This is a genomic window from Promicromonospora alba (assembly GCF_042654905.1).
Lineage (GTDB): Bacteria > Actinomycetota > Actinomycetes > Actinomycetales > Cellulomonadaceae > Promicromonospora > Promicromonospora alba.
Window position 1 is genome coordinate 664,516 of record NZ_JBHSFI010000004.1, and the last position, 57,671, is coordinate 722,186.

General features: G+C 71.9%; 45 protein-coding genes (2 of these 45 only partly in view). 17 read left to right on the forward strand and 28 right to left on the reverse strand.

Translation table 11 applies throughout. The features are described 5' to 3' along the window. Together ACFO6V_RS13955 and ACFO6V_RS13960 are read left to right on the forward strand one after the other, a co-directional pair. On the forward strand, positions 1-1,285 hold the 3' portion of the coding sequence (locus tag ACFO6V_RS13955) for a substrate-binding domain-containing protein (RefSeq protein WP_377136316.1). 1,004 nt of this gene lie to the left of the window's left edge; 1,285 of the gene's 2,289 nt are visible here — the last part of the coding sequence; the start codon falls outside the window, past its left edge; its stop codon occupies positions 1,283-1,285. A 158-nt stretch (positions 1,286-1,443) separates the two neighbouring features. Next, the gene (locus ACFO6V_RS13960; RefSeq protein ID WP_377136317.1) at positions 1,444-2,865 is read left to right on the forward strand and encodes a ricin-type beta-trefoil lectin domain protein; all 1,422 of its coding nucleotides are present in this window, start codon (positions 1,444-1,446) and stop codon (positions 2,863-2,865) included. An 84-nt stretch (positions 2,866-2,949) separates the two neighbouring features. Here ACFO6V_RS13960 and purD read toward each other — a convergent pair whose 3' ends face one another. From purD to ACFO6V_RS13975, 3 genes are all read right to left on the reverse strand, one after another. Continuing rightward, complete coding sequence (purD, locus tag ACFO6V_RS13965; protein ID WP_377136318.1) at positions 2,950-4,236, reverse strand: phosphoribosylamine--glycine ligase; 1,287 nt, start codon at positions 4,234-4,236, stop codon at positions 2,950-2,952. 34 nt (positions 4,237-4,270) lie between these two features. After that, positions 4,271-5,563 carry an adenylosuccinate synthase gene (locus tag ACFO6V_RS13970; RefSeq protein ID WP_377136319.1) on the reverse strand — a complete coding sequence of 431 codons (1,293 nt, stop codon included), beginning with the start codon at positions 5,561-5,563 and terminating at the stop codon, positions 4,271-4,273. A gap of 75 nt (positions 5,564-5,638) precedes the next feature. Then, a complete protein-coding gene (locus ACFO6V_RS13975; RefSeq protein ID WP_377136320.1) occupies positions 5,639-6,082 on the reverse strand; it encodes a DUF3151 domain-containing protein in 444 nt (147 codons plus the stop codon). A 131-nt stretch (positions 6,083-6,213) separates the two neighbouring features. Between ACFO6V_RS13975 and ACFO6V_RS13980 the strand changes: the two genes are divergently transcribed. Further along, positions 6,214-6,618, forward strand: a complete 405-nt coding sequence (locus tag ACFO6V_RS13980; RefSeq protein ID WP_357503776.1) for an STAS domain-containing protein — start codon at positions 6,214-6,216, stop codon at positions 6,616-6,618. Between the two features lie 120 nt (positions 6,619-6,738). Here the strand turns inward: ACFO6V_RS13980 and ACFO6V_RS13985 are convergent, their stop codons facing one another. After that, complete coding sequence (locus tag ACFO6V_RS13985; RefSeq protein ID WP_377136321.1) at positions 6,739-9,093, reverse strand: SpoIIE family protein phosphatase; 2,355 nt, start codon at positions 9,091-9,093, stop codon at positions 6,739-6,741. 258 nt (positions 9,094-9,351) lie between these two features. Here ACFO6V_RS13985 and ACFO6V_RS13990 point away from each other — a divergent pair, with 258 nt between their 5' ends. Further along, entirely contained in the window at positions 9,352-9,834 is a 483-nt protein-coding gene (locus tag ACFO6V_RS13990; RefSeq protein ID WP_377136322.1) for an STAS domain-containing protein, read from the forward strand. A gap of 112 nt (positions 9,835-9,946) precedes the next feature. Here the strand turns inward: ACFO6V_RS13990 and fbaA are convergent, their stop codons facing one another. From fbaA to pyrE, 6 genes are all read right to left on the reverse strand, one after another. Next, positions 9,947-10,966, reverse strand: a complete 1,020-nt coding sequence (fbaA, locus tag ACFO6V_RS13995; protein WP_377136323.1) for a class II fructose-bisphosphate aldolase — start codon at positions 10,964-10,966, stop codon at positions 9,947-9,949. 188 nt (positions 10,967-11,154) lie between these two features. Continuing rightward, positions 11,155-12,390, reverse strand: a complete 1,236-nt coding sequence (locus ACFO6V_RS14000) for an MFS transporter (protein ID WP_377136324.1) — start codon at positions 12,388-12,390, stop codon at positions 11,155-11,157. A 101-nt stretch (positions 12,391-12,491) separates the two neighbouring features. Further along, positions 12,492-13,130, reverse strand: a complete 639-nt coding sequence (locus ACFO6V_RS14005) for a TrmH family RNA methyltransferase (RefSeq protein ID WP_377136325.1) — start codon at positions 13,128-13,130, stop codon at positions 12,492-12,494. Continuing rightward, positions 13,130-13,906, reverse strand: coding sequence for an HAD-IIA family hydrolase (locus ACFO6V_RS14010; RefSeq protein ID WP_357503765.1), 777 nt, complete (start codon positions 13,904-13,906; stop codon positions 13,130-13,132). Before ACFO6V_RS14010 ends, ACFO6V_RS14005 begins: the two co-directional genes overlap by 1 nt. A gap of 80 nt (positions 13,907-13,986) precedes the next feature. Further along, the gene (locus ACFO6V_RS14015) at positions 13,987-14,715 is read right to left on the reverse strand and encodes a type III secretion system chaperone family protein (protein WP_377136326.1); all 729 of its coding nucleotides are present in this window, start codon (positions 14,713-14,715) and stop codon (positions 13,987-13,989) included. An 81-nt stretch (positions 14,716-14,796) separates the two neighbouring features. Continuing rightward, positions 14,797-15,372 carry an orotate phosphoribosyltransferase gene (gene pyrE, locus ACFO6V_RS14020; protein ID WP_377136327.1) on the reverse strand — a complete coding sequence of 192 codons (576 nt, stop codon included), beginning with the start codon at positions 15,370-15,372 and terminating at the stop codon, positions 14,797-14,799. Between the two features lie 65 nt (positions 15,373-15,437). On the opposite strand from pyrE, the gene ACFO6V_RS14025 reads away from it, so the two are divergent. Next, positions 15,438-16,520, forward strand: coding sequence for a magnesium and cobalt transport protein CorA (locus tag ACFO6V_RS14025; protein WP_377136328.1), 1,083 nt, complete (start codon positions 15,438-15,440; stop codon positions 16,518-16,520). A 55-nt stretch (positions 16,521-16,575) separates the two neighbouring features. On the opposite strand, the gene ACFO6V_RS14030 is transcribed toward ACFO6V_RS14025, so the two are convergent. Genes ACFO6V_RS14030 through ACFO6V_RS14045 form a run of 4 tightly spaced genes read right to left on the reverse strand, consistent with a single transcriptional unit; the run spans position 16,576 to position 20,463 of the window. Beyond that, positions 16,576-17,352, reverse strand: a complete 777-nt coding sequence (locus tag ACFO6V_RS14030; protein ID WP_377136329.1) for an SDR family NAD(P)-dependent oxidoreductase — start codon at positions 17,350-17,352, stop codon at positions 16,576-16,578. A gap of 9 nt (positions 17,353-17,361) precedes the next feature. Beyond that, on the reverse strand, positions 17,362-18,864 hold the full coding sequence (locus ACFO6V_RS14035; protein ID WP_377136330.1) for a tripartite tricarboxylate transporter permease: 1,503 nt from the start codon (positions 18,862-18,864) through the stop codon (positions 17,362-17,364). Next, positions 18,857-19,462, reverse strand: coding sequence for a tripartite tricarboxylate transporter TctB family protein (locus tag ACFO6V_RS14040; protein ID WP_377136331.1), 606 nt, complete (start codon positions 19,460-19,462; stop codon positions 18,857-18,859). The genes ACFO6V_RS14035 and ACFO6V_RS14040 overlap by 8 nt, the downstream gene beginning before the upstream one ends. Continuing rightward, a complete protein-coding gene (locus tag ACFO6V_RS14045; protein WP_377136332.1) occupies positions 19,459-20,463 on the reverse strand; it encodes a Bug family tripartite tricarboxylate transporter substrate binding protein in 1,005 nt (334 codons plus the stop codon). Before ACFO6V_RS14045 ends, ACFO6V_RS14040 begins: the two co-directional genes overlap by 4 nt. 208 nt (positions 20,464-20,671) lie before the next feature. On the opposite strand from ACFO6V_RS14045, the gene ACFO6V_RS14050 reads away from it, so the two are divergent. Together ACFO6V_RS14050 and ACFO6V_RS14055 are read left to right on the forward strand one after the other, a co-directional pair. After that, entirely contained in the window at positions 20,672-22,006 is a 1,335-nt protein-coding gene (locus ACFO6V_RS14050) for a sensor histidine kinase (RefSeq protein ID WP_377136333.1), read from the forward strand. Then, the gene (locus ACFO6V_RS14055) at positions 22,003-22,692 is read left to right on the forward strand and encodes a response regulator (RefSeq protein ID WP_377136334.1); all 690 of its coding nucleotides are present in this window, start codon (positions 22,003-22,005) and stop codon (positions 22,690-22,692) included. Before ACFO6V_RS14050 ends, ACFO6V_RS14055 begins: the two co-directional genes overlap by 4 nt. Positions 22,693-22,705: 13 nt before the next feature. Here ACFO6V_RS14055 and ACFO6V_RS14060 read toward each other — a convergent pair whose 3' ends face one another. The 8 genes from ACFO6V_RS14060 to ACFO6V_RS14095 form a co-directional block, all read right to left on the reverse strand. Further along, positions 22,706-23,137 carry a rhodanese-like domain-containing protein gene (locus ACFO6V_RS14060; RefSeq protein WP_377136335.1) on the reverse strand — a complete coding sequence of 144 codons (432 nt, stop codon included), beginning with the start codon at positions 23,135-23,137 and terminating at the stop codon, positions 22,706-22,708. 186 nt (positions 23,138-23,323) lie between these two features. Next, positions 23,324-24,328 (reverse strand): isopenicillin N synthase family dioxygenase, encoded by a 1,005-nt coding sequence (locus ACFO6V_RS14065; RefSeq protein ID WP_377136336.1) that lies wholly within the window; start codon positions 24,326-24,328, stop codon positions 23,324-23,326. Between the two features lie 287 nt (positions 24,329-24,615). Continuing rightward, positions 24,616-25,293: an alpha/beta fold hydrolase gene (locus tag ACFO6V_RS14070; protein ID WP_377136337.1), complete on the reverse strand. Its 678-nt coding sequence runs from the start codon at positions 25,291-25,293 to the stop codon at positions 24,616-24,618. An 84-nt stretch (positions 25,294-25,377) separates the two neighbouring features. Continuing rightward, a complete protein-coding gene (locus ACFO6V_RS14075) occupies positions 25,378-28,797 on the reverse strand; it encodes a S8 family serine peptidase (RefSeq protein WP_377136338.1) in 3,420 nt (1,139 codons plus the stop codon). A gap of 188 nt (positions 28,798-28,985) precedes the next feature. Further along, positions 28,986-32,417 (reverse strand): S8 family serine peptidase, encoded by a 3,432-nt coding sequence (locus tag ACFO6V_RS14080; RefSeq protein WP_377136339.1) that lies wholly within the window; start codon positions 32,415-32,417, stop codon positions 28,986-28,988. 171 nt (positions 32,418-32,588) lie between these two features. Further along, positions 32,589-35,237 carry a dipeptide ABC transporter ATP-binding protein gene (locus tag ACFO6V_RS14085; protein ID WP_377136340.1) on the reverse strand — a complete coding sequence of 883 codons (2,649 nt, stop codon included), beginning with the start codon at positions 35,235-35,237 and terminating at the stop codon, positions 32,589-32,591. Further along, positions 35,234-36,181, reverse strand: a complete 948-nt coding sequence (locus tag ACFO6V_RS14090; RefSeq protein ID WP_377136342.1) for an ABC transporter permease — start codon at positions 36,179-36,181, stop codon at positions 35,234-35,236. Before ACFO6V_RS14090 ends, ACFO6V_RS14085 begins: the two co-directional genes overlap by 4 nt. A 26-nt stretch (positions 36,182-36,207) precedes the next feature. Then, complete coding sequence (locus tag ACFO6V_RS14095; RefSeq protein ID WP_377136344.1) at positions 36,208-37,725, reverse strand: ABC transporter substrate-binding protein; 1,518 nt, start codon at positions 37,723-37,725, stop codon at positions 36,208-36,210. A 36-nt stretch (positions 37,726-37,761) separates the two neighbouring features. Here ACFO6V_RS14095 and ACFO6V_RS14100 point away from each other — a divergent pair, with 36 nt between their 5' ends. Together ACFO6V_RS14100 and ACFO6V_RS14105 are read left to right on the forward strand one after the other, a co-directional pair. After that, positions 37,762-38,586: an exodeoxyribonuclease III gene (locus tag ACFO6V_RS14100; RefSeq protein ID WP_377136346.1), complete on the forward strand. Its 825-nt coding sequence runs from the start codon at positions 37,762-37,764 to the stop codon at positions 38,584-38,586. A gap of 145 nt (positions 38,587-38,731) precedes the next feature. After that, the gene (locus ACFO6V_RS14105) at positions 38,732-40,858 is read left to right on the forward strand and encodes a septum formation family protein (RefSeq protein ID WP_377136348.1); all 2,127 of its coding nucleotides are present in this window, start codon (positions 38,732-38,734) and stop codon (positions 40,856-40,858) included. Here ACFO6V_RS14105 and ACFO6V_RS14110 read toward each other — a convergent pair. Together ACFO6V_RS14110 and clpB are read right to left on the reverse strand one after the other, a co-directional pair. Beyond that, positions 40,836-41,690, reverse strand: coding sequence for an ArsR/SmtB family transcription factor (locus tag ACFO6V_RS14110; protein WP_377136350.1), 855 nt, complete (start codon positions 41,688-41,690; stop codon positions 40,836-40,838). The genes ACFO6V_RS14105 and ACFO6V_RS14110 overlap by 23 nt on opposite strands. 565 nt (positions 41,691-42,255) lie before the next feature. After that, positions 42,256-44,883 (reverse strand): ATP-dependent chaperone ClpB, encoded by a 2,628-nt coding sequence (gene clpB, locus ACFO6V_RS14115; RefSeq protein ID WP_377136352.1) that lies wholly within the window; start codon positions 44,881-44,883, stop codon positions 42,256-42,258. Positions 44,884-45,000: 117 nt separating this feature from the next. On the opposite strand from clpB, the gene cpt reads away from it, so the two are divergent. Next, entirely contained in the window at positions 45,001-45,558 is a 558-nt protein-coding gene (gene cpt, locus ACFO6V_RS14120) for a chloramphenicol phosphotransferase CPT (RefSeq protein ID WP_377136354.1), read from the forward strand. Beyond that, positions 45,542-46,342, forward strand: a complete 801-nt coding sequence (locus tag ACFO6V_RS14125) for a sulfite exporter TauE/SafE family protein (protein WP_377136356.1) — start codon at positions 45,542-45,544, stop codon at positions 46,340-46,342. The genes cpt and ACFO6V_RS14125 overlap by 17 nt, the downstream gene beginning before the upstream one ends. A gap of 33 nt (positions 46,343-46,375) precedes the next feature. On the opposite strand, the gene ACFO6V_RS14130 is transcribed toward ACFO6V_RS14125, so the two are convergent. From ACFO6V_RS14130 to ACFO6V_RS14140, 3 genes are read right to left on the reverse strand one after another with little or no spacing between them, the layout of a single operon-like run. After that, on the reverse strand, positions 46,376-47,854 hold the full coding sequence (locus ACFO6V_RS14130) for a carboxyl transferase domain-containing protein (RefSeq protein WP_377136358.1): 1,479 nt from the start codon (positions 47,852-47,854) through the stop codon (positions 46,376-46,378). Further along, positions 47,851-49,068 (reverse strand): CaiB/BaiF CoA transferase family protein, encoded by a 1,218-nt coding sequence (locus ACFO6V_RS14135; RefSeq protein WP_377136360.1) that lies wholly within the window; start codon positions 49,066-49,068, stop codon positions 47,851-47,853. The genes ACFO6V_RS14130 and ACFO6V_RS14135 overlap by 4 nt, the downstream gene beginning before the upstream one ends. Before the next feature lie 5 nt (positions 49,069-49,073). Continuing rightward, complete coding sequence (locus ACFO6V_RS14140; protein WP_377136362.1) at positions 49,074-50,396, reverse strand: SLC13 family permease; 1,323 nt, start codon at positions 50,394-50,396, stop codon at positions 49,074-49,076. 103 nt (positions 50,397-50,499) lie between these two features. On the opposite strand from ACFO6V_RS14140, the gene ACFO6V_RS14145 reads away from it, so the two are divergent. From ACFO6V_RS14145 to ACFO6V_RS14170, 6 genes are all read left to right on the forward strand, one after another. Continuing rightward, the gene (locus tag ACFO6V_RS14145) at positions 50,500-51,234 is read left to right on the forward strand and encodes a FadR/GntR family transcriptional regulator (protein ID WP_377136615.1); all 735 of its coding nucleotides are present in this window, start codon (positions 50,500-50,502) and stop codon (positions 51,232-51,234) included. After that, positions 51,231-51,992, forward strand: a complete 762-nt coding sequence (locus tag ACFO6V_RS14150) for a sulfite exporter TauE/SafE family protein (RefSeq protein ID WP_377136364.1) — start codon at positions 51,231-51,233, stop codon at positions 51,990-51,992. Before ACFO6V_RS14145 ends, ACFO6V_RS14150 begins: the two co-directional genes overlap by 4 nt. A gap of 129 nt (positions 51,993-52,121) precedes the next feature. Next, positions 52,122-52,739 carry a winged helix-turn-helix domain-containing protein gene (locus ACFO6V_RS14155; RefSeq protein WP_377136366.1) on the forward strand — a complete coding sequence of 206 codons (618 nt, stop codon included), beginning with the start codon at positions 52,122-52,124 and terminating at the stop codon, positions 52,737-52,739. After that, positions 52,736-54,049, forward strand: a complete 1,314-nt coding sequence (locus tag ACFO6V_RS14160; protein WP_377136368.1) for an MFS transporter — start codon at positions 52,736-52,738, stop codon at positions 54,047-54,049. The genes ACFO6V_RS14155 and ACFO6V_RS14160 overlap by 4 nt, the downstream gene beginning before the upstream one ends. A 91-nt stretch (positions 54,050-54,140) precedes the next feature. Then, positions 54,141-55,103, forward strand: a complete 963-nt coding sequence (locus ACFO6V_RS14165; protein ID WP_377136370.1) for an alpha/beta hydrolase — start codon at positions 54,141-54,143, stop codon at positions 55,101-55,103. 52 nt (positions 55,104-55,155) lie between these two features. Further along, positions 55,156-55,749, forward strand: a complete 594-nt coding sequence (locus ACFO6V_RS14170; RefSeq protein WP_377136372.1) for a GNAT family N-acetyltransferase — start codon at positions 55,156-55,158, stop codon at positions 55,747-55,749. A gap of 38 nt (positions 55,750-55,787) precedes the next feature. Here the strand turns inward: ACFO6V_RS14170 and ACFO6V_RS14175 are convergent, their stop codons facing one another. After that, a protein-coding gene (locus ACFO6V_RS14175; RefSeq protein ID WP_377136374.1) for an SCO7613 C-terminal domain-containing membrane protein crosses the window boundary here: on the reverse strand, positions 55,788-57,671 show its final stretch. 3,891 nt of this gene lie beyond the right edge of the window; the window shows 1,884 of its 5,775 coding nt (coding positions 3,892-5,775); its start codon lies off the right edge, out of view; its stop codon occupies positions 55,788-55,790.

Here is a 57,671-nt window from a genome sequence, read left to right on the forward strand (position 1 = left end):
CGGCGTGCAGCGCGTGTTCCGGAGCGCGGCAGCCCTGGGCCAGCCGCCCACGCAGGCCACGCTCACCAGCCTCGCCGAGAGCACACGCGCGCTACGGCCCCACCCCGAGGCGATCGAGCAGCTGATCCCCGCACTGCGGTCGGTCGAGGAGGAGTTCCGCGAGCAGGTCAGACGGGGCGAGGTGCCGGCAGCCCCCGGCGAGCGGCCGAGCGCCGTCGGCGGGAGCGGCGACCCCACGCCGAAGGCACCCCGCGCGCCCAGCCGCGCCGCCCGTGCCCGCGCGGTCACCCAGACCGCCACGGACGTGCTCGTCGCCTTCAGCGCCGGATGCACGCAGACCCTGCTGGCCCGGTCCGGCCGGCTCGAACGCACGATCACCGAGCAGTACGAGCTCGACCTCGACCTGCTGCACGCCGACGGCCGGGCAATCCGAGCCCTCACCTGGCTCCCCCGCGGGCACCCTGGCCCTGCCACGCTCGCCCTGTGGACCAGCTCCGAGGGCGCGCCCGCACCCGGCGCGTCTCCAGCGTCGGGCCCCGTGAACGGGGCGCGCACGCTCGAGATAGTCGGCACCACCGCGGCCTCCCGCAAGGCGACCGCCCTGGTGGGCACCCACGTGCCGGTGAGCAAGTTCCCACCCCCCGCACTGGCCGGCGAGGGCGTGGTGTTCGTCGTGCCCGTGACCTTCGACCAGAGCGACTGGGGAATGCTCGCGATCGGCGGCGGCGTGGACATCCATGCCACCAGCTCCCGCGACAAGTACGACCACTGGGCGGCGATGGTCGCCGTCGCACTCGACCGGGAGGACCGCCTCACCTCGCTGCAGCGGCAGCAGGCGGCGCTCGCGGAGGCCGCGTACCGGGAACGGGCGCTGGTGCTCGACCTGCGCACCGAGGTCGAGCGCAACGCGCTGGTCCAGGACGTGGCGCTGGAGGGCACCTGGGACTGGGACATCGCCACCGGCGAGGTCTTCTACTCCCGTACCTGGCGTGCCCTGGTCGGCCTGCCCGACGACGCCAGGTGCACGGGTATCGAGGAGTGGACCGGACGGGTGCACCCCCAGGACATGCGGACCGTCCAGACCGCGATCGCCCGGCAGCTCGCGGGCGCAGCCGAGCCGCTCGACCTGGAGCACCGGCTGCTCGCCGCCGACGGCCGCGAGATGTGGGTGCGCTGCCGCGCCACCACCGTCACCGACGACGCGGGCATCCGCGCGCGGATGATCGGCGTCCTGATGGACGTCACGGGCATGCCCGTGCGGGAACGCCGGGGGGTGACGAGCTAGGGCCACTGACCTGCGGAGCGGCCACGCAAGGGGCGCGGGACCTTGCGCAACTGCGGACCGACGTGCGATGTTTGCGCCAACATAGGCCTCGGACCGGCGCAGCCGCCTCGGGGCCGCGGACGGCGGTGCAGCGAAGCGCCCCCAGATCGGAGTCCCCCATGACACGTGCAGTCCGGACCGGCGCCCTTGCGGTCGCCGGCCTCCTCATAGCGGGGGTGGCGGTGGTTCCCAGTGCCGCTGTCGCCGCCCCCTCGGTCGGACCGTCCGGCACCAGCGAGTTCCGCGGGGTCAACTGGGCGGACCCCCGCGACAACTACGCGGACGACGAGGTCGTGCCCTCCGGTCTGAGCACGGAGGACGACTACGCCACGACGTACGCGAAAGCGACCGACATCCTCCTCGAGTTCCGGCACGAGACGCGCGCCAACACGGTGCGGCTGCCGATCAACCCGTCGAGCGTCGGCACCGAGTGGTGGGACTCGTACCAGGGCGCCATCGACTCCGCCACGGACCACGGGTTCAAGGTCATCCTCAGCTACTGGGAGGCGGACAGCGCCAAGGACGGCCTGGCCGACGACCCCGCCGCCTTCGACGCGATGTGGGACACGGTCGTCGCGGAGTACGAGCGCAACCCGAAGGTGTACTTCGAGCCCATGAACGAGCCGTTCGGCTACACCCTCGACGCGTGGGTGGAGCTGACCTCCGGGTGGCTGGACGACCACGACGACGTGCCCCGCCGTCGCGTCATCATCTCGGGGACCGGCTACAACGACGACGTCACCGGTGTCGGCGCGGCCAGGGAGCTGAAGGGGACGCTGCTCTCGCTGCACTTCTACGGGTTCTGGGCCGACCACACGACCGAGGACGAGTGGAAGGCGAACCTGCTCCCGCGCCTCGGCGAGTACGGGTGGCGCACGGTCGTCAGCGAGGCCGGCTCACCGATGACGACAGGCCTCAACTACGGCAACCACGAGGGCGACGTCTACACCTCGTACCTCGGCGCGCTGACCGAGGTCGCACGGGACCAGGGCATCGGGATCGTCTACTGGCCCGGCCTCCGGACGGGCGACGCCTACACGCTGACGGAGGTCGTCGGCGACGGCGACCTCGAGGTCACCAACGCCTCCGGGCTGGCCCAGATCCAGTGGGGCTGGCGACTGCTCAAGAAGGAGGCCGTGAACGACCTGCCGCCCGCACCGCCGGGTGAGCCGCTCGTCAGCGTCCAGCACGACGTGTGCGTCGACGTGCCGGGCTTCTCGACGACGGCGGGCACGCAGCTCGGCCTGTGGCACTGCAACGGGGGCGGCAACCAGTCGTTCGACTGGAACGCGGACCGGCAGCTCACGGTCTACGGCGACATGTGCGTCGCGCCGAGCGGTGCACTCGCCGCCGGCGGCAAGCTCGCCATCGCCGACTGCACGGGCACGCCCGAGCAGCAGTGGGAGCTGGGCGCCGACGCGACGATCAGCAGCGTCGTCGACCCGACCCTGTGCTTCGCCACCCCGGCGGACTCCTGGGATCTCGCGCTCGCGACCTGTGACGCCACGGCCACCACCCAGCAGTGGAGCCGCACGGCGTAGCGGAGCCTGACGCGGGCGGCCGCACCGGACCTCCGGTGTGGCCGTCCGCCCGGTCCCGCGGCCCTGCGACGGCCCGCGGCCCTGCTACGGAACCGTGACCTCGCCGCGTTCCGCCTTCAGCGCGATGTCGGTGCGGTGGTGCGAGCCCTTGAGGTCGATCTTCGCGACACCCTCGTAGGCCCGGCGCCGGGCGTCGGCCAGGTCGGTACCCAGGGCAACGACGGACAGCACGCGGCCGCCGGCGCTGACCAGCTCGCCGGTCTCGGAGAGGCCGGTACCCGCGTGCAGCACGTGCACGCCGGGGAGCGCCTCGGCATCCTCGATACCCGTGACCGGGTCGCCCGACCGGGCGCGCTCGGGATAGCCCTCGGACGCGACGACGACCGTCACCGAGGCCTCCCGGCGCCAGCGGAGGGGCTCCAGCTCGGCGAGCCTGCCGAGGGCCGCCGCCAGCATGACCTCCGAGAGCGGCGTCAGGAGCCGGGCCAGCACGGACTGGGTCTCCGGGTCGCCGAAGCGCGCGTTGAACTCGACGACGCGCGTGCCCCGGCTGGTGAGCGCGAGCCCGACGTACAGGACGCCGGAGAACGGCGTGCCGCGCCGTGCCATCTCGTCGACGGTCGGCTGGGCGACGCGCGCCATCACCTCGTCCACGAGGCCCTGCGGCGCCCAGTCCAGCGGGCTGTAGGCCCCCATGCCGCCGGTGTTGAGACCTTCGTCCTCGTTCCCGACGCGCTTGAAGTCCTGCGCGGGGACCAGGGGGACCACCTTCGCGCCGTCGGAGATGCAGAACAGGGAGACCTCGGGTCCGTCGAGGTACTCCTCGACCACCACCGTGCCCCCGCCCGCGAGGCACGCCTCGCCGTGGGCCAGCGCGGCAGCGCGGTCGTCGGTGACCACTACACCCTTGCCCGCCGCCAGACCGTCGTCCTTGACCACGTGCGGGGCGCCGAACGCGTCCAGCGCGGCGGCGAGCTCCGTGACGTCGGTGCACACGTGCGCCATGGCGGTCGGCACACCCGCGGCGGCCATGACCTCCTTGGCGAACGACTTGGAGCCCTCGAGCCGGGCGGCCTCGCCGGACGGCCCGAACACCGGGATGCCGGCCGCCCGGACGGAGTCCGCGACACCCGCGACCAGCGGCGCCTCGGGGCCGACGACGACCAGCTCCGCGCCCACCTGCTCGGCGAGCGCTGCCACGGCCGTCCCGTCCAGCGGGTCGACCTTGTGCAGCGTGGCCAGCCCGGCGATACCCGGGTTGCCGGGCGCCGCGTGCAGCTCGTGGGCGGCGGACCCGGACGCGGTCTCCCGGTGCAGGGAGTGGATGATGGCGTGCTCGCGGGCGCCGGTCCCGATGACGAGGATCTTCACTGTGGCGGAGGGCTCTCTTGGTGGGGTTACGGACTCAGCGGCTGTGGATGAGGTCGTGGACGGGGATGATCTCGTCGCGCTTGGGGCCGACGCCGATCGCGGAGATCCGGGTGCCCGACATCTCCTCGAGCGCCTTCACGTAGGCCTGGGCGTTCGGCGGCAGGTCCTCGAAGGCGCGGGCCTTGGAGATGTCCTCCCACCAGCCGTCGAGCTCCTCGTAGATCGGCTTCGCGTGGTGGAACGCCGTCTGGTCGGTGGGCATCTCGTCGTGGCGGACGCCGTCGACGTCGTAGGCCACGCAGACCGGGACCTTCTCGAAGCCCGTCAGGATGTCGAGCTTGGTGAGCACCATGTCGGTGAGACCGTTGACGCGCGTCGCGTACCGGGCGATGACCGAGTCGTACCAGCCGCAGCGCCGCGCCCGGCCGGTGGTCACGCCGTACTCGCCGCCCTGCTTGAGGAGGTACTCGCCGTTCGCGTCGAACAGCTCCGTCGGGAACGGGCCCTCGCCCACGCGCGTCGTGTAGGCCTTGATGACGCCGATCACCGAGTCGATCCGCGTGGGCCCGACGCCGGATCCGGTCACCGCGCCGCCCGCCGTCGCGCTGGACGACGTGACGAACGGGTAGGTGCCGTGGTCGATGTCGAGCATGGTCGCCTGGCCGGCCTCGAACAGGACGGTCTTGCCCGCCTGGATGGCCTTGTCCAGCTCGACCGCGGTGTCCGTGACCATGGGCCGCAGGCGCTCGGCGTACTGGAGCAGCTCGTCGAGCGTCTCGTCCACGGTGATGGCGCGCCGGTTGTAGATCTTCACGAGCAGGTGGTTCTTCTGGTCGAGCGAGCCCTCGATCTTGGCGCGCAGGATCTTCTCGTCGAACAGGTCCCACATGCGGATGCCGACGCGGTTGATCTTGTCGGCGTACGCCGGACCGATCCCCCGGCCGGTGGTGCCGATGCGGCGCTTGCCGAGGAACCGCTCGGTCACCTTGTCGATGGTGCGGTGGTACGGGGCGATGATGTGCGCGCTGCCCGACACGAGCAGCCTGGACACGTCCACGCCGCGCGCGATCAGCGCGTCGAGCTCCTGGAACAGGACCTCGATGTCGACCACCACGCCGTTGGCGATGACCGGCACGACACCCGGCGACAGGATCCCGGACGGCAGGAGGTGCAGCGCATACTTCTCGTCGTCGATGACGACCGTGTGCCCTGCGTTGTTCCCACCGTTGAACTTGACCACGTAATCGACGCGGGAGCCCAGGAGGTCCGTCGCCTTTCCCTTGCCCTCATCGCCCCACTGGGCCCCGACGAGCACGACGCCTGGCATGGATCTCCACCTTCTCGGATTGCTTGGGTCGCCCGCGTCGTGCGCCACGACGGCGCCCGCGGGCCGCGCCCGAGTCTACTTCGTGGTGGACGCGAGGGCGCGTACCTCGTCCACAGACGTGCCGGAGTCGACCAGGAACTTCGCGCAGCGCTCCGCCTCGTCCTCCTCGCCGATGAGGTGGGCCGCCTCGGAGAGCGCGAGAAGCGCACGGAGAAAGCCCTGGTTCGGCACGTGGCTCGCCGGGATCGGGCCCTGCCCGCGCCAGCCGGCCCGACGCAGCACGTCGAGGCCGCGGTGGTAGCCCGTCCGGGCGTACGCGTAGGCCTCGACGTTGCCGGAGGCGCTGCCCGTCGCGATCGCACCCTCCGCCAGTACCGCCCAGACAAGGGACGACGCCGGAGCCTCCGCTGCCACGTCGACAGGGTCGTCGCCGCTGGTCAGGCGCTCACGGGCGGCCGGGAAGTCGTCGGGAAGCAGGGTGGGGGCCGGGCCCTGCAGGAGGTTGTCGTGGGTGCTCATGCTCAGATCCTCACATCTCCTGGCCACCGATGGACAAACCAGGCCGCACCGGATTGCCCTCCGCGGCGGCCAAGACGGTGAATTTTGCCTTTCATCCGGTGCGATCGGGCAACAGTCGTTACGCTCGACACATGATCGAGATCGCGACGTCTCCCACGACGACGACGCTCGTGATCGCCGGCGACCTCGACCTCGCCGAACGAGACCAGTTCCCGGAGATCGCAGCGCGCGTCGTCGGCCTGCGCCGACAGCTGCTCGTGATCGACATGTGCCGCGTCACGTTCATGGACTCGACAGGTGCCGCGTTCCTCATCTCGCTGGCCGACGCCGGCCGCAAGCGGGGCGGCGCGACAGTGATCCGCGGGGCCGACGAGCGCGACCTGTTCGTGCTCGAGGTGTGCGGGGCGATGGAGCTCTTCCGGATCGACGACGAGCACTCGTGCGAGCCCTCGGCTCCCGACTCGGGGTTTGCGGTGATGACATCGCGGGACGACGACGGCTCCCCGTTGTCCCACCGCGACGTCTCGACTGCATAAAACGTTATCCACCTCACCCCACGGTGATCTGTCGAAGTAGAGCGCCTGTCCGAGAATGCGGGGCCTACTCCCGCGTTCTCGGACAGGCGCTCTACTTCGACAGATCACCGGTGGGGTCAGTTATTTGGGCGGGGTGGGCTGGCGGCGGAGCTTCGCCCAGACCAGCTTGCCGCTGCCCGATGGGCGCCAGCCCCACTCGGCGAGGCGGTCCACTATCTGCATGCCAAAGCCGCCCAGGCGGTTCGGGTGCCCGTCGGTCGCCACGGGCGGGGCCGGGTTGTTGTCCTCGACCTCGATCCGCAGGCCGTCGCCCGTGTCGTACAGACGCAGCGCGATGTGCCCCCAGCCGTGCAGCACGCCGTTCGCCACCAGCTCCGACACGACGAGCTCGGCCTGCGCCGACTCCTCGATGCCCCACGCCTGGCAGGTGCGCAGCACCGCGTGCCGGGCCCGGCCGATCGACGACGGCTCGCTCGGCAGCATCCAGCGCCGCCACCGCGGTGACAGGGCCGTCTCGCCGGCGTCGCCGGTCGGGTCGGGGATCCGCACCACGACGATCGCGACGTCGTCCTCCGGCGCGTCGGCCAGGCGGGAGAGCAGCTCCTCGCCCACGCCCGCGGCGTCGCGCGCCGTGATGGCCGACGCCGTCTCCAACAGCGCCTCGAGGCCCAGCCGCAGGGACCGGTCGCGCCGCTCGATGAGGCCGTCCGTGTAGAACAGCAGCGTGTCGCCGGGCTGGAGGCGCGCCTCGCCGGTGGTCCGCTCGCGCGACCCGAAGCCGACGAGCGCGCCGCCGCCCTCGTCCAGCTTGATCACCTGCCCGGCACGCAGCAGGAGGGGCGGCAGGTGGCCCGCACGCGAGTAGCCGATGGTCCAGACGTCCGGCTCGTCCTCGCGCTTCAGAGAGGCGTACACCATGCTTGCCGAGCGCGGTATGCCCATGCCCGCCACCAGCTGGTCGACCCGTTCGAGCACGCGGCTCGGCGTCGACAGCTCGAACGCGTACGAGCGCACCACGGAACGCAGCTGGCCCATGGTCGCGGCCGCCTCGACGTCGTGCCCCACGACGTCGCCGATCACCAGGCCCACGAGCTCCGGCGAGATCTGCAGCACGTCGTACCAGTCGCCGCCCACCTGCGCGTGCTCCGCGTTGGGGGCGTAGTAGGTCCACACGTCGAGCCCGGCGACGTCCGCCTGCTCGGGGAGCATCGCGCGCTGCAGGGTCTCGGCGAGGCGGTGCTCGCGCGCGTACATGCGGGCGTTGTCGATGGCGCTGCCCGCGCGGCGGGCGACGACCTCCACGACGGTGCGCAGCGTGTCCGGCTCGTCGGCCTCGACGTAGTCGCCGGGCTCGTCCTCGTCCGGGACGATGACGACCAGCCCGAGCACGTCCCGCCGTCCGGCGACGGGGTGCACCACCACCGAGTCGGGCGCCTTGCCGAGCTCGTCGGCGAGGCGCAGCGTGAGGTCGCGCTGCAGCCACCCCGACGCCGAGTGCGGCGCGTGCGGGATGTCCAGGTGCAGCGTGACGGGGCCGTCGAGCACGCCGTCGAGCACGTCCTGGACCGAGTCGACGACCTCAAGGATGGGCATGGGACCGGTGGTCACGGAGTCGCCGAGGGCGTCGACGGACGGGCGGCGGCGCAGGGACTTGTCCGCGATGTTGTCGCCCTCGATGTACCGCGCGTGCCGGCGTCCGCGGCCGCTGGGAGGCGCCGCGACGTCGATGCCCGCTGCGTGCTTGAGGCCGTCGTCGTTCACGTAGAAGCCCGCCCAGCGCACCATCGACTGGAGCAGCTCCGCGATGTCGCGCAGGGCGTACGGGTACTCGAGGTCGGTAAGGATCTCGGTGGTCTGCGCGATGAGGTCGAGGTCCTCGCGCTGCTGCCGCTCGACCTCGAGGCTCGCGAGCTGGGCCGCGTGCTGCTCCATGTGGTCGGAGACGTCGACGCTGAACCCGATCCAGTGGGTGATGCGGTCGCTGTGGCCCGCGCGGGCAGGGGTGAGCGTCAGCTGGGCCCAGCCGTGCGTGCCGCCACGCAGGTGGGACTTCACGGTCGCGTGCACCTCCTGGCCCGCGTTCACCAGCTCGGTCATGCGCTCGAGGTCCTGCGGTTCGACGAGCATCTCGCCCAGGCGACGCACCGTGTATCCCGCGAAGTCGCTGAACCGCACGCCCGCGTAGTGCTCGAAGGCACTGTTCGCCCACAGCATCGGCATGCCGTCCTCGGTGGGCCCGGTGAGGAACACGGGGATACCCACGTTGACCGCGGCGCGCAGGACCACGTCGCCGATCGACGGCGGCAGGGTGCGCGGGATGCCGGTGCTCGGTGCGTGCCTGCGCGGCTCCGCGCCGGACGTCCGGTAGGCGCCGAAGGGCGGGTTCGACGGGACGCTCGGGGGCACGCTCGCGGCGGCGGGCGTCGCGGGCAGGCCGGCGTCGAAGCCGTTTCCGTCAGACGTTCCGTTCGACACGCCGTTGGTTCTACCGTTCGTTGTCCCGTCCTGAGTCGGACCGAGGCCGAATACGGAAAGGCCGGGGTGCCGCGGCGGCGGAGAGGACGGTGTTAGACCGGATGAATCGGTCAAAATGCCCTCCCAACGGTATCTCTTGCTCGAGGTGCTGTTCCAGCAGGACATTCAACCGTAGATTGGGACGGTCCGAGATCTGAACCTCAACCTCTATCATCGGACCGACACAGCGCCACGACCACTGCTCCCGGAAGGAGAACCGTGCAGGACGGAACTTACGACCCCCCGCGCGGTCCGCAGGGCGGGAGCCCCCAGGACCCCGGCCATAAGACCCCCGAGATCGGCGACCCCGCCAGTATCCACGTCATAGTGGGCCGCTCGCGTGCGCGGATCGTCCTCTCCGGGGAGATCGACGCCGATATCGGCGGTGATCTGCACGAGGCCACTGCCGCGGCCGAGGAGTCACGTCTCCCGGTCGAGATCGACGCGCACCACGTGACCTTCATGGACTCCTCAGGCGTCGCGTTCCTCGCGCGCCTCGCGAGCCGCAGCCCGCACCGGGTACGCGTGCTGCGCGCGCCGCCGACGGTGCGCTTCCTGCTGGAGGTGACCCGGATCGGCGACCTCCTCGACATCGTGGACGAGGACCCGGGCTTCGAGCTGGACGACGAGGACCCGACAGGCCCACCGCCGTCCGGCGACGCGCCGGCCCCGGCAGGTGTAGGCGGCCCGCCCGCTTCCTGACCCCCGCCCTCCATGGGGCGTCACAACTGGATAATCGGTAAAAGGTCAGGTGATCGGTAGTTCGAACTACCGATCACCTGACCTTTTACCGATTACCCGAGCGGGTAACCGATCACATCTTGTGACCGGCCGAACGGAGCTGCTGGCAGGCCTCGACGATGCGGGCGGCCATACCGGCCTCCGCTGCCTTGCCCCACGCACGCGGGTCGTAGGCCTTCTTGTTGCCGACCTCGCCGTCGACCTTCAGGACGCCGTCGTAGTTCTTGAACATGTGCTCGACGACCGGGCGCGTGTACGCGTACTGCGTGTCGGTGTCGATGTTCATCTTGATGACGCCGTTGTCGACGGCCGCGGAGATCTCCTCCGCCGTCGAACCCGAACCACCGTGGAACACGAGGTCGAACGGGTTCTCCTTGCCGATCTCCGCGCCGACGGCCTTCTGGATGTCGAGCAGGATCTCCGGGCGGAGCTTGACGGCACCCGGCTTGTACACACCGTGCACGTTGCCGAAGGTGAGGGCCGTCAGATAGCGGCCCTTCTCGCCCGAGCCGAGCGCCTTGACCGTGGCCAGGCCGTCCTCGACCGTCGTGTACAGCTTGTCGTTGATCTCGGCCATGTGGCCGTCCTCCTCGCCACCGACGACGCCGATCTCGATCTCGAGGATCGTGCGCGCCGCCTGCGACAGCTCGAGCAGCTCAGCCGCGATGACGAGGTTCTCCTCGATCGGCACGGTGGAACCGTCGAACATGTGCGACTGGAACGTCGGCAGGCCGCCGTTCTTGACCTGCTCCGCCTCGATCGCGAGCAGCGGCTTGACCCAGGAGTCGAGCTTGTCGGCCGTGCAGTGGTCCGTGTGGATGGCGATGTTGACGCCGTAGCCCTTGGCGACCTCGGTCGCGTAGGCAGCGAGTGCGAGCGAGCCCGAGACGCGGTCCTTCACCGTCGAGCCCGACGCGTACTCGCCGCCGCCCACGGAAACCTGGATGATGCCGTCGGACTCCGCCTCGGCAAAGCCCTGAAGTGCGGCAGTGATGGTCTGCGACGAGGTGATGTTGACGGCGGGGTAGGCGAACTTGCCGGCCTTCGCCCGGTCGATCATCTCGGCGTAGACCTCAGGGGTTGCGATGGGCATCTGCGAAACTCCAAATGACTGGTGAGATGGGCGGTCGCAATGAGTGTCCAAGGCCGCCCGGGTATGCACCTTCGATCTTGCCACGATCCACAGGCAGCTGTGTGCGGTCGTTCGACAGTCGAACGGCCGAAACACTGTGGTTTTCGTCTGTCCGCCGCCTTCGGGCGGCCTCGGAACCCGCTCTGACCTCAGCTGACGGGGCGGTCCTCCGGGTTGCGTTCACGGATGGGGGTGAAGACCGCCGCGCCGACCACCGCCAGATAGATGACGGCCACCGCGAGCAGCGGCCCGGACGCGCCGAAGCGGTCCGCGGCCGCCGTGAGCACTGCCGCGCCGAGCGGCGCCAGGCTGTAGTGGATGGTCCAGAACGCCGCGGTGACCCGCCCGAGCAGGGCGTCGGGCGTGACCAGCTGGCGCAGCGACATCGAGCAGACCGCCGCGAGCATGAGCCCGAACCAGAACACGAAGACCGCCGCCCCCATGACCACCGCGTCGCGGTTCAGCGCGAGCGCCACGCCCGCCAGGCCGCACAGGGTCATGGCGGAGATCCAGCAGGCGCCGAAGCCGAACGTCCGGCGCAGACGGGCGGACAGGACCGCTGCCAGGCACGTCCCAGCGCCTCCGGCGGCCATCACGTAGCCGACGACGTCCTCGCTCTCCCCGAGGCCGTGACGCACCTGGTAGATGATCACGTCGGTCAGTCCGTAGGTGACGAAGGTGGTGATCGTCAGGGAGATGGTCAGCACGCGCAGCACCGGGTGCCGCCACAGGAACCGCGCGCCGGTGACGAAACCCGTCCGGAGGTCACGTCCGAGACCGGGGCGGTCCACCGACGCGGCGGGTGCCACCCGCGAGAGCCGGACGGCGAGCAGCCCGAGCGCCGAGACGCCGAAGGTTGCCGCGTCGATGGCGATCGCCGCCGTGACGCCCACCGTCGAGGCGATCAGCCCGGCGAGCGCCGGTCCGCCGATGCTGGCCAGCGAGGCGGTGGCCTGGAGCTTGCTGTTCGCCTCGGCCACCCGTTCGCGGCCGACGATGGTGGGCACCGCCGTGATGTAGGTGATCTGGAACAGCTGCCCGAACACGGAGGCGACACCCGCGACGACGAACAGCAGCCACACCTGCGGCTCCAACGCCCAGCAGACGGGTACCGCCGCGAACAGCAGCAGGCGGGCCACGTCACAGGCGATCAGGAGCCTGCGCCGGTCGAACCGGTCGACCACGGCCCCGCCGACGAGGCCCATCGAGAGCGAGCCGACCGCCATGACGCTCGTCAGCAGGCCCATCTGCACCAGCGAGCCGGTGGCCTCCAGCATGAGCAGCGGGAAGGCGATCACCGAGAACGAGTCGCCCAGCACCGAGAGCGTCTGGGTGCCCCAGAAGACCACGAAGTTCCGGTCCCGGGTCAGGGACTCGCTGCTCATCCGTCGCTCCGGTCCACCGGACGATCCTGGCCGAGACCGCACCCGGAAGCAACGATGCCTCCCGGGCCGACGGCGTCCCGTACGCGCCCTGGTACGACGGCCTACGAGGCGTGCTGCGTCGCCCAGGCGTGCATCGCGACGGCGGCAGCGGCTCCCGCGTTGATCGACCGGGTAGAGCCGTACTGCGTGATGTGCAGGACGACGTCGCAGGCGGCCTGGGCCTCCGCCGTCAGGCCGGTGGACTCCTGGCCGAACAGCAGGACGCACTCCCGCGGGAGTGCGTACCCCTCGATCGGCACGGAGCCCGGCACGTTGTCGATGCCGACGATCGGCAGCCCGCCGGGGGTCACCGTCCGCACCCACTCGGCCAGCGCCTCGGCGTCCGGGTGGTGCGTCACGTGCAGGTACCGGTCGGTGACCATCGCGCCGCGGCGGTTCCACCGGCGTCTGCCCACGATGTGCACGCCCGCCGCGTTGAACGCGTTGGCGGTGCGAACCACCGAGCCGATGTTCAGGTCGTGCGCCCAGTTCTCGATGGCCACGTGGAACGGGTGCCTGCGCGTGTCCAGGTCGGCGACTATCGCCTCCACGGACCAGTAGCGGTACTGGTCGGCGACGTTCCGGCGGTCGCCTTCGGCCAGGAGCTCCGGGTCGTAGCGCGGGTCGTCGGGCAGCGGTCCGGACCACGGGCCGACGCCGACCTCGTGCTCGGGGTTGGTCATACCCGTCGTCGTGCCCATCAGACCAGGTCGACGATGTCCGCTATCGAGTTCACCACGTGGCTCGGGCGGAACGGATACGTCTCGACCTCTTCGGCCGACGTCGACCCCGTGAGCACCAGGAACGTCTCCAGGCCGGCCTCCATGCCGCCCAGGATGTCCGTGTCCATGCGGTCCCCGATCATCGTCGTCGACTCCGAGTGCGCGCCGATCAGGTTGAGCGCCGACCGGAACAGCACCGGGTTCGGCTTGCCCACGTAGTAGGGCTGGCGGCCGGTCGCCGCCGTGATCATCGCGGCCACCGACCCGGCGGCGGGCAGCAGGCCCTCCTGCGACGGTCCGGTCACGTCCGGGTTGGTGCAGATGAACCGCGCACCACCGGTGATCAGCCGGATCGCCTTGGTGATGGCCTCGAACGAGTAGGTGCGGGTCTCGCCGAGCACCACGTAGTCCGGGTCCGACTCGGTGAGCGTGTAGCCCGCCTGGTGCAGCGCCGTCGTCAGGCCCGCCTCGCCGATCGCGTACGCGCTGCCGTTCGGGATCTGGTCGGCGACGAACTGGGCGGTGGCCAGGGCCGACGTCCAGATGTTCTCCTCCGGCACGTCGATGCCGCTGTACGCGAGCCGGGCACGCAGGTCGCGCGGCGTGAAGATCGAGTTGTTCGTCAGGACGAGGAACGGCAGCTCCTTGTCCCGCAACGCCTTGATGAACTCGGGGCCGCCGGGGAGGGCGGTGCCCTCGTGCACCAGCACGCCGTCCATGTCCGTCAGCCAGGCTTCGGTGGTCCGCTCGATCATGGCCGCCAGCCTAGCGGTCGGGTCGCAGACGCCCGTGCCGTGGTTGTTGACGGGGTCAGGTCACGTCAGGTCAGGCCACGTCAGGTCAGGCCCGGGATCCCGAAACCGTTGATCGTGCCGCCGGACTCGAAGCGCGGTCCGCCCTTCTCCATGGGCAGCACGATCCGCGCGACCTCCGCGACACGCTTGGCCCGCTCGGTCAGGGTCGTCACGTCGGTGCGGCCGGGCCGCCACAACATGATCGACGGTCCCTCGATCCGGAGCCGGGACCCGTGGAAGTCGGGCAACATCACGATGTTCGCGAGGCGTGCGTCGAGGGCCCGGCGCGCGAAGTACTCGTCCGAGGTACGCACGAGCCACTGGCCGTCGAACGCGGGGTTGTCGATCTGGACGTCCTGCGCACCGAAGAGCTTCTGCCACTTCTCGCGGATGCCCTCTGGCGACAGGTCCACGACCGGCTCGCCCGGTAGCGCGTCGAGCGCCACGACGTGCGCCATCCGGCGCAGACCCGCGCGGCGAGTGTCGGCGTCGGGCGAGCCCGAGCGCCACGTGTACGTGAAGGAGACGATGTCGTGGCCGTCGACGTGCCCTCGCATCACGTCGCGGGCCTCACGGTCCAGGCCCATGCCGAACGGCCGGCCGCTCCAGCGCTGGGCGAGCATCGGGTCCTTGCCGATGTACTCCCACCCGTTCGCCTCGGCCCACTGCTCGACGTCCTGCGAGCGCCCGCGCTTCATCACGCGCGCCGCAGCGACGGTGAACACCACCAGTCCGATGACGAGCAGGACTAAAGCGACAAATGGCCCCATGAACCTAAAGATACAGTAGGGCTAGGCAAAAGTCTTCACGGCAAGTGATATCGAGACGACCGAATTACGGTATTGAGGAGCTCAGGAGAGGCCGAGGTCCTGCAGTCCGTAGAGGTAGTGGTACGGCACGCCCAGCGCCTCGATCTTCTCGCCGGCCCCGGTGGCCCGGTCGACGATCGTGGCCACGCCCAGCACCTCCGCGCCGGCCGCGCGCGCCGCCTCGATCGCGGCGATCGGCGAGCCGCCGGTGGTGGTGGTGTCCTCGACCACGACCACCTTGCGGCCCGCGATGTCCGGCCCCTCGATCTGGCGCTGCATGCCGTGCGCCTTCGCCGCCTTGCGCACCACGAACGCGTCCAGGTCCTGGCCGCGGGAGGCCGCGGCGTGCAGCAGCGCGTCCGCGATGGGGTCGGCGCCGAGGGTGAGGCCGCCCACCGCGTCGATCTCGGCGGTGCCCAGCCCGACCTCCTCGAGGTGGTCGAGGAGCACGTGCCCGACGAGCGGGGCCGCCCGGTGGTGCAGCGTGATCCGGCGCAGGTCGACGTAGTAGTCGGCCTCCTTGCCGGAGGACAGGGTCACCTTGCCGTGCACCACGGCGAGCTCCTTGATGAGCTCTGCCAGCTGCTCGCGCGGGGTCGGGGAGAAGTCAGCGTTCACGGTGCAAGGGTACGTCGCGGCGGACGCCGGTCCGGGTTGCCGGGGACCTCTGGGAGGGTTCTGCTGTGAGCATCATGGACAACGCGGTGTACGTGGACGGCAAGCGCACGGCGAACCCGGCGAGCATCGAGGAGACCTGCGAGGTCACGCGCGAGCGCGGCGGGACCGCCTGGGTCGACCTGGCCTGGCCCGAACCCGACGAGATCCGGGCGGTGGCCGAGGAGTTCTCCCTGCACCACCTCGCGGTCGAGGACGCCATCCACGCGCACCAGCGCCCGAAGATCGAGCACTACGACGACGTGATCTTCGTGGTGCTGCACCCCGCGCGCAGCGTGGACGACGACGGCGACGGGCACGTCGACCGGGTCGAGTTCGGCGAGGTGCACGCCTGGGTGGGGCCGGACTTCGTCGTCACGATCCGCCGGTCCGTCACGCCCGACCTGGGCGCCATGCGGGGCCGGCTGGAGCAGGAGCCCGACCTGCTGCGCCTGGGACCGGTCGCGATCCTCACGGCGCTCCTGGACGAGGTCGTGGACACCTATCGGCCCGTTGTCGCGCGGCTGCGCGGCGACATCGACCAGATCGAGGACCAGCTGTTCTCGCGCGACCCGGAGGTGTCGTTCCGCATCTACGAGGCGACCCGCGAGGTGATCGGCCTGCAGCGCGCCACCGGCCCGCTGGTGGACATGCTCCAGGAGCTGCACGACGCCAAGCAGCGGTACGTCGGCGGGGAGCCCGGCACGGAGCACCTGGACGCCGACCTCCCGCAGGGCCCGCTCTGGGTCGAGCTGCTGCGCAGCCTGCGCAACGTGCTGGACCACGCCGTCAAGCACGCGGAGACGTCGGGCACGTTCCGCGCGCTGCTGACGAACGCGCTGAACGTGCACTCGACCCTGGTGACCCAGGAGCAGAACGAGGAGATGCGCCGCATGTCGGAGATCAGCCTCCAGCAGAGCGAGCAGACCAAGAAGATCTCGGCCTGGGCCGCGATCCTCTTCGCGCCGACGCTGATCGGCACCATCTACGGCATGAACTTCGACTACATGCCCGAGCTGCACTGGGTCCTCGGGTACCCGCTCGCGCTCGCCGGGATGCTCGGCCTGGGCGGGGTCTTCTACTGGATCTTCAAGAAGGTCGGCTGGCTCTGACGGCCCGGCGCCAGGAGGCGCCGGGACCGCCCGCCCAGCCGCGCCGCGCCGTCCGTCAGCGGTACTTGCCGACGGCGCGGACGGCCCAGCGCGGCGCCATCCGCAGTGCGGCGGCGGCCACCTTGTACCGCACCGAGGGTGTGGACAGGACGACGCCGCGGCGCACGTCCTCCAGCGATACCCGGACGACGTCGGAGGCATCGAGCCAGGCCCAGTCCGGGATCGCCGACTTGGGGATGCCCGCCCGCTCGTGGAACTCGGTGTGCGTGAAGCCCGGGGACAGCAGGGTCGCGGTGACGCCGGTGCCCTTGAGCTCGACCGCGAGCGACTCGGTGAAGGTCCGCACGTACGCCTTGGCCGCTGCGTAGGTACCGCCGGCGGTGAGGGCCGCCACCGAGCCGACGTTGAGGATCGCGCCCCGGTCCCGTTCGAGCATCTGCCCGACGGCGGCGTGGCTCAGCTCCACGACCGCCTTCACCATGACGTCGATCCCGCGGCGCTCTGTGCTGACGCGGCCCTCCGCGAAGTTCGCGCTCGTGGCGAAGCCCGCGTTGTTGACGAGCAGCCCCACGGGCGGCAGGTCACCGTCCTCGGGCCTGCCCCCGACGACGGCGAGCCGCTGCGCGACCCGCGCGACGTCGTCGGGCACCGACAGGTCCGCCCGGAGCACCTCGACCGCCACACCGTGGGCGCCGCGGAGCTCCGCGGCGACCTGGTTCAGCCACTCCTCGTCGCGGGCCACGAGCACCAGGCCGTGTCCCGCCGCCGCGAGCTGCCGTGCGAACTCCAGTCCCAGGCCGGCGGACCCGCCGGTGATCAGTGCTGTACCCATGTCCGCAGCCTAGGCTTGCGCCCGTTCCCGGCGCTTCAGCCAGATGCCGACGACCACCAGCACGATGATCGCCACGTACGCCGAGGCGGCGAACGGGCTCGCGACCAGGTAGCTCAGGTCGCCCTGGCTGATCGCGAGGGAGCGGCGCAGGCGGTCCTCCGCCATCGGGCCGAGGATCATGCCGACCACCAGTGGTGCCACGGGGTACCCGTAGCGCCGCATGAAGAACCCTGCCGCGCCGATGAGCACCAGGAGCAGCACGTCGATCGGCGAGAAGTTCAGCGCGTAGGAACCGAGCGCGCCGAACATGAGGATGCCCGCGTAGAGGTAGTGCCGCGGGATGCGCAGCACCTTCACCCACATGCCCACGAGCGGCAGATTCAGCACCACGAGCATGAGGTTGCCGATGTACAGGCTCGCGATCAGCGCCCACACCAGCGCGGACTCGTTCAGCATGAGCTGCGGGCCCGGCTGGATGCCGTAGGACTGGAACGCGACGACGATGATCGCCGCGGTCGCCGTCGTGGGCAGGCCGAGGGTGAGCAGCGGGACCAGCACACCCGCCGAGGCGGCGTTGTTCGCGGCCTCCGGACCGGCCACACCCTCGATGGCGCCCTTGCCGAACTGCTTGCGGCGCTCCTTGCCGGCGAGCCGCTTCTCGGTCGCGTAGGAGAGGAACGTCGCGACGTCGGCCCCACCTGCCGGGATGGTGCCCACCGGGAAGCCGATGGCCGCTCCGCGCAGCCACGGCTTCCAGGAACGACGCCAGTCGTCCGGCTTCATCCAGGAGCGCCAGCCCTTCTCGATCGGGATGACCTTGATCGGTCCGTGCCGCATCCGGGAGCCCACGTACAGGGCCTCGCCGACGGCGAACAGGCCGACGGCGACCACCACGACGTCGATCCCGTCGGCCAGGTTGGGCACGCCGAACGTGAAGCGCTGCTGGCCCGTCAGGGTGTCCGTGCCGACCAGCCCGAGGAACAGGCCGAGGGCGAGCGACGCGAGGCCGCGCGGGACCGAGGACCCGATCAGGGCGCCCACGGTGATGAACGCGACCACCATGAGGGCGAAGTAGTCGGGATCGCCCAGCTGGACCGCCACGTCGGCGATCACCGGCGCCAGGAACGTGAGCGCGACCGTGGCGATCGTGCCCGCCACGAACGAGCCGATGGCAGCGGTGGCCAGAGCTGCGGCGCCGCGCCCGGCGCGCGCCATCTTGTTGCCCTCGATCGCCGTGACTATCGAGGCGGACTCACCGGGGGTGTTGAGCAGGATCGACGTCGTCGAGCCGCCGTACATGCCCCCGTAGTAGATGCCGGCGAACGCGATGATCGCCGCCGTCGGCTCCAGGGTGTAGGTCAGCGGGAGGAGCAGCGCGATGGCCATGGCCGGGCCGATGCCCGGCAGCACGCCGACCGCCGTGCCGATGAACACGCCGAACAGCGCCCACAGCAGGTAGACCGGGTGCAGGACGGTGGCGAACCCCTCGAGCAGTGCGGAGAAGTTATCCATGGAGGAACGGCACCCCTTCGAGCAGCGGGCCAGGCGGGAGCGACAGCCCCAGCAGCCCGCCGAAGATCAGTTGGACTATCAGGCCCAGCACGAGCCCGGTCAGGGCCGCGCGCCACCACGGGCGCGCGCCCAGGATCATCGCGGCAGCCGCGAACAGGACCATCGCGGCGAACGGCCAGCCGATGACGTTGATCAGGAACACGTGGACCACCAGGGCGACCACGAGCAGGACCACCGTCAGCCAGTCGGTGCGGACGGTGGGATCGACGTCCTCGCCACCCTCCTCCTCACCGCCCCGGCCGCTCAGGACCAGGAGGACCAGCACCACGCCGATGACGGCAAGCAGCCCGCCCACCAGGTACGGGAAGGCCCGCGGCCCCAGTGTGTTGGTCGAGCTGGGCACGGTGATGCTCCCCGCGGCGACCAGCACGTACACGCCGAGCGCGGTCGTGGCCAGGGCCAGGACGAGCTCGCCCCACCGACGGCGCGGCGGCCCTGCGGCCCCCGGCTCGAGCCTGTCCGACGGCGGAGGGCCGGCCTCCGCCGTCGGCTCACCCGGTGCTGTGGGCGCCAGGGGCGCCGCGTCGTCGGGCCTCACTGGATGAGACCGATGTCCTGGAGCACCACCTGGATCTCAGCGATGTTGCCCTCGAGGTACGTGTCGAACTCGTCGCCCGCGAGGAAGGCGTCGTCCCAGCCCTTCTCCTCGAGGGTGGCCTGCCACGCCTCGGACCCGGCGAGCTCGGTGACGGCAGTGGTCAGCGCCTCCTTGTCGGCGTCCTCGAGGTTGCCCGGGGCGACCACGCCGCGCCAGTTGGTCAGGACGACGTCGTACCCGGCCTCGGTGAGGGTCGGGGTGTCGGGCAGGGCGTCGACGCGCTCCTCGCCGGACACCGCGAGCGCACGCAGCTCGCCGGCCGCCACCTGCTCGGCGTACTCGCTGACACCCGAGATGCCCGCGCTCACGTTGTTGCCGAGCAGCGCCGCCAGGGACTCGCCGCCGCCCGAGTAGGCGATGTAGTTCAGCTTGTTCTGGATGTGCTCCGACGGCATGCCAGAGGCCTGGAGCAGCATCCCCGCGAGGATGTGGTCCGTACCGCCGGCGGACCCGCCGGTGATCGACACGTCCTTGCCGTTCTCCGTGATGTCCTCGACGAGGTCCTCGACGTTCTTGTACGGCGAGTTCGCCGGGACCACGATGACCTCCTGCTCCTCCGTGAGGCGCGCGATCGGGGTGGTGTGCTCGATCCGGGCCTGCGCCTCGTTGGTCTCGACGGCCCCCACCATGACCAGGCCCATGACGAGCAGGGTGTTCGGGTCCGTGGCGTTGGCGATGTTCGCCAGGCCGACCGTGCCGCCCGCACCGTCGACGTTGGTCACCGTCGCGTTGCCGACCAGCCCTTCCTCCTGCATGTCTGTCTGCATGGCACGGCCCGTCTGGTCCCAGCCGCCGCCCGGACCCGCCGGGACCACGATGCTGAGGTCGTCGATGGCCGCGTCGCCGCCGCTACCGCCGCCTGCCTCCAGGGCCGAGCAGCCCGCGAGGGTCAGGGCCAGGACTATCCCGACCGGGGCAGCCCCGGTTCGCATGACGCGCATGTCTTCTCCTTTGAGTGGATGCGGCTGAGTGAAAGTCGCGAGATCGTGGACCGGTCCGGCCACATCGCCGGTACTCGCTCCACCTCGGCGTGAGCGTAGGGAGCACCCCCGGAAAGGTCCGGGTTGTGGTCGCAACGAAGGTTGTGGTCGTTTTGGTCACGACCCCTCGGCTACCGCACCTGCCGCCACCCGGTGCACACTGGCCTCCGTGAGAAGAGCGATGACGCTCCGAGCACAGCTGCTGATGCTGCAGGTGGTCATAGTGCTCGTGCTCGTCTGCACTACCGGTTTCGTGGCGTCCACCCTGCAGGAGCGCCAGCTTCGCGATGCCTACATCGACCGGATGACCGGGGTGGCGCAGTCGGTCGCCCGCCTGCCCGCCATCCTCGAGGCGTACGACGACGAGGACCCGTCTGCCACGATCCAGCCGATCGCCGAGGTGATCCGCGAGGCGTCCGAGGTGACCTACGTGGTCGTCACCGACGAGAACGGCGTCCGCTACTCCCACCCCGACCCCGAGCAGATCGGGCGGCGCGTCTCCACCGACCCCTCCGTACCGCTGTCCGGGCACGTGTGGACCGGCACCCAGACCGGGACGCTCGGCACGTCCTGGCGCGTCAAGGTGCCGGTCTTCGGCCACGCCGCCGACGACGCCGCCCCCGCCCCCGTCATCGGCACCGCCAGCGTCGGCATCCTCGAGTCCGAGCTGCGCGCCGACCTGACCGACGATCGCGGCTGGCTGCTCGGGGCGCTCGCGGTCGCCGCGGCGGTCGGCGTGCTGTGCGCGGCCTGGGTGACCCGCCTCGTCCGCCGCCGGATCTACCTGCTCGAGCCGGAGGACATCGCGGGCCTCCTGGAGACCCGCGGCCTCACCGACGCGCTGCGCTCCCAGTCGCACGAGTTCGCCAACACCGTGCACGTGATCTCCGGGCTGCTGGAGCTGGGCCGCACCGAGGAGGCGGTCGCCTTCATCGAGCGGTCGGGCTACGGCGGGCTGCTCACCTCGTCCGCCGTGGCGCCGGGCGTGCGGTCCCCCGAGCTCGCGGCGCTGCTCCTGGTCAAGGCGATCACGGCACGGGAGCGGGGAGTGATCCTCGACATCGACGACGCGTCCGCACTCGACCCGCCCACCACGCCGGAGGCCTCGTCCCTGCACACGGACGCGCTCGTCGTGCTCGGGAACCTCATCGACAACGCGGTCGACGCCGTCGGCCCGGAGGGCCGGGTCCGTGTGCTGCTGCACGCCGACGGCGCGCTCCTGCACCTCCGGGTGGACGACGACGGCCCGGGGATCCCCGCCAACCTGCACCACCAGGTGTTCAAGGCCGGGTTCTCCACGAAGGTGCTCGGTGACCGCGAGCACAGCCGCGGCATCGGCCTGGCGCTGGTCCGGCGCGTGGTGGACCGGCGCGACGGCGAGGTGGTCATCGACACCGGCGACCTCGGCGGGGCACGGATCACCGTCGAGCTGCCGTTGCCCGCGTCGGCGTCGGACGCCGAGCGCACCCCGGCCGCCGCGGGAACCAGGGAGACGACATCATGACCGAGCAGGCACGGACGCTCGTCGTCGAGGACGACCCGGCGGTCGCCGTCGTGCACCGGGGGTTCGTGGAGAGCCACCCGCGGTTCGTGGTGGTGGGCGAGGCCCGGAACGGTGCCGACGCGCTGCAGCTCGCGTCCGCCCTGCGCCCCGACCTGGTGCTGCTCGACCTGCACCTGCCGGACATCGGCGGGCTCGACGTGCTCCGGCGGCTGCGGCTGCTGCCCGGCCCGCCCGTCGACGTCGTCGCCACCACCGCCGCACGCGAGCTGGACAGCGTGCGGCAGGCGATGGCCGGGGGCGTCGTCGCCTACCTGGTCAAGCCGTTCACGTCCGCCGCGCTGCGCGAGCGGCTCGACGAGGTGTGGCAGCGGCGCGAGGACGTGCGCCGAGCGCAGACCACTCTCGACCAGGACGAGGTGGACCAGCTCCTGGCCGGGCCGCGGACCGCGACCACCCTGCCACCCAAGGGGCTCTCCGAACGGAGCCGCACCCTGGTCCAGGAGGCTCTCGGCCGGCTGTGCGGCACCGCGGAGGACGCGTCGGCGGCGGAGGTCGCCGAGTCGGTCGGCATGTCGCGGGTCAGCGCCCGCCGCTACCTGGAGCACCTGGTCGCGGAGGGACACGCGCAGGTCAGCCCCCGGTACGGCTCGACGGGCCGCCCGGAGAACCGCTACCGCCCGGCGTGACCCCCGCGAGCCGTCAGAGCGGGGCGGCCAGCGGGTCCGGCGTCGGCTGGACCTGGCCGGTCGCCGTGTCGTACACGAAGCCCTCCCGGACCCAGTACTCGAAGCCGCCGATCATCTCCTTGACCTCGTAGCCGAGCTTCGCGAACTCGAGGGCCGCCTTGGTCGCCGCATTGCAGCCGGGGCCCCAGCAGTAGGTCACGACGGGCCGGTCCCGGTCGATGGTCTGCTCGGCCCGCAGGCGCACCTTGCCGCCGGGCAGGTGCACCGCACCGGGCACGTGGCCCTGGTCCCACGACTCCTGGGACCGGACGTCGACCAGCGTGAACGGGGCGTCCGCCGCGGTCCGCCCGGTGAGCGCGGTGTGGACGTCGGCGACGTCGGTCTCGAAGGCGAGGCGTCCGGCGAAGTGCGCGACGGCGGCGGAAATGTCCTGGGAGGTCGTCATAGCCGAAGTGTGCGGATCCCAGGGCGTCGGCGACAAGGGGGCGCGTCCCCACACTCTCTGAAGCGTCCGTAAGCCGCGCTACTCCGAGCCCAGGAAGAGCCCACGTATCCGGGGTGTGTTGCCGAGAGTAGATGTTGTCCACTCTCGGCAACACAGCCCCAGGGGTACCTGTCTCCTTGAGGCCCGTCAGGCGCTCTGCAGCAGGTGCGGGTGCTGCGCCTCCACGACGTTCGGGTGCGCGCGCAGCCGGCTCTTGAGCCAGTTGTCGCCGAACACCGCGTGCAGCGGGTTGGCCGGATCCGCGGTCACGCCGGGCGCGTCGGCGGCGAGCGCGGGTGGCAGGTCGATCGTCGGGATGGACGCGTCCAGCGCGGGCCCGTGGAAGTACGGGATCGAGATGCGGTCCGTGCCGGGCGCCGGGGAGACCACCCGGTGCAGGGTCGCCTTCAGGTAGCCGTCGGTGGCGATCTCGAGCAGCTCGCCGATGTTCACGACGAACGCGCCGGCGGGCGGGACGACGTCGAGCCACTCGCCGTCCTTCTCCACCTGCAGGCCGGCCTTGCCGTCCTCGACGGAGAGGAGCGTGAGCACGCCCAGGTCCTTGTGCGCGCCGACGCCCTGTGCGGGCGCGTCCGCCTGGATCCCCGGATAGCGCGCGATCTTGAGGGCCGGCGAGGGGCGTTCGAACACGGCGTCGAACGTGTCGGACGGCGCCCCGAGCGCCTCCGCCCACGCCCGCAGCAGGCGCGTGGCGACGCCGTCGAGCCGGCTCAGCCACTCCTCGGCGACCTCGCGCAGCGCGGGCAGGGACTCGGGCCACAGGTTCGGGCCCTCCAGGACCCAGTAGTCCGGCTTCCCGGGTTCGGCCGGAACCGCGGGGCGCTCGGCGCCGATGTCGATCTGCTCGCGCTGGTCGACGCGGCCGAGGGTGCGTTCGCCGCCCATGCGGGTCCAGCCGCGAAAGTGCGGGCTGTTGACGTTCTCGATCGCGCGCTTCTGCTCCTCGGGCAGCGCGAAGAACTCCTCGGCCGTGGCGTAGGCGCGGTCGATCAGCTCGCGCGGGACGCCGTGCCCGACCAGGGAGAAGAAACCGACCTCGTGGGTGGCGCGCCGCAGCTCGTCGCGGAAGCGCGCCTGGTCGTCGGGGCCGCCGTCGAGCAGCGAGAGGTCCAGTACGGGGATGCCGGGCATGGGTGGGTCCTTTCGAAGGGTGCGTGGGTGCGCCGACAGCGGCGGTCCAGGCATCCGTCGATGGCTCCGCCCCGGCCTCCTGGCCGCCCGGAAGGGGCGAACGCTGGAGTCGGCGCGTGCGGGTGGATGCGGTGTGAGCGCGGACTGCTGTCGGCGGCGCGAGGGATCGCGCCAGGGGGTCGCCTCGTCGGCAACCGCTCAGCGGCGACAGCAGGAACAGGTAAAGATGCTCACGATGTGAGACACATTAGCACTCGCCCCGTAGGGACGGAGCGGATCGTGACGCGTCAGTCCGTCATGGCCTCGCGCAGGAACCGGACGACCCGGCGCGCCCGGAACATCAGCGCGTAGCCGATGGCGATCACGTGGCCGACGACGCGCATCGTCTCGTTGACGGCGCCCTCCAGCAGCGTGTCCTCGTCGTCGACCACGCCGTCCCTGGCCGATCGGAGGCTGAGGATCTTCGCCCGGTCGTCCGGGCCCAGCTCCTCCAGGAGCTTCGGCACTGTCGACAGCGACTGCGCGAAGGGCGCGTTGCGCACGAGGACCGGCTTGATGATGTCCTCGGGTTCGAGGAACTTCCCGGCGATGATGATGACGGCGACCACCGAACGCCGTCGGGCGTAGGCCGCCAGAACCGCACCCGCGCCGGCGGACGCACCCATGAGCGCCACCCGCTCGCCGCGCTGCTCGTAGCGCTCGATCATCTCGTCGAGCCGGTCCAGCCGGTCCTGGAACGAGGCGTCCGAGGACCAGCGGACGCGGAACATGGTGGTGCGCACGCCGAGCGCCCGCCAGGTGCGCAGCGCCTCGCGCTGGAGGTGCACCAGGGGTGGCAGCCGGTCGCCGAGCCCGGGCACGAAGATCACGCGGATCGGTGCTTTCCCGGCCGACCCGATCACTCGGCGCGCGGCGTCGTCGAGCCCCGGGAGGTCACCGTCGCCGCTGGTCGTCTGCTCGCTCATGTCGCGCAGAGGCTACACGGCACAGGTACCTGTCAGACCCACAGGTCACCGGAGTGACCTGTGGGTCTGACATCTAGGCCGGTGTCAGCGGACGCCGTACGCCCGGATCACCGTCTGCTGGACGGTGCCGCCCGCCTTGTCCTTCGCGCTGACGCGGACCGAGACGTGCTCGGTGCCGGCCGGCACGTCGAGGCCCGCGGTGTAGACGCCGGCACCCGTCCGGCGCAGCGTTGCCTTGTGCCAGGTGCTGCCGTCGTCGGCCGACCACGCCAGGCTCGCCCCGGTGACCGGGCTACCGGTGCTGCCTGCCTGGTGGCCGACGGTCACCGTGACGGTGGTCCGGCGCGGTGCCTCGTTCCTCAGGTCCGTGCCCTTGACCGCATAGGCGACGTCGAGGGCCGGCACGTGTACGGGCTCGGCCGCGGAACCGCCCGGCTCGGTGTGGAAGTTCCACTCCGTGCGCACCTGCGTGGACCTGTCCCACCAGGACCCGTCCTGCGCCGCGCCGAGCACCACGCGGTAGTCGGCGCCCCCGGCGGGAATGCGCGCCTCCGCCGACGGGTACGTGTTGTCGGCGACGGCAGCGCCGTCCTGCCAGACGCGCAGCCGCGTGGTGTCCCCGCCGAACGACTCGAACGGGTGCCTGCCCGCGTCGCTCCAGGGGGCGAGGCCGAGGTCGAGCGTGCGCCCCGCGGTGGTGATCGATCCCTCGCCGAGCCGGGTGCTCAGGACCGCGCCACCGACGGTCGTCCGCGCTTTCTCCCGCGGCGTATACGTCCGGGGCGCATCCTGGAAGTAACCCTGGTCGGCCTCCTCCGCGCCCGCGTAGACCTCGTGGCCCCATGCGACGCCGTTCGCACTCACGTACTCCGTGCGCCGGCCAGGAGTCGTGACGGGGCTGGAGACCGCCGAGCCCCAGAGATGATCGGCCGCGAAGCCGACCCGCGCGCTCGCGCTCCGGTGGTCCGCGCCGAGCGCCGCGTAACCGGTGGTGATCGCCGCGGTGTTCCGCTCCGTCGCACGGAACTTGAACGTGTCCACCACCTCCTGTGCGTACAGGAGGTCATAGGTGTACGACGGCGCGCGACTCGCGTTCGACGGTCCGGTCAGGACGAAGTGCGTCTGCAGGTCGTGCTTGCCGGTGGTGACCGCAGCCGTGGTGGGCGTCGCGTAGACCTTCGCTCCGGCGGTGACCACCATCCCGAAACCGTAGGGTTCGCCGTCGGCCGCGGTCCGGGTGTCGTCCAGCGCGAGCCACGTGAGGTCCGCGGGCCGCTCGGTGGTGGCCGTCAGCTCCCGTGCCTTCCGCGCGTCGAGGACCAGCGCCGTGTCGTCGGCCACCTCGAACTCGGGGTGCAGCACGGCGACCGCCTCGGAGACCACGAACTCCTCGTCCGCCGTCCACAGGAAGCCCGTGACCGAGTAGCTGCCCGGCGGGACCCGCAGGTCGACGCCCTCCGCACCGATCTCCAGGTGCTCGCTGAACAGGGCGGGGTCGTCGACGTTCACGACGCGGACGGTGGACGAACCGGCGTGCGGCTTGCCGTCGCGCCCGACCGCGTCGATGTTGAGGTCGGCCAGGTCGCGCTCCTTGTAGTAGCCGAGCGGGGTACGGATCTCCTGGCCGTCCGGCCCGGTGGCGGTCACGGCACCCGAGTAGCGGCGCTCGACGGCGCCGACCGTCGTGTCCACGCGGACGTCGACGGTCGCGGTGCCCTGCGCGGGGACGGTCAGCGTGGTCGCGCTGAGCCGCACGGCGCGGGCCGGCAGGGGCTTGCCGTCCTGCCGGGTCGCCGTGACCGCGAGGTCGAGCGTGACCGCGGCGTCGGTGTCGTTCTCATAGGTGAGCGTCCGCTTCACCTTGCCCTTCTGCGGAAACTCCAGCGCGCCGAACGACAGCGAGGCGGGAGACGCCATGACCGGCAGCTCCAGCGCGGCGGGCAGGAAGATGCGCCCGGCACCCTCGTCGAACACGCCACCGCTCGTGTGCTGGGCGGAGCCCATGAGCACTGCCTTGAGCTGCTGCGCCGACAGGTCGGGGCGGGCCTGCTTGAGGACTGCCGCCGCGCCCGCCACGTGCGGAGCGGCCATCGAGGTGCCGCTCCAGGCGACGTACTCGCCCGTCCCCGACTCCGGCTTCGTGCCGACGGCGCGGGCCGCGACGATCTCGACTCCCGGCGCGGTGACGTCCGGCTTGATCGCCTGGTCGAGCGCTCGCGGGCCGCGGCTGGAGAAGGTGGCGACGTCGTCGGCGTCGTCCACGGCGCCGACGGTCAGGGCGGAGCTCGCGGCCCCTGGGGTGGCTACCGTCCCGTACTCGCCGTCGTTGCCCGCCGCGACGACGAAGAGGGTCCCGTGCCGGGCACTCAGCGTGTCGAGGGCCACGGAGGTCGGGTCGGTGCCGTCCGTGTAGTTCTCGAACTCGCCGAGGCTCAGGTTCACGACGTCGGCGCCCTTGCCGGCCGCCCACTCCATGCCGTCGACGACCGACGACATCTCGCCGCCGCCGAACTCGTCGAGCACCTTGCCGACGAGCAGGTCTGCCCCCGGCGCGACGCCACGGTTCGTGCCGTCCGACGCGTCGCCGGAGCCCAGCGCGATGGAGGCGACGTGCGTGCCGTGACCGTAGAGGTCGTCGGTGTTCCCGGAGCCGGTGAAGTCCTTGGACCCGACCACCACGTCGTCCAGGTCCGGGTGGGTGCGGTCGAGGCCCGAGTCGAGCACCGCCACCGTCACGCCCTCACCGGTGTATCCCGCTTCCCAGGCCGCGGGGGCGCCGATCTGGGGCATCGAGTCCTCGTCGAGTGCCTGGACGGGTGCGTCCAGCCACACCTTGACCTCGGGTGTGGCCGAGCGAGCTGCCGACGTGTCGCGCCGCAGTCCTGCGAGCAGGTCCGCCGCCGCCGCGCGGTCCAGGTCCGCCGAGATCGCCCCTGCCGACTCGAGCGTCCGCTCGGGCTCCAGGCCGAGCGCCGCCCAGTCGGGCTGCGGCCGGTCCTGTGCCGTGCGCTCGGCGGGCCGGTCGCCACGGAGGGACGCGTCCCGCCCCGCGACTGCTTCGTGCGCCACGGCGGCGTCCTGCACGATGACCGGGACGGTGTCCCGGTGCGCGTCGTCGTACCCGGCCGCGACCAGGCCCGTGACGTTGAACAGCGCGCGATCCATCCGGTCGGGCACGAGGCCCGCGACGTCGGCGGGGATCACGTACAGCCGGTCGCCCTCCGTGATCCGCTGGAAGGCGATGCCCTCGCGTCCCTCACCTGGTGTGACGGCCGCCGAGCTGCGGCCGTCGGCATGCCGGGTGAGCGTCACCCGGTCGCCGGTGATCAGGGTGACGGACGCGGTGGTCGGGGTGTCCGCTGTCGTCAGGGCCTCTGGTCCGACGGCGACGCCGTCACCGTCCGCTCCCGCCGCGGCGGCACCGAGCGTCCACGCCGGCACCCCCGCCCCCATCGCAACCGCCACGGCGAACGCCGCCGCTGCTGCGCCTGTTCTGGCACGCATCTGCTGTCTCCTTCGTGAGAAGCCGGCGGCATGAATGCCACCTCACGGGGGATAACGCGCGAGGACCGCAGATGGTTGGGCGAAAGATTCGGCGTTGTGCCTGCTCAGCGCGCCAAGGGGGGGTGTCACCTCGCAGGCGCGCCGCACGACGCCGAGGCCGTGCGGCACGCCCGCTGCGGGGTCTGGTGTCAGCGGACCCCGTAGGCCCGGATCACCGTCTGCTTGATGGTGGTGCCCGCCTTGTCCTTCGCCTCGACGCGGAGCGAGACGTGCTCCGTGCCCTTCGGGACCCGAAGGTCAGCGGTGTAGACGCCGGCACCGGTCCGGCGCAGCGTGGCCTTGCGCCAGGTGGCGCCGTCGTCGGGCGACCACGAGAGGCGGGCGCCGGTGACGGTGCCGCCCGTGCTGCCGGCCTGGTGGCCGACGGTCACCGTGGCGGTGGTCCGCCGCGGCGCGTTGTTGGCCAGGTCCATGCCTGCGACGTCGTAGGCGACGTCGAGCACGGGCAGCCTGACGAACGGAGGCTCGCCATCCGGGTCGGGCTCTCCGGGCTCGGCGTGGAAGGTCCACTCCGTGCTCTCTCTCGTGGACCGGTTCCACCAGGGGGCGGCCCGTTCGGCGTCGAGGACGACGCGGTAGTCGGCGCCCTCGACGGGGATGGGGAGGCCGAAGAAGATCTCGTCCTCGTCCACGATCTCGGTGCCGTCCTGCCACACCCGGACCTTTCCCGGCTTGTCGAGCGAGTTGATGTGCTGCCCGTCCGAGTCGACGAACGCATCGAGGCCCAGGCGGAGCAGGTCGCCCCAGGTACCGATGCGGTTGTGCTCCGAGAACTTGGCGCTCATCACCGCCCCGCCCAGCGCATTTACCGCTTCGCCCGGGGGATAGACGTGGTCGACACCGTTGATGTACACCTCGTCCGAGCCGTCGCGCGGACTGAGCACTGCAGTGTTCCTCCAGGTCACCTCGTTCGCGGTGACATATTCGGTGCGGCTGGTGCCCGGAGCGACCGGGCGGGAGTATCCACGCAGGTGGACCCACTCCTTGCCGACCGGCAGGCCCCACCGCGAGCTCGAAACGTCGACGCCGGGACCGAGGTCGGCGTAGCCCACGGCTACCGCCGTCGTGTTCTCGGGCGTCGCAGCGAACGCGAGCGTCTCCACCACCTCGTCCTGGTCGTACGCGAGGTCGTACGTGTACTCGGGCGCCTCGTCGGCGGTGCTGGTGGGCGCCGCCAGGTTGAACGCCGCGGTGAGCCCGAAACCGCCCTCGGTGACCGGCTCGGTCCGCGTCGCGTACACGCCGGCGCTGCCGGGGACGGTAGCGCCGAACCCGCTGAACCACTCTTGGGGCTCGTCCACCCGGTGGACGTCGAGGAAGACCCGTTCCCGGACCGCCGGCCGCTCGGTCGTCACCGTGACCGGCTCGCCGACGGTCGCGTCGAGGACCACCGTCGTCTGGCCCGTGACCTCGATCTGCGGCTCCAGGACGTCCGTGAGCTCGGTGACCGATCCCTCGGCGTCCTCGTCCCACAGCTTGCCGTTCACCGAGTACGTGCCGACCGGGACGCGTCCGGTCCACGTGCCGTCCTCGAGCTCGACGAACTCGCTGTACCGGGTGCCGTCGTCGACGTTCGTCACGTGCACGAGGGATCCGCTGTCATGCCGCTCGCCGTCCCGCCCGATGCCTTCGACGGTCAGCTCGTAGTGCTCGGACTCCTTGACCCAGCCGAGGGCCGTGCGGGTCTCGCTGCCGCCGGGAGCGGTGGCGACCACCGCACCGGAGAAGCGCCCGAAGTCACCGGTGGTGCGGTCCACGGTGACGTCAACGGTGGTGGTGCCCTGGGCGGGCACGGTCACCGATGCCGCGGAGAGCGCGGCCGCACCGGCCGGCAACGGTTCGCTGTCCGGGCCGGTCACGTCGATCGCGAGGTCGAGCGTGACCTCCGCGTCCGTCGGGTTCTCGTAGGTGAGTGTTCGCGTCTCCGCGCCCGTCTGCGGGAACAGGAAGGTGCCGAGGGAGAGCGACGACGGCGAGGCCATGACCTGCTGGTCCAGAGCGGCCGGCAGGTAGATGCGCCCGGCGCCCTCGTCCCACACCGTCCCGGAGGTGTGCTGGGCGGAGCCCATGAGGACCGCCTTGAGCTCCTGGCCGGTGAGCTCCGGCCGGGCCTGCTTGAGCACCGCAGCAGCGCCCGCGACGTGCGGGGCAGCCATCGAGGTGCCGGAGGCGGCGACGTGCTGGTCGTCCACGACAGTGCCCATCGCCGTCCCGGCCCCGCGGGCCGCGACGATCTCCTCGCCCGGGGCGGTCACGTCGGGCTTGAGGGCGTTGTCCCCGCCGCGCGGGCCACGGCTGGAGAACCAGGTGACCTCGTCGGCGTCGTTCACCGCGCCAACGGTCAGCGCGGCGTCGGCTGCCCCGGGAGCGGATACCGTCCCGTTGCCGTCCTCCCCGGAGTTGCCCGCCGAGATGACGAACAGGGTGCCGTACTGCGCGCTCAGCGCATTCACGGCCAGGGATCCGGGGTCCGTGCCGTCGCTGTAGTTGCCGCGCTCGCCGAGGCTCATGTTCACGATGTCGGCGCCCTCCGACGCCGCCCACTCCATCCCGTCGATCACCCAGGAGATCGCGCCGCCGTCCTCACCCAGGACCTTGCCGACCAGCAGGTCCGCGCCGGGGGCGACGCCGCGGTTCACGCCGTCGGACGCGTCGCCCGAGCCAAGCGCGATGGAGGCGACGTGCGTGCCGTGCCCGTGGTGGTCGGCAGTGCTACCCATACCGGTGAAGTCCCGCGACCCGACCAGCACGTCGTCCAGGTCGGGGTGGGTGGTGTCCACGCCGCCGTCGAGGACCGCGATGGTGACGCCTTCACCCGTGTATCCCGCCTCCCAGGCTGCGGGCGCGCCGATCTGCGGCGCGGAGTCGACATCGAGCGCCTCCACCGGGGCATCGAGCCAGACCTTGAGGTCGGACGGCGCCGCGGCTGCCGTCCGGGCTCTCGCCGCCGGCTCCTTGAGGGCAGCCAGCAGGTCGGACGCCGCAGCGCGGTCGAGGTCCGCAGCGACTGCGTCGACGGACTCCAGCCTCCGCTCGGGCTCGATGCCCAGGTCTGCCCAGTCGGGCGCGGCCGAAGCGGCGCGCCGAGTGCCCTTCGCCGCCGCCCCACCCGTCGCGGTGGCCTGCACGATGACGGGGACGGTGCCCGGGTGGGACTTGTCGTAGCCGGAGTCGGCGAGGCCCGCGACGTCGAACAGAGCGGGGTCGAGGCGGTCAGGGACCAGGCCGGCGACGTCCGTGGGGATGACGTACAGGCGGCCGTTCTCCATCTGGTGGAGGAAGCCGACCCCTTCACGACCCTCTCCGGGTTCGGTCCCGATCACCTGGGCTCGGCCGCCCGACTGCGTGAGCGTGACCCGGTCGCCAGTGATCAGCGTGACGGTCGAGATCGGGGTTCCTGGTGTGCCGGACGGGGTGGCGGCCGTGCCGAACGCCGTGCCGGACGTCGTGGCGGACGTCGTGGCGGCGGGCGGGTCGCCGGGTCCAGCGGCCGAGGCCACCGTTCCCCCGCCCACCAGGACCGCGGCGAGCATCGCTGCTGCACCTGCTCTGACGCGCATCTGCTGTCTCCTTCGTGAGGAATGGGCGGCATGTGCCGCCCGCACGAGGGCAGACGAACGAAGAGCTCAGGCGGTTGGGGCTGCCCAGCTGTCAGAAACCCGCGGACGTGTCAGACCCACAGGTCACTCGGGTGACCTGTGGGTCTGACACGTCCGGCGGTTTCTGACAGGTCAGCGGAGGAGGAGCGGGGTCGCGTCGCGGAGCGCGCGCGTGTACTCGTGGTGTGGGGTGTCGTAGACGTCGGCGGTGGGGCCCTGTTCCACGATCAGGCCGTCGCGCATCACCGCCACGTGGTCGCAGACGTGCCGCACCACACCGAGGTCGTGCGACACGAGCAGCAGCGTCAGAGCCTGCTCGTCCGCGAGCCGCGCGAGCAGGTCCAGCACCTGCCGCCGGACGGAGACGTCGAGCGCGCTGACGGGCTCGTCCGCCACGAGGATGCGCGGCCTGCACACGAGAGCCCGCGCGATGGCGATGCGCTGGCGCTGCCCGCCCGAGAACTGGTGCGGGTACCGCTCGGTCGCGTCGAGCGGCAGGCCGACGGCGTCCAGCATCTCCCGCACCGTGTCCCGGCGGGCCGACGCCGTCCGCGGGCCGCCGGCCCGGACGTTCGCGGGGTTGAGGAGCGGCTCCGCCACGATGTCGCCCACCGTCATGCGGGGGTCGAGCGAGCTGTACGGGTCCTGGAACACGACCTGCAGGGCCGCGCGCAGGTCGCCCAGCCCGGGAGCGCCCGCACGGCTGGTCGGGCCCGTCGAGTCACCGTCACCCGCACCGCTGGTCGGGCCCGTCGAGACACCGTCCGCGCCGAGCCGCACCCCGGCGCTCGTCGCGTACCCCGACGTCGGCCGGTCCAGCCCCGCCACGATCCGCAGCAGCGTCGACTTGCCCGACCCGGACTCGCCCACTATCCCGAACCGCTGCCCCTCCTGGACCTCCAGCGAGACCCCCCGCAGCGCGTGCACCACGTCGCCGCGGCTCGGATAGGTGCGGGTCACGTCCGCGACGCGGATCAGCGGTTCCCGGGCATCCCGCGGTGCGGCGGGCAGGCGGGGCTCCAGGGCCGACGCCGCCAGCAGCCGCTTCGTGTACTCGTGCCGCGGGTGCGCGAACACCTCGGCGACGGGGCCCTCCTCGACCACCACGCCCTCGAGCAGCACCACCACCCGCTCGCAGACCTGGGACACCACTGCCAGGTCGTGCGTGATGAACAGCAGCCCCGCACCCCGGTCCTCGACGAGGCGCACCATCAGGTCCAGCACCTGGCGCTGCACTGTGACGTCCAGGGCCGTCGTCGGCTCGTCCGCCACCAGCACGGCCGGGTGGTTGGCCAGCGCCATCGCCAGCCCCACCCGCTGGCGTTGCCCGCCGGACAACTCGTGCGGGTAGCGCCGGGCGGCGCCGGCGGGCAGGCCCACCTCGACCAGGAGCTCGGCGGCGCGCCGGGTCGCCGTACGGCCCGTCGTCCCGTGCAGGGTCATCGCCTCGGCGACCTGGCGACCCACCCGCATCAGCGGGTTCAGCGCTGTCATCGGTTCCTGGAAGACCATCGACATCGCCTCGCCGCGCAGCCGGGCCATGGCTTGCTCGCGCCGGTCCAGGAGGTTCCCGGGCACGTCGGCGAGTCGCACCTGGCCGGTTGCCGCGACGCCGTCGGGCAGCAGGCCGAGCGCCGCGAGCGCCGTCATCGTCTTGCCCGAGCCGGACTCGCCGATCAGGCCGACGCGCTCGCCGGGGGCGACCCGGAGGGAGACGTCGGACAGGAGCGGGCGGCCGCTGCCGGTGCGCACCGTGAGGTCGCGGATGTCGAGGGCGGTAAGTTGCTCGGTCTCGTCGGAAGGGTGCTGGGTCTCGACAGGCTCGACCAACGCTCCGGGCTCGGCCACCGAGCGGCTGGGCTCGACCAACGCTCCGTGCTCGGCGCCCGCCGTCCGGGGCTCGACGGCGGAGAGGCGGGGGTCGAAGACGTCGCGCAGGCCGTCGCCCAGCAGGTTGAACCCGAGCACGGCCACCGCTATCGCGACGCCGGGCACTATCGCGAGGTGGTCGGCGACGCCGAGGAACTGCTGGGACTCCTGCAGCATGCGGCCCCACGACGGCGTCGGCGGGGGTGTGCCCAGGCCGAGGAACGACAGCCCGGCCTCGGCGAGCACGGCGATCGCGAAGTTCACGGAGCACTGCACCATCACCATGCCGCCGATGTTGGGCAGCACGTGCCGGGCGGCGATCGCGAGCTCGCCGCGGTTCGCGGCCCGGGCGGCCAGCACGTAGTCGGACCGCACGACCTGCAGCGTCCCGCCGCGTGCGACACGGGCGAAGGCGGGGATCGAGCCGATGCCGAGCGCGACCATCGCCGTCACGGTGCCCGCGCCGTAGACGGCGCCGAGAACGATCGCGAGCAGCAGACCGGGGAAGGCGAGGAGGATGTCGCTGCCCCGCATCAGGAGGGCGCCGAGCCGCCCGCCGCGCATCCCCGCGAGCACGCCGAGCGGTACGCCGACCACTGCCGCGATGCCCACCGCCACCAGGCCGACCAGCAGGGTGATCTGGGCACCCGCCATGACCTGCGAGAGCACGTCGCGGCCGAACCGGTCGGTACCGAGCCAGTGCTCCGTCCCTGGCGGGAGGAGGCGTTCGGCGCCCGCGTGCTCGGGGTCGTACGGCGTCCAGACGAGCGAGACGAGGGCCGTGACGACGACCAGCCCGACCAGCAGCGCGCCGATCACGAGCTGGGGGTGCGTCCCAGGCCGACGGCGGCGGGTCTCGACTCGTGGCTCCTGAGCCTGTCGAAGGGCGACCAGCGGTTGTTGGCCGGTCATGACGCCCTCCTGAGCCGGGGGTCCAGCAGCGTGTAGGCGAGGTCGACCAGGAAGTTCAGCAGCACCACGAGCACGACGAGCACCGCGACTATCGACTGCACGGCGAGCAGGTCGCGGTTGCCCACGGAGTCGAGCAGCAGGCTGCCGAGGCCGGGCACGGCGAACACCCGCTCGATGACCACCGCGCCGATCAGCATCGACGCGATCTGCACGCCCACCACTGTCACGATCGGCACGCCGGCGTTCCGCAGCCCGTGCCGCACCAGCGCGCCGGTGAACGTGAGCCCCTTGGCGCGGGCGGTCCGCAGGAAGTCCTCGCGCATGATCTCCAGCACGGCGCTGCGGACGTACCGCGTGATGATCGCGGCCTGCACGGAGCCCAGCGCGACGGCGGGCAGCAGCACGTGCCGCCAGAACTCCCCGAACCCGTCCACGGGCGCCGTCCACCCGCCCGACGGCAGCCAGCCGAGCCGCACGGCGAACAGCGCCACGAGCAGCACGCCCACCAGGAAGTTCGGCACCGCCACGCCCACCTGGCTCACCGCGGACAGCGTCACGCCGCCCGCGTTCCGGTGCCAGACGGCGGCCAGCGTGCCCACGGGCACCGCCACCACCAGGGCGATCAGCATGCCGAGCAGCACGAGGATGCCCGTCACCTGCACCCGGTCCGCGACCAGGGGCGTGAGGTCCTGCGACGTCACGTAGCTCGTGCCGAGGTTCCCCGTGAGCAGGCCGCCCATCCACTCGAGGTACTGGGACACGAGCGGCCCGTCCGTGCCGTGCTCAGCCCGCCAGGCCGCAAGCGCCTCGGGGGACGCCTCGATCCCGAGCGCGACGGCGGCGGGGTCACCGGGCAGCACCCGCAGCAGCACGAAGATGGCCGCCGTCGCCACGAGGAGGGTGGCGACGAGCTGGGCGAGGTGCGAGGCGAGGTGTCTGGCCACGGGTGGTTGTCCGGCGTCGTGCCGGGTCAGTCGAGGGGCCAGGTCAGGCCGGTCAGGTCCATCGATTCCGTGGTGGCGTTCGCGGCGATGCCACCGAGGCGGACGTCGGCGACGACGGTGTTGGGGAAGAGGAACAGGGGATCGCTCGCTGCGTCGTCGACGATCATCCGAGCGACCTCCTGCATGCCCGCCACGTACTCGTCGGGGCTGCCCCGGTCGGCCTCGTCGGCGACCGTGGCGATCTCCGGGTTGTCGTAGCCGATGTAGTAGTCGGGGTCGCCGAAGATCGTCAGCATGTCCCGCGCCTCGGTGTGGAGGATCACGGACATCTGGTAGTCGTGCTCGGTGAACACCTTGTCCAGCCAGACGGCGGGGAACTCCGCCGGAACGATCTTCGCGTCGATGCCGACGTCCTTGAGCTGTGACACCACGACCTGGGCGACGGCCTCGGCGTAGGGGCGGGTCGGGACGTCGAACGCGATGCTCAGGTCCTCGACGCCGGCCTCGGCCAGCAGCTCCCGGGCCCGGTCCGGGTCGTGCGGGTAGGCGTCGGTCAGGTCCTGGTAGTACGGGTCGGTGGGCGGCACCATCGAGCCGATGAGCTCGCCGTGCCCGGCCCACGCCGTGTCGAGGACCGCCTTGCGGTCGATCGCGTACATGACCGCCTGACGCACCCGGAGGTCGTCGAAGGGCGGCGCGGCGTTGTTCAGCGCGAGCAGGACCTCGCCCGTCGAGGTGCCGTCGACGACCTGCAGGTTCTCGTCGCGAGCGAGACCGTCCAGCAGGTCGGGCGCCTGCAGGTTGTACGCCATGTCGATGTCACCGGCGCGGACGGCGTTGGCCTGGGCGTTCGCGTCGGCGAAGTAGCGGACGGTGACGTCCTGGATCGCCGGCGCCTCGCCCCAGTAGTCGTCGCGGGCAGCGAGTGTGATGTGGTCGCCGGGGGCGACCTCCTCGACCGTGTAGGGGCCGGTGCCGACCGTCTCCGTCGCCAGGTCGGCGGACAGGTCGTCGGGGAACATGGCGCCCACCGACGTGCCCATGTCGAACAGCCAGGAGTTGCTCGGGTGCTTCAGGGTGACGGCGACCTCGGTGTCGCTCGTCGCCCTCACCTTCCGTACGACGTCCATCTTGGACCTGAGGCTCAGCGTCCAGTCGTCCTGGACCCGCTCGATCGACGAGACGACGTCGTCCGCGGTGAACGGCGAGCCGTCGGAGAACTGCACGCCCTCGTGCAGCGTGAACGTGTAGACGGTGCGGTCCCCGTTGACCTCCCAGGACTCGGCGAGCTGCGGCTGTACCTCGCCCTCCTGGTCGATGGTCACCAGGCCCTCGTACACGTTGTTCATCAGCAGCTGCGGGATGGCTGAGCCCGACGTCGTCGTGAAATCGAGGTTGGTGGGCTCCCCCGTCAGGCCGACGACGACGTCCGTGCGCTCTCCTCCGGGGCTCTCGCCGGAGCCTGCCGAGCAGGCCGCGACCAGGGCCGCGGTGGTCAGGGCGACGACGACGCCGACGGCGCGGCGCCTGGTGAGGATCTGCACGTCACCAGCGTAGTCGGGTGAACATAGGGTGGGACCGTGCGCCTCGTCACCTGGAACGTCAACTCCATCCGCACGCGCGTCGACCGCGTGCTCGCCTTCCTCGACCGGTCCCAGGCCGACGTCCTGGCCATCCAGGAGACGAAGTGCCGGGACGACCAGTTCCCGACCGCGGCGTTCGAGGCCGCCGGGTACGAGGTCGCGCACTTCGGGCTGTCGCAGTGGAACGGTGTGGCGATCGTGTCGCGGGTCGGCCTGACCGACGTCGCCACCCAGTTCCCGGAGCAGCCGGGCTTCGCCAAGGCGATCATCGAGGACGGCCCGGACCCGCTGCTCGACGTCGTCCCGCCGCTCGAGGCGCGGGCGATCGGGGCGACCTGCGGCGGCGTCCGCGTGTGGAGCCTGTACGTGCCACACGGCCGCGCGCTCGGCGACCCGCACTACACCTACAAGCTGGCCTGGCTGGAGGCCCTGCGCACCTCCGCGCAGACCTGGGCCGACGCCGGCGACGCCGTGGCGCTCATGGGCGACTGGAACGTCATCCCGCTCGACACGGACGTGTACAACGCCGCGGACTTCGCCGGAAAGACCCACGTGTCCCCGCCCGAGCGGGCGGCGTTCGAGGCCTTCGGCAAGGCCGGGTACACGGAGCTGACGCGGCAGTTCATCCCCGAGGAGCACGCGTACACCTACTGGGACTACCAGCAGCTCGCCTTCCCGCGGAACAAGGGGCTGCGGATCGACTTCTGTTGGGCGTCGCCCGCCCTCGCCGGCCGCGCATCGGGTGCCGTCATCGACCGGGACGAGCGCAAGGGCAAGGGCGCCTCCGACCACGTCCCGGTGATCGTCGACCTGGCCGACTGAGACTCCCTCCCACGGCGCAGGAGGCGCCGAGGTTCCACCGGCGATGGGGAAATCAGCGGGTGAAACTGTCCACAAAGAGGGTGCACTCCAGGCGTGCGTCGTCCTGGTGACAAGGTCGTCGTCGAATGTCGGTAAGTTAACCTGCATGACGTCGACGCCCGACCACCTCCCGGCCGCCACCGAAGTCGCCAGGGTGCCTGCTACGGATCCTGTCGAGACGGCGTCTGCGGACGAGGCGGAGCGGGATCCCGCGGGCAACGGCACGGTCGTCGACAGCCGTTCCGGGGACGACGCGGCGCCCGAGCAGGCCGACGACGACGGGTCCGACACCGCTGGTGCGTCGGCCACGAACGGCGAGCCCGAGGGCGACGGCGCCCAGGGCGGGGTAGCCGGGGCCGAGTCCGGGGATGCCTTGTCCGGGGCTGAGAGCGCGGTGGCCGGCTCGGCGGAGGTCGGCTCGGCGGAGGTCGGCTCGGCGAAGACCGGCTCGGTGGAGCCCGAGGTCGCAGAGGAGTCCACCGCTGGACCGACGGCAGTTGCCGCGCCGGACGCGGGGTCGTCGGCTGGTGCGGAGAGCGCACCGAGCGACGTCGAGCCGGCCGCGAAGGCCGATCCTGTCGCGGAGGCGGAGCCTGCGGTGGACGTCGAGCCCGTTGCGGATTCCGAGCCTGCAGCGAACGCCGAGCCCGCAGCGGACGTCGCACCCGTCGCGGACCCCGGGCCCGTGGCGAAAGCCGCGGATCGTGAGCCCGCTGCAGACGCTGAGCCCACCGGGAGTGCCGAACCCGCCGGAGACGCTGCTGACGCGGAGCCTGCCGCACCGGAAGAGCCCGTCGCGGACGCCAAGCCTGCGGCGGGTACCGGTTCGAAGCGGACAGCACGCACCGAGGAGATCAGCGTCGTGCCCGCCGCCGCACTGCCGAAGCGGGTGCCGCCGTCGGCTCCCCCGGCCGAGCCGACGCCGTCGCCCACCAAGGACGTGGACCCTGCGACCACAGCGCCGGCGGAGGAGCCGGCCGAGACCGACAGCACCATCGGCACAAGCATCGCTGCTGACACCGACACCGACACCGACGCGGGCGTCGACACCAGCGTGTCTGGCGAGGACGCCGCCTCGGACGACGCAGCCGATGCACCGGATGCGCCCGTCTCGACGAGCGCTCCCGACTCGCCCGCCGCGACCGACTCGCCTGCCGCGACCGGCTTGCCTGCCGCGACCGGCTTGCCTGCCGCGACCGACAGCAAGCCCGCTACCTCCAAGGCCCCGCGTACGGACGAGGCCGAGCCCCGGACGCCGTCCGACAGTGCGGCTGCGCCGGCCGTCGACGAGACCTTCGACTTCAAGGCGCTCTCCTTCGCCGCGATCGCCGCAGCACACAAGAAGGAGCTCGGGCCGCGGACCGTCGCCGGGGAGACCGGGGAGACCGGGGCGTCCGAGAAGCAGAAGGCCGCGGGCCCCGAAGCGGTTGCCCGCGAGACGGAGGCGCCCGCCGAGGTGCGGCCCGCCGCACCGGACGACGCCCCCACCGAGGAGCTCTTCGCGCCGCCCGCTACGCGAATCCCACCGGCCGTCACGCCGCCGAGCCCGTTCCCGACGCCTGCGGCCCCGCCGCAGCATCAGCCAGGCGCCCCGCGCCAGGACGAGGGCGCCGGCCAGCAGCCGCCGTCGCCGTTCCCCTCCCCGCGCGGCGGTTCCGCGCACCCGTTCCCCGCCGTGCACGGCTATGCGCCGGAGGCCTCCTATGCCGGCTGGCGCCCGCCGACCGCGGCTGACGACGCCGCCAAGCGACGCCGGTTCGCGATGATCGGTGGGGCCGCCGTCGCAGTCGTCGCCCTGGTGACGGTGATCGTCCTCGTCGTGAACATGGTCAGCAAGCAGCAGTGGGAACCGATCGAAGCGATGATCGCGGAGCCGCGCGAGGTGCATCCACTGCAGCTGGTGCTCGGTTCGTGCGTGGAGACCGTCCCCGAGGACGGCGAGGTCTCCGAGGTGCTCGCCGTTCCCTGCGACGCCTCGCACACCGCGCAGGTCGTGGGCCGCACCGACTTCGCCGACGCCGCCGTCTGGCCAGGCCGTGACGAGGTGGACAAGCGCGTGGCCCTCGTGTGCGGCACCAAGCAGCTCGGTCCGATCGCCCGCACCAGCCAGATCGTGAACTCCGTGAGCTACGTGGTCTGGGGCCCCAGCGAGGAGTCGTGGAGCGATGGCGACCGGGTCGGCCTGTGCCTCGCCACCACCGACGAGCCGATCACACAGGATCTCCTGCAGTAACAGCAGGCTGTGTCGCGGCCTGACCCTGCCCGGCGCAGCCGTCGAGCAGGGTCTGGCCCAGCGGGGTCAGCGCGTGGATCACGGTGTTGCGGTCGCGCCCGCTGGCGATCAGGCCGGCGTTGCGCAGCACCGTCGCATGCTCCGACGCCGACGCCGGGGAGATCGCCAGACGATTCGCGATCTCGCTGGTCGTCGCCCCGGTGCCGAGCACTCGCAGCACCGCCGCCCGGGTCCGGCCGAGGAGTGCGGTGAGCTGCCGTCCGCCGTCGGACCGGACCTCGAAGCTGCGGTCCAGCCCGGCAGGCTCGTGCACGATCGGGTAGAGCAGCACCGGCGGCAGGTCGGCGTCCGCGAACGTGATCGGGGCCCGGACGCAGAAGTACGACGGGATGATCAACAGGCCACGACCGGCCAGGTGGATGTCCCGCTCGGCGGCTGTCGAGACGGACAGGACCGGATGCTCCCAACGCACCGACGGGTGCAGCGTCCGCAGGGCGTTCTCCGTCCCGCCCTCCACCCAGGCGCGGGTGCGCGCCGCACGGTCGACGTCCACGGCGGCCCGGATCCCGCTCCAGTACGGCCCCACCGCATGCTCGTAGTAGGACCGCACCGCGACGCCGAGCCCGCGCACGGCAGGTGCGGAACCTGCGGCGAGATCACGCATCCAGAGGTGCGGCCTCTGCTCGCCCACCAGTACCTCGATGTCCCTGCGGAGCAGGGCCCTGGGGGTGGACAGCATCGCGTCCAGCCCGGCCTCGAAGCTGTCCGAGCCGGTGACCGGCGTGAGGAAGTCCGGCGAGTAGCCCCGCGGCGGTGCCAGCCGTAACAGCATGCGAGCTGCCGGGGGCAATCCGGACAGCGCCCGCTGCCGCCAGCGCCCGAACAGCACACTGCCCGAAGGCTGGTTCATCACATGTGCGCTGAGCAGCACCTCCCACATAGGGTCCGGGCCCGGAGCGATCCGAACCCGGGCAAGATCATCCGAAGTGAAGTGGAACCGCAGCACCAGGCCTCCCTGACCGTCTGCCCTCTCCCGTGGCCCCCGCCGGCTCGCCCCCGCGCGCCCTGACCGTGCGGGACCGTACACGGCATTCCGCACACAGCTTTCACCCCCGCGCAGAGAGGGACGGCCGAGCATTCAAGTTCTGGGCGAGCGGGCGCTCACCTTCACAACACCAACACACACGGTGCTGCTCAGACATCGATCACCGCCCGCCCTGCAGATCGCGCGGCCATTCCCCCTGGCACCAGGATGGCAGGCGGGCCCCGCCCGCACATCGATAAATAGTCGTAGTCCGATGTACGCAGATCGACGTACACGGGGTCCCTTGGTCCTCGTCAGGCGGTCAGCACCCTCGTCAGCCGGTCAGTCTTGCGTCAGGCGGTCAGCCCCTTCGTCAGGTGGTCAGCACCCTGCGGTCGAGAGCCAGGCCCTCGCCGTCCGCGCGGTCCACGACCACCGTGTCGCCGTCGGACACCTCGCCCGCGAGCAGCAGCCGTGCCAGGCGGTCGCCGATCTCACGCTGCACGAGGCGACGCAACGGCCGGGCGCCGTAGGCCGGGTCGAACCCCTCCAGCGCGAGCCACTCGCGCGCCGCCTCCGTCACGTCGAGCGTGATCCGGCGGTCCTCCAGCCGCTTCGCGAAGGCCCCTACCTGCAGCTCCACGATGCTGCCGAGCTCGGCCAGCGTCAGCGCGTCGAAGACCACCACGTCGTCCAGGCGGTTGAGGAACTCCGGCTTGAACGCGGCCCGCACGGCAGTCATCACGGACTCGCGCCGTTCGTCGTCCGACAGCATCGGTTCCACGAGGAACTGCGAGCCGAGGTTCGAGGTCAGCACCAGGATCGTGTTGCGGAAGTCGACGGTACGTCCCTGGCCGTCGGTGAGCCGGCCGTCGTCGAGCACCTGGAGCAGGACGTCGAAGACTTCGGGGTGGGCCTTTTCTACCTCGTCCAGCAGCACCACGGAGTAGGGCCGTCGCCGGACGGCCTCGGTGAGCTGACCGCCCTCCTCGTACCCGATGTATCCCGGAGGCGCGCCGACGAGCCGGGCCACGGAGTGCTTCTCGCCGTACTCGGACATGTCGATACGCACCATCGCGCGCTCGTCGTCGAACAGGAAGTCGGCCAACGCCTTGGCGAGCTCGGTCTTGCCGACACCCGTGGGGCCGAGGAACAGGAAGGAACCGGTGGGCCGGTCGGGGTCGGAGACACCCGCCCTGGTCCGTCGCACCGCGTCGGACACCGCGGCCACAGCAGCCTTCTGGCCGATGAGGCGCTGCCCGAGGACATCCTCCATGTGCAGGAGCTTCTCGGACTCGCCCTGCAGCAGCCGCCCGGCGGGGATGCCGGTCCACGCCGCGACCACCTCGGCGATCTCGTCGGCGCCCACCTTGTCGGCGATCATCGGGGCTTCGACAGGAGCCAGCGACGGGTCGGCGTTCGAGACCTGGCTCGTCGCCTCCGCCTCTTCCGCCGCAGCCAGCTCCTTCTCGACCACCGGGATCTCGCCGTATCGGATACGCGCGGCGCCCTCCAGGTCGCCCTCGCGCAGCTTGCGCTCGGCGTCGGTCCGCAGCTCGTCGAGGCGAGCGCGCAGGTCACCGACGCGGTTGTGGCCGGCCTTCTCGGACTCCCAGCGCGCGGTCAGCGCGGCCAGCGCCTCCCGGCGGTCGGCGAGATCGGCCCGCAGCCGCTGCAGGCGCTCCTTGGAGCCGGCGTCCTCCGACTCGGACAGCACCACCTCTTCCATCTCGAGGCGCGTGACAGCGCGCTGCAGCTCGTCGATCTCCACCGGGGAGGAGTCGAGCTCCATGCGCAGGCGGGACGCGGCCTCGTCGACCAGGTCGATCGCCTTGTCGGGGAGCTGCCGCCCGGAGATGTAGCGGTCGGAGAGCGAGGCGGCGGCCACGAGAGCGGAGTCCGCGATCGTCACCTTGTGGTGCGCCTCGTAGCGCTCCTTGAGCCCGCGCAGGATCGCCACGGTGTCCTCCACGGAGGGCTCGCCCACGAAAACCTGCTGGAACCGCCGCTCCAGGGCCGGGTCCTTCTCGATGTGCTCGCGGTACTCGTCGAGCGTGGTGGCGCCCACCATGCGCAGCTCGCCGCGCGCGAGCATGGGCTTGAGCATGTTGCCGGCGTCCATGGCGCCCTCGCCGCCGGCACCCGCGCCGACCACCGTGTGCAGCTCGTCGATGAAGGTGACCACCTCGCCGTCCGACGCCGTGATCTCCTCCAGGACCGCCTTGAGGCGCTCCTCGAACTCACCGCGGTACTTCGCCCCGGCCACCATCGAGGCCAGGTCGAGCGCCACGAGGCGCTTGCCCTTGAGGGACTCGGGCACGTCGCCCGCCACGACCCGCTGAGCGAGCCCTTCGACGACCGCGGTCTTGCCGACGCCCGGCTCTCCGATGAGCACCGGGTTGTTCTTGGTGCGCCGGCTCAGTACCTGGATCACACGACGGATCTCCGAGTCACGGCCGATCACCGGGTCGAGCTTGCCGTCACGGGCGCGCTGCGTCAGGTCGGTGCCGTACTGCTCGAGCGCCTTGTACGTGCCCTCCGGGTTGGGGCTCGTGACCCGGCCGGCCCCACGGACGGCGGGCAGCGCGGCGCGCAGGGCGTCGGCAGTGGCTCCGGCGTCGGACAGGATCTGGGCCGCGGGCGACTGCCCGGCCGCGACGGCGATGAGCAGGTGCTCGGTGGAGACGTACTCGTCGCCGAGCCCCTGCGCTTCCTTGGACGCCAGGTCGAGGACCGTGGCCATGGCCCGGCTCGCGCTCGGCTGAGCGGTGCTCGCGCCGCTGGCCTGGGGCAGCGCGACCAGAGCCGCGCGCACTCGCTGGCCGATGGCCTGCGCACTGGCCCCGACCGCGTCGAGCAGGCCGACGGCGACACCCCGCTCCTGCTGGAGCAGCGACGCCAGCAGGTGGACCGGCTCGAGCTGCGGGTTGCCGGCAGCCGACGCCGACTGGATCGCGTCGCCGATCGCCTGCTGCGACATGGTCGTGAACTTGGTGTCCATGAGGCCTCCCAGGATGGTGCTGAAGTCTGCGCGGCAAGACCGCGTTCAAAGTTGAGTCTACTCCGCTCAACCCTGGAATTCACTGTAGCGTGCGCCACCCACTCGTACCGTTGCGGCATGAACACCCAGGTGATCGTCCTCAACGGCGGTTCCAGCTCCGGGAAGTCCGGCCTCGCGCGCAGCCTGCAGACGGCCTTGCCCGACGCCTGGCTGTCCCTCAGCATCGACACCCTCGTCGACGCGATGCCCGTCCGCCTGACCACCGGCGGCGACGGGATCGGTTTCGCGGACGACGGCGGCGTCGACGTCGGGCAGGAGTTCATGGCGCTGCAGGACGCCTGGATCGCCGGGCTGGTCGCCATGGCACGCGCCGGCGCGCACATCGTGGTCGACGACGTCTTCCTCGGCGGTGGCGCGTCCCAGCGGCGCTGGCTCGACGCCCTGGGCGATGTCCCGACGCTGTGGGTCGGTGTGCGCTGCGACGCCGCGGTCGCGGAGGCGCGCGAGGCTGCCCGCGGCGACCGCGTCGCGGGCATGGCCGCCAAGCAGGCAGAGGTCGTGCACGAGGGGGTCACCTACGACCTCGAGGTCGACACCACGCACACCGGGTCGGTGGACTGCGCACGGACCATCGCGGCACACCTGAGATCATCGCGGGGTGACCGAACAGACTGACGAGTCCCTGACACCTCCCCGCGCCGTCCTCGTCGGGGTCGTCGGCGGCACCTTCTCCGGACTGTTCGGCCTGGGTGGCGGCATCGTCATGGTGCCGCTCCTGACGTCGCTCGGCGGCCTCACGCAGCGCCGGGCCAGCGCGTACTCGCTCGCGGCGATCCTGCCGGCGGCGATCGTCGGGTCCATCCCGTACCTGACCCACGACGCCGTCGACCTGATCGCCGCCGGACTGCTCGTCGTGGGCGCGGTGATCGGCGCCGTCGTCGGGGCGCGGCTGCTCGCCCGCGTGCCGGAGACCCTGCTGCGCTGGCTCTTCGTCGGGGTGCTGGTCGCGGGGATCGTGCGGTCCGTGATGGACGCGTTCGGCGAGCCCCCGTCCGTCGACACCGCCCAGGGGCTGCCCAGTGTGCTCGACGGCGCGGGAATGATCGGGCTCGGCCTCGTCATGGGCGTCGCGTCCGGTCTGCTCGGCATCGGCGGCGGTCAGCTCGCCGTCCCCGGCCTGTCCGCGCTGTTCGACTTCGCGCCCGCGCTGGCCAAGGGCACGTCTCTGGTCGCGATGATCCCGACCGCGGTCTCCGGCACCTGGGTCAATGCCCGCAACCGGCTGGTCCACCTGAAGATGGCCGCGCTCATCGGCCTCGTGGCGTCGGGCTTCTCGTTCGGCGGCGCGAGCCTGTCGGTGGTCATGCCAGACGACGTCGCGTCGATCGCGTTCGCCGCGCTCCTCGTCTTCGCCCTGGTCCAGCAGATCCGCAAGGCCCTGGAGAAGCAGCGGCACTGAGCAGAGGCCGATGCCCGGGTGATCGGTAGTCCGTCAGGTAATCGGTAACTCGGACTGCCGATCACCTGACGGACTGCCGATCACCGAGTCGGTGTCCAGCTCCCGCAGCACCGCCGCGCACTCGGCGGCGACCGCCACCGCTACGTCGCGGGCGGTGTCAGACTCCCGCTCCGGGACCACGCGCTGCACGGCGCCCTCCGCGAGCAGGTCGACAGCCCGGATGTGCTGGGCCTCCGCCATCGCCGCCGCGTGCGTGGTGTCGCCGTGCACGATGACGCTCGCGCCCTCGGGCGGCAGCGGCGACAGCCAGGCGTGCTCTGCGGCGATCACCGCCTGCGCGGGCAGCAGCGCGAGCGCCCCGCCACCGCAGCCCTGGCCGAGGATCACCGACAGCGTCGGCACCGTCATCCGGGTGAGCGCCGCCATGCAGCGCGCGATCTCACCGGCGAGCGCACCCTCCTCGGCGGCCTGCGAGAGCTCGGCTCCCGGGGTGTCGATCACCGCGACCAGCGGCAGCCGCAGCTCCTCGGCGAGCCCCATCGCGCGCCGCGCCACGCGCAGCGCGGCGGGTCCCATCGGGGTGCTCTCGGTCTGCCGGGTCCGGTCCTGCCCGACGACGAGACACGGCCGACCGTCCAGCCGCGTCAGCGCCACCAGCATCGACTCGTCGCGCTCACCCTCCTCCGTGCCGGAGAGCCGCACGGTCCCCGAGGCCCCGTAGCGCAGCAGGTCCCGCACCCCCACGCGGCCCTCGGCCCGGGTCCGGAGCACGGAGTCCCAGGCAGAGCTGTCCGCCGCGGCCTCCCCGGAACGGCGCGGAAGGGACGGCGCCGAGGGCGGGTCCACCAGCACCGCGAGCGTCCGCTCGACGAGCGCCGGCAGGTTCTCGGGCGCGACGACGCCGTCGAGCACGCCCTTGGCGGCGAGATTCTCGGCGGACTGGACGCCGTCGGGCAGGGCCTCGCCCGTCAGGGCCTCGACCACGCGCGGCCCGAGGAAACCGATGAGCGCACCGGGCTCGGCGACCGTGAGATGCGCGAGCGAGCCCCACGAGGCATAGACGCCGCCGGTCGTCGGGTGCCGCAGGTACACGAGGTAGGGCAGGCCCGCGTCGCGGTGGTCCATCACGGCGCGCGAGATCTCGACCATCCGGAGGAATGCGGGGGTGCCCTCCTGCATCCGCGTGCCGCCGGACGCCGTCGTCGCCAGGAGCGGCAACCGTTCCGCCGTCGCGCGCCGGATCGCGGCGGTGATCCGCTGCGCCGCGGCCCGGCCGATGGAGCCGCCGAGGAACCGGAACTCGTTCACGACGACCACCACGGGCCGCCCCCGGACCCGGCCGCGACCCGTGAGCACCGACTCGTCCGTGCCCGCCTTCTCCGCGGCCGCCGCCAGCACGGCGCGGTACTCGGCAGTGTGCCCCGACGCGTCGACCGGCTCGTCCCAGGACTCGAAGCTGTCCGCGTCGAGGACCAGGTCGAGCAGCTCGCGTGCCGTCCACCGGCGGGTCATGGACCAACCTCCGGGCCGGGCCTCTCCGGGCCGGGCCACTCCCGCCCGGGCGTGTCGAGCCAGGCCCGGATCCCCGCGGCGTGCTCGTCGAGCACCGGCGGCGCCTGGTGGTCCCGCCGGGTCACCTCGGCGCCAGCTGGGTCGAAGAACCGCAGCGGCGGGCCGGGCAGCGTCACCGTGCCGAGGCTCGTGTGCTCGACGTCGACGAGCAGGCCCTGGCTCGCCGTCTGCTCCCATGCGTACACCTCGTCGAGGGTACGCACCCGGCCCGCCGGGATCCCGGCGTCGGCCAAGCGGGTCAGCAGCCGGTCCGCGTCGAGGTCGGCGAACGCCGTCTCGACCAGCTCGATCACCTCGTCGCGGCGGGCGACCCGCTCGGGGTTGCTCCGCAGGCCCTCCGCATCGGCGTCGAGCCCGAAGGCCAGGCAGAACTTCTGCCACAGCACCTCGGAGCCGACCGCGATCTGGACGGCGCCGTCACGGCAGCGGAACAGGCCGTACGGCGCTATGGAAGGGTGGTGATTGCCCTGCGCGTGCCCCACCTCCCCGGCGACGGTCCACCGCGTGCCCTGGAACGCGTGCACGCCGGTGACCGCCGCGAGCAGGGACGTCCGGACCACCTGTCCGACGCCGGTCGTGTGCCGCTCGTGCAGCGCCGCGAGGACGCCGTACGCGCCGTAGATCCCGGCGAGCAGGTCGCCGATCGGGACGCCGACGCGCTGCGGGTCGTCCGGGCCGGAGCCCGTCAGGGACATCAGCCCCGCCTCGCCCTGGGCGATCTGGTCGTACCCGGCACGGCCGCCCTCCGGGCCGTCGTGCCCGAACCCGGTGATCGAGAGCACCACCAGGCGCGGGTTGCGCTCGAGCAGCGTGTCGACGCCGATCCCGAGCCGGTCCAGCACTCCCGGCCGGAAGTTCTCCACGAGCACGTCCGCCCGGTCGACGAGCGCGAGGAGGGTGGCCAGGCCTTCGTCGGCCTTGAGGTCGAGCGCTATCGACTCCTTGTTGCGGTTCGCGGACAGGAAGTACGTCGACTCGCGCGCACCCTCCTCGCCGACGAACGGCGGGCCCCAGCCACGCGTGTCGTCGCCCCGCTCGGGCACCTCCACCTTGACGACGCGCGCACCCAGATCGCCGAGCATCATCGTGGCGTGCGGCCCGGCCAGGGCCCGGGAGAGGTCGACGACGACGACGTCGTCCAGCGGACCGGTCATCGTGCTCACCAGCCCGGCAGCACGAGGATGGCCCAGACGAGCAGCGGCCCCACGAGGGTGACGATGATGGCGTAGTTGAGGATCTGCTTGTAGTACGCCTGCTCCGAGATCGTGTCCGGGCGGTTGGCGAGCATCAGGGCTCCGTTCGTGGAGAAGGGGCTGACATCGACGATGGTCGAGGAGACGGCAAGGGCCGCCGCCATGGCCCACGGGCTCACGCCGCCGGTCGCGATGAGGGGCACGGCGATCGGGATGATGACCGGCAGGAGCGCCGTCGACGACGCGAAGGCCGAGACGATGCCGCCGACGTAGCAGAGGACGAGCGCCCCGATCGCGGCGATGCCCAGGCCCGCGGCCCAGGTGCCGATGTACTCGGGTGACCCGGCCTCGTTGAGGATCGTCGCGTAGGTGCTCACGCCCGCCACCAGCAGCACGGTGGGCCAGGCGATCTGCTTGACAGCGTCCTTGTGCTGGTGCGGGGACAGCATCGCGAGCGCCACGGCGGCGGTGATCGAGACGAAGCCGATGTTCTGGTCGAACGCGAGCGCGGTGGTGGCGACCGCGGCGAAGGCGACGAGCGTCAGCACGTGGTCGCGGCGCACGCCCAGCGCCTGGGTGGTGGTCGAGACGCCGGCGCCCTGTCCGCTGACGGTCACGGACTTTCCACCGGTGTGCAGGTCGTTGGCGATGTGGCCGGCCGCCTCGGCGGGGTCGACCCGCTCGCGCATGAGCTGGCGGCCGCCGAGGGCGAGGAACAGGATCACGGCCATCGCCGTGTTGATGGCGAGCGACGCGACGAAGACGGCGATCTCGGTGCCCTCGTAGCCGACGTCGGTCATGACCGAGTTGGTGATGGTGCCGTAGATGCTGATCGGAGAGAACCCGCCGCCCTGGGCGCCGTGCACCACGAACATGCCCATCATCAGCGGGTTGATCTTGTAGCGGCGGGCGAAGCCGAGGGCCACCGGGCCGATGATGGCGCACGCCGCGGGGCTTGCCGCGCCCATGGCGGTGAGCAGGGCGGTCACGGCGAACATGACCCACGGGATCAGCGCCACCCTGCCGCCGACCGCCTGCACGGCCTTGGAGACGATGAGGTCGACGGTGCCGTTGTTCTTGGCGATGGAGAACAGATAGGTGACGCCGATCAGGGTGAGCACGAGGTCGGCGCTGATGCCGCCCAGTACTTCCTTGTCGTCCATGTTCAGCGCGAAGACGCCGACGAACCAGGCCGCGACGTAGGCCAGCGCCCCCATGTTGATCGGCAGCACCGTCCCGGCGACGAACAACGCGACGAGCGCGATGATCGCGATCCACTCAGGACCCATGACAACTCCTCTTCCCATCGCGGCGGACACCTTTGACCGACGAGACACGATGGATCAGTGGCCTAGCCAATAGTCCAATGGGCTTTCTGTCAAGTATTCTCGACTGGTGACCCCCAAGGCTTCCGCCGAACTGCCGACACCGCTGGCCCGCACCCGCCTCTACGAGCAGGTCGCGGAGCAGATCACTGCCTGGATCCGACAGAACGGCCTGCAGGCCGGGGACCGGCTGCCGCCCGAGCGGGAGCTGGCGGCGCGTCTCGGCGTCAGCCGCGCGACCCTCAGCCAGGCGCTGGTCGCGATGGAGGTGGTCGGCGTCGTCGTGGTGCGGCACGGAGACGGGACAGTCCTGACGGGCAAGCACACCGAGAGCCGCATCGTCGAGGCGATCCGCGCGCACGCCGACCGGATGCCCGAGATCATCGACATCCGCGACGCGCTGGAGACCAAGATCGCCGCGCTGGCCGCCCAGCGGCGCACGGAGGACGACCTCGTGGCGATCGACGCGGCGCTGGACATGATGGAGGACGCCATCACGCACGGCGACCGCGGCGTCGAGGCCGACGAGCACTTCCATGCGGCGGTGACCGGCGCCGCGCACTCCGACCTCCTCGCCCAGACCATGCGGGAGATCGCGAGCCTGATCCGGGAGAGCCGCATCGAGTCCCTCTCGCAGCCGGGCCGGCCGCGCAACTCCCTCAACGGGCACCGGGCCATCGCCGACGCCATCCGGGCCCGCGACCCGGAGGCCGCCGCGGCCGCCATGCACGCGCACGTCGAGATGGTGAGCGACGTGGCCCTCCTCCGTGACCAGGACCGGGAGCAGGGCCGGGACCGATGACCGGCTGGGAACAGCTCGCGGTCCTCGGCGCCGGGCTCGGCGCGGGGATCCTCTCCTCGACGGTCGGCGTCGCCTCGCTGCTGAGCTTCCCGGTGCTGCTCGCCGTCGGGCTGCCGCCCGTCGTCGCGAACGCGTCGAACACGGCGGGCCTGGTGGCCGCGGGGGTGAGCGGCTCGTTCGGCTACCGCCAGGAGCTGCGTGCGCATCCCGCCGTCACGCTCGCCGTCCTCGTGACGTGCGCGGTCGGCTCGGTGGGCGGGGCCGTCCTGCTGCTCGCGCTCCCGCCCGGCGTGTTCGAGGCCGTGGTGCCCTGGCTGATCCTGGTCTCCTGCCTGCTGGTCGGCGCGCAGCCGTGGATCAGCAGGTGGCTGCGCCGCACCCGCGACGAGCCGACCCGGCTGCGCCACCACATGTCCCCCGCGACCGTCGTCTTCTCGGTGCTGACGGGCGCGTACGGGGGCTACTTCGGGGCGGGGGCCGGGGTCATGATGGCCGCGGTGCTCGGGCTCGGCACCGACCTGCCGGTGCACGTCGTGAACGCGCTGCGGACCGTGTCGCTGCTCGCCGCGAACGTCGTGGCGACCCTCATCTTCGTGTTCGTCGCCGACGTCGACTGGCTCGCGATCGGGCTGCTCGCCGCCGGCTCCGTGGTGGGCGGCTACGTCGGCGCCCGCATCGGCCGCAAGATGCCGCCGACGGTGTTCCGCGTCCTGGTGGTCATCGCGGGCGTGGTGACCGCCGTCGTCATGCTCCTCTGACCACCCTCGACACCTGTCAGAAGCTCAGGTCACCCCGGTGACCTGAGCTTCTGACTCTTCAGTGTGCCTGTGCACAATTTTTGTGCATGACTCTTGTGCACAGAGTTTGTGCATGGGTATTGTGCACGCATGCCCGCCTCTCAGGATGACTTCCGCCTCACCCCCGAGGCCGTCAAGGTGCTCGCCCACCCGCTCCGCTCGCGCCTGCTCGGCACCCTGCGGCGCGGCGGCCCGGCGACGGCGACCACGCTCGCGACGACGCTGAGCACCAACTCGGGCGCCACGAGCTATCACCTGCGCAAGCTCGAGTCCGTGGGCCTGGTCGCGGACACCGGCGAAGGTGCGGGCAAGCAACGGCTGTGGCGTGCCGCGACGAGCTCCCACAGCTGGGAGCGCACGGAGCTCGCCCAGGACGAGGACGCCGCCACCGCGCTCGGCTGGCTGGAACGGGACTACCTGCGCCTGTTCAGCAACGACTTCGGCCACTGGCTCGACGTCGCCGAGGCATGGCCCGGCGAGTGGCAGGACGCGGCGGGTATGGGGGACACGTGGGTCACCGTGAACCCGGAACAGCTCCGGAAGCTGCGGCGGGAGCTGGACGCGGTCTTCGAGCGTTACCGCGACGCCGAGCCCGCCCCCGGCGCGCGCCGGGTGACCTTCTGGCAGGCGGCCTACCCCCTGGATCCGGACGAGCTTCCCGACGGCGCGGGGGATGCCGGCGAAGACGATGAGGCGGAGCCGTCATGACGCCGCTGACGCCGGCCCGGGCGCGACGGGCGTTCCTGCTGCTGACCCTCACCCGGTGGTTCCCCGTCGGGCTGATCGTCACGGTGACCACGCTGCTGCCGATCGAACGCGGCCTCTCCGTGCCCGAGGCGCTCACGGCACTGTCCCTCACCGGGTTCACGGTGTTCGTGCTGGAGCTGCCGACCAGCGGTCTTGCCGACTCCCTCGGCCGCCGTCCGATGCTCATCGCGGCGGCGGTGCTGCAGGTGGTGGCGGCCGTCCTGTTCCTCAGCGCGACGACGTTCTGGGCGTTCGCACTGGCCGCGGCGGCCACCGGCGTCTTCCGGGCGCTCGACTCCGGTCCGCTGGAGGCATGGTTCGTCGACACGGTGCACGCCACCGAGCCAGGGGCCGACGTCGACCGGCCGCTGGCCGCGCACAGCACCGTGCTGGGCGCCTCGATCGCCGCAGGCGCCCTCCTCTCGGGCGTGCTCGTCTGGTGGCACCCGTTCGAAGCCTGGTCGTCGCTCGCCTTCCCGTACGCGGTGTACGCGGTGCTCTCCGCGGTTCATCTGGTCGCCGTCACGATCCTGGTCCGCGAGGTGCCCCGCATCGTCGCGCCGTCGGGCGGCCGGAATGCTGGGGTGGCCGGCCGGGTCCTGGAGTCCGCGCGCCAGGCGCCGGGCGTGATCCGCGACGGCCTGCGGCTGGCGCGGGACAACCGGGTGCTGCGCTGGCTGCTGCTGGTCGAGGTGTTCTGGAGCGTCGGGATGGTGGTGTACGAGACGTTCCAGCCGATCCGCCTGGCCGAGCTGCTCGGGGGAACAGCCGCCGGTGCCGCGGTGGCGGGCCCCGCCGCGGCGGCCGGATGGGCCGTGTTCGCCGGCGGGGCGGCGCTCACCGGGCTCGCCACGCCCCGCATCGGGGTGGCGCGCACGGCGATCATCGCGCGCCTCCTCAACGGGCTCGGGGCAGTCTGGATGGGTCTCGCGCTCGGCCCGGTGGGCCTGGTCGCCGCCTATCTCGTGACCTACGGGCTGCACGGGGCGAACGGGCCCGCCTACCAGGCGCTGCTGCACCGCGAGGCCGAGTCCCGGAACCGTTCGACGGTGCTCTCGATGGCGTCGATGGTGGCGTTCGCGGCGTACTCCCTGGGCGCCCCCGCGCTCGGCTGGGCGGCGGGAGTCCTGTCCGTCCAGGCCGCCATGGTGATCGGCGGCGTGTTCAGCACGCTGGGTGCGGTCTGCTTCCTCCCCGCGCTGCGCCGGGAACGGGCCCTCGCCGCCGCTGCGCGATCCAGCGCGACACCACCCGCCGTCGCCCCCCTGTAGGCGCTCGGTTACCTATATCGTCAGCCGACGGCAGCACGCACGGCAGACCACACGGTGAGCCGGCCAGGCAGGCATGACGCACGGGAGCGACATGGACGACAGCGGGAACGGCTGGACCGAGGACGTGCTGGGCGCGGGCTTCGAGGCGCGCACGCTACGGCTGCCGGGTGGCGCCGAGGCGACGCTGGTCCGCTACACGCCTGAGGACGGGCCAGCCGTCGGGCGACCGCCCGTGCTGTATGTGCACGGGTACACCGACTACTTCTTCCAGCGCAATCTCGCGGAGGCGGTCGCCGCGCGGGGCTACCCGTTCTACGCGATCGACCTGCGCGCCCACGGGCGCTCCATCGACGCGTGGACGACGGCGGGCGGTGCCCCCAACATGGTGAACGACCTGCGGCTCTACGAGCAGGACCTGGACGCGGCGGCGGACGTCATCGCCGCCGACGGGCACGCCGGGCTGGTGCTCCTGGGGCACTCGACGGGCGGGCTGATCGTCTCGCTGTACGCGAACGTGCGCCCCGACCGGGTGACGGCCCTCGTGCTGAACAGCCCGTGGTTCGACCTGCGGGGAACCTGGTCGGACCGGACGCTGCTCACCCAGGCCGTGTACGTGCTCGGGCGGATCGCGCCCCGAACCGTCGTGAACAAGAAGCCGAGCGAGGACTACGGCCGGGCCCTGCACCAGGCCACGAGCGGCGAGTGGGACTACGACCTGCGCTGGAAGCCGCACGGTGGGTTCCCCGCCCACGCGGGCTGGAGCGCCGCGATCCGGCGCGGTCACCGCCAGGTCGGCCGAGGGCTGGCGGTGCGCTGCCCGGTCCTCGTGTGCACCAGCGACAAGACCGGGCCCGACGGCGGGGAGGCCGCCGTGATGCTCAGCACCGACGCGGTCCTCGACGTCGCGCACATGCACGCTCGCGCCCAGAAGCTGGGGGCCGCGGTGGACCTCGCCGTCATCGAGGGCGGCGCCCACGACCTGGTCCTGTCCCCGAAGCCGGCCCGCGAGAAGTACCTGGCCACCGTCCTGGACTGGCTCGACGCGACGGTCTGAGCTCGTGGTGGTTTGAGTTTGTGGTGGTTCGAGCTCGTGGTGGGATGACCGCATGCAGCACGATCTCCACCTCGCGGCCCACGGCGTCCGTCTCGAACCGCTGTCCCACGACCATGCCCCGGCACTGGCCGGCCTCGTCGACGCGCAGCTCTGGGCGGGCATGACCAGCGCCCTCCCGGACACCGTCCCGGCGATGGAGGCGTACGTGGACGCCGCCCTCGCGGCCAGGGATCACCTCGCCTTCGCCGTGCTCGGGCCGGACGGCGAGGTGCGTGGCTCCACGCGGTTCTACGAGCTCAGCACCGGGCAGCGCCGGGTCGAGATCGGCTCCACGTTCTACGGCCGGGACTGGTGGGCGGGGATGACGAACCCGGCGTGCAAGCTGATGCTGCTGCGGCACGCCTTCGACGAGCTGGGGCTGCGCCGCGTCGCCCTGCGCTGCGACGCGCGGAACGACCGGTCACGGGCCGCGATCCTGAAGCTCGGCGCACAGGAGGAGGGCAGGCTGCGGGCGCACCGCATCGCGCCCGACGGCTCGGTGGGCGACACGCTGTACTTCTCGATCCTCTCGGAGGAGTGGCCGGACGTCCGCGACCGTCTCGAGGCCAGGCTCACGGCCGGCGCCGCCGTGCCCGAGCCTCGCTGACCCCGCCGTCGCGCACGGCGGGGCCGCACCTGGCGGCGTCAGCGCAGGTCGCGCAGATATGCCGCGGTGCCTCCGGAGGCCGCCGTCCTGCGCTCGTCGAGCGTCGCGATGATGAGCAGCACGACGGCGGCGGGGACGAGGGTGAGGATCCACGGCAGTGGTGAGACGCCGACGCCCAGCTTCGCGAACACGATGACCACCTCGACGGCCAGCGTCCACACCCCGAGCCAGAACGGTGCCGAGAGGCGCAGACGCGACCCGACGAGGACCGACGCGAGGGCGGCCAGCACCACCCAGGACGCCCGGATCGTCAGCGGGTCGGTGGCGGTGGACAGCACGGACGGGCCGACGAGGGCCGCGATCCCGAGGCCGACGGTGCGCCAGGAGCCGCCGTGACCGAGTGGCCAGGTCATGAGGCTGACAGACGCGTCCTTCGGTTCGCCCGCCGCCATCCAGCGACGCAGCGCCGTCGCACCCGACCAGATCAGGCCCGCGCCCAGCGTCACCGAGAACGCCTCGACGCGCAGCTCGCGCGGCGCCCAGGCGGCGATCGCGACGGCAACGGCGCACAGCCAGACCAGCCACGGTGGAGCGCCGACTCCCGGACGGCCCGCCCGCCGCGTGACCAGCACGAGCAGCGCGAGGAGCCCGAGCTCGACCACCAGCAGCGACACTATCGAGCCCCATACCGGGCGGGTGTTCACCACCGCGCCGAGCGTCCCGAGCACCAGGCCCGGCGCCATGCCCCAGCGGTCGAGCCACGACGCCGTCCGGCCGCGTGCCGACCGGCGCGCCAGGACGGCCGCCGCGACCAGCAGCGCGCCCGACAGGAGCGCCCACCCGAGACCGGCCGCGAACACCCAGCCGGCCGCGACCGGCGTACCGAACGGGGAACCGTCGTACCAGGTCAGCGGGGGCAGACCGGGCGCGGGCCCCGCGGCGGCCCCGATCCAGTACACCGGCTCGCCCGCGACGTGGAGCGACTCGACCACTCCGCTCAGCGCGGCCAGGGCGCCTACGGCCACCAGGCCGCGCCGCACCGGACGCGTCCACGAGTCGCGCAGGAAGGCGAGCCGCTCGCGTACCGGCCGCAGGTCCAGGGCGTACGCGGTCGCCAGGGCGAGCACAGCGCCGCCCACTAGGGCGAACGGCCGCCAGTCGGCGGGCTCGGTGCGGGTCAGGTGCACCACGAGGCTCGGCACGACGGCGAGTCCCGCGCCGACTGCGGCGAGCCGCCAGGCATGCGTCGCGGCAGTGACCGACGTGGTGCCGGCGCCGGCCGTCGTAGCAGCGGCCTCGGCGTCGGGCTCCGCGCCGGGCTCGGAACGTCCCCTCCGCCAGGCGACGAAGGCGCCGACCGCCACGGCGGCCAGTGCGGGCGGGAGGGTGTAGGCCTCGACCAGCCGCACCTCGCCGCCACCCAGTGCCGTCCAGAGCGCCGCAAGCCCCAGCGCCGCGACCAGCAGCCAGACACGCCGCCGCCCGGGCTCGCGGGCGACGAGCACGGCACCCGCCATGAGCAGCAGCAGCACCGCGACCGCGACGTCCGGTCCGGCCGCCGGCCGCGCGTAGGCGAGGAAGATGGTGATGGCTCCCGTGAGGAGTACCGACCGCTCCAGGCTCCGGCGTACCGCAGCCGCGAGCAGCGGCCCGCCGTCGGGCACCCGGGTGGCTATCCGTTCCGCGATGCGGGCCGCCCCGCCCGCGACCGCCGAGACGAACAGTGCGACGGCGGGCAGGACGTACGGGGATCCGGAGACCTCCAGGATCATGGCCCCCACGCTGGTGACCATGACGGACGCCGTGGGGAGCAGCAGGAAGGCGGCTCCGGCCCGGACGACGTGCGCCAGCCCGACACGGGCGGTGAGCAGCAGCACGAGCTCGAGCGCCAGCATCGCCGCCGCGGCGCCCGCCGACCACCA

Bases quoted from the DNA above. Each gene is read 5' to 3' on its own strand.
- ACFO6V_RS13960 (WP_377136317.1), top strand. From the start codon at position 1,444: ATGACACGTGCAGTCCGGACCGGCGCCCTTGCGGTCGCCGGCCTCCTC.
- ACFO6V_RS13970 (WP_377136319.1), bottom strand. From the start codon at position 5,563: ATGCCAGGCGTCGTGCTCGTCGGGGCCCAGTGGGGCGATGAGGGCAAG.
- ACFO6V_RS13975 (WP_377136320.1), bottom strand. From the start codon at position 6,082: ATGAGCACCCACGACAACCTCCTGCAGGGCCCGGCCCCCACCCTGCTT.
- ACFO6V_RS13980 (WP_357503776.1), top strand. From the start codon at position 6,214: ATGATCGAGATCGCGACGTCTCCCACGACGACGACGCTCGTGATCGCC.
- fbaA (WP_377136323.1), bottom strand. From the start codon at position 10,966: ATGCCCATCGCAACCCCTGAGGTCTACGCCGAGATGATCGACCGGGCG.
- ACFO6V_RS14000 (WP_377136324.1), bottom strand. From the start codon at position 12,390: ATGAGCAGCGAGTCCCTGACCCGGGACCGGAACTTCGTGGTCTTCTGG.
- ACFO6V_RS14005 (WP_377136325.1), bottom strand. From the start codon at position 13,130: ATGGGCACGACGACGGGTATGACCAACCCCGAGCACGAGGTCGGCGTC.
- ACFO6V_RS14010 (WP_357503765.1), bottom strand. From the start codon at position 13,906: ATGATCGAGCGGACCACCGAAGCCTGGCTGACGGACATGGACGGCGTG.
- ACFO6V_RS14015 (WP_377136326.1), bottom strand. From the start codon at position 14,715: ATGGGGCCATTTGTCGCTTTAGTCCTGCTCGTCATCGGACTGGTGGTG.
- ACFO6V_RS14030 (WP_377136329.1), bottom strand. From the start codon at position 17,352: ATGGGTACAGCACTGATCACCGGCGGGTCCGCCGGCCTGGGACTGGAG.
- ACFO6V_RS14035 (WP_377136330.1), bottom strand. From the start codon at position 18,864: ATGGATAACTTCTCCGCACTGCTCGAGGGGTTCGCCACCGTCCTGCAC.
- ACFO6V_RS14045 (WP_377136332.1), bottom strand. From the start codon at position 20,463: ATGCGCGTCATGCGAACCGGGGCTGCCCCGGTCGGGATAGTCCTGGCC.
- ACFO6V_RS14055 (WP_377136334.1), top strand. From the start codon at position 22,003: ATGACCGAGCAGGCACGGACGCTCGTCGTCGAGGACGACCCGGCGGTC.
- ACFO6V_RS14060 (WP_377136335.1), bottom strand. From the start codon at position 23,137: ATGACGACCTCCCAGGACATTTCCGCCGCCGTCGCGCACTTCGCCGGA.
- ACFO6V_RS14065 (WP_377136336.1), bottom strand. From the start codon at position 24,328: ATGCCCGGCATCCCCGTACTGGACCTCTCGCTGCTCGACGGCGGCCCC.
- ACFO6V_RS14070 (WP_377136337.1), bottom strand. From the start codon at position 25,293: ATGAGCGAGCAGACGACCAGCGGCGACGGTGACCTCCCGGGGCTCGAC.
- ACFO6V_RS14075 (WP_377136338.1), bottom strand. From the start codon at position 28,797: ATGCGTGCCAGAACAGGCGCAGCAGCGGCGGCGTTCGCCGTGGCGGTT.
- ACFO6V_RS14080 (WP_377136339.1), bottom strand. From the start codon at position 32,417: ATGCGCGTCAGAGCAGGTGCAGCAGCGATGCTCGCCGCGGTCCTGGTG.
- ACFO6V_RS14085 (WP_377136340.1), bottom strand. From the start codon at position 35,237: ATGACCGGCCAACAACCGCTGGTCGCCCTTCGACAGGCTCAGGAGCCA.
- ACFO6V_RS14105 (WP_377136348.1), top strand. From the start codon at position 38,732: ATGACGTCGACGCCCGACCACCTCCCGGCCGCCACCGAAGTCGCCAGG.
- ACFO6V_RS14110 (WP_377136350.1), bottom strand. From the start codon at position 41,690: ATGCTGTTACGGCTGGCACCGCCGCGGGGCTACTCGCCGGACTTCCTC.
- clpB (WP_377136352.1), bottom strand. From the start codon at position 44,883: ATGGACACCAAGTTCACGACCATGTCGCAGCAGGCGATCGGCGACGCG.
- cpt (WP_377136354.1), top strand. From the start codon at position 45,001: ATGAACACCCAGGTGATCGTCCTCAACGGCGGTTCCAGCTCCGGGAAG.
- ACFO6V_RS14130 (WP_377136358.1), bottom strand. From the start codon at position 47,854: ATGACCCGCCGGTGGACGGCACGCGAGCTGCTCGACCTGGTCCTCGAC.
- ACFO6V_RS14135 (WP_377136360.1), bottom strand. From the start codon at position 49,068: ATGACCGGTCCGCTGGACGACGTCGTCGTCGTCGACCTCTCCCGGGCC.
- ACFO6V_RS14140 (WP_377136362.1), bottom strand. From the start codon at position 50,396: ATGGGTCCTGAGTGGATCGCGATCATCGCGCTCGTCGCGTTGTTCGTC.
- ACFO6V_RS14150 (WP_377136364.1), top strand. From the start codon at position 51,231: ATGACCGGCTGGGAACAGCTCGCGGTCCTCGGCGCCGGGCTCGGCGCG.
- ACFO6V_RS14155 (WP_377136366.1), top strand. From the start codon at position 52,122: ATGCCCGCCTCTCAGGATGACTTCCGCCTCACCCCCGAGGCCGTCAAG.
- ACFO6V_RS14160 (WP_377136368.1), top strand. From the start codon at position 52,736: ATGACGCCGCTGACGCCGGCCCGGGCGCGACGGGCGTTCCTGCTGCTG.
- ACFO6V_RS14165 (WP_377136370.1), top strand. From the start codon at position 54,141: ATGGACGACAGCGGGAACGGCTGGACCGAGGACGTGCTGGGCGCGGGC.
- ACFO6V_RS14170 (WP_377136372.1), top strand. From the start codon at position 55,156: ATGCAGCACGATCTCCACCTCGCGGCCCACGGCGTCCGTCTCGAACCG.